This is a genomic window from Argonema antarcticum A004/B2, from assembly GCF_023333585.1.
Taxonomy (GTDB): Bacteria; Cyanobacteriota; Cyanobacteriia; order Cyanobacteriales; family Aerosakkonemataceae; genus Argonema; species Argonema antarcticum.
Genome location: NZ_JAIQZN010000005.1, coordinates 1 through 57,671 on the forward strand (window position 1 = coordinate 1; position 57,671 = coordinate 57,671).

At 45.0% G+C, this 57,671-nt stretch carries 53 protein-coding genes and 1 tRNA gene (1 of these 54 running past the window's edge); 25 read left to right on the forward strand and 29 right to left on the reverse strand.

Features of this window, described 5'->3' with window-relative positions:
• Positions 1–281: 281 nt before the first annotated feature.
• From fabD to LAY57_RS03180, 7 genes are all read left to right on the forward strand, one after another.
• Positions 282–1,172 (forward strand): ACP S-malonyltransferase, encoded by an 891-nt coding sequence (fabD, locus tag LAY57_RS03150; protein WP_249064844.1) that lies wholly within the window; start codon positions 282–284, stop codon positions 1,170–1,172.
• A gap of 9 nt (positions 1,173–1,181) precedes the next feature.
• Positions 1,182–2,684 (forward strand): serine/threonine-protein kinase, encoded by a 1,503-nt coding sequence (locus LAY57_RS03155; protein WP_249064845.1) that lies wholly within the window; start codon positions 1,182–1,184, stop codon positions 2,682–2,684.
• A 173-nt stretch (positions 2,685–2,857) separates the two neighbouring features.
• Positions 2,858–3,574 carry a PspA/IM30 family protein gene (locus tag LAY57_RS03160; protein WP_249064846.1) on the forward strand — a complete coding sequence of 239 codons (717 nt, stop codon included), beginning with the start codon at positions 2,858–2,860 and terminating at the stop codon, positions 3,572–3,574.
• A gap of 7 nt (positions 3,575–3,581) precedes the next feature.
• Positions 3,582–4,496 (forward strand): phosphate ABC transporter substrate-binding protein, encoded by a 915-nt coding sequence (locus LAY57_RS03165; RefSeq protein ID WP_249064847.1) that lies wholly within the window; start codon positions 3,582–3,584, stop codon positions 4,494–4,496.
• Between the two features lie 53 nt (positions 4,497–4,549).
• A complete protein-coding gene (locus LAY57_RS03170; protein WP_249064848.1) occupies positions 4,550–5,188 on the forward strand; it encodes a lysophospholipid acyltransferase family protein in 639 nt (212 codons plus the stop codon).
• A 77-nt stretch (positions 5,189–5,265) separates the two neighbouring features.
• Positions 5,266–5,574, forward strand: coding sequence for a DUF2288 domain-containing protein (locus LAY57_RS03175; RefSeq protein WP_249064849.1), 309 nt, complete (start codon positions 5,266–5,268; stop codon positions 5,572–5,574).
• Between the two features lie 217 nt (positions 5,575–5,791).
• Positions 5,792–6,841 (forward strand): AI-2E family transporter, encoded by a 1,050-nt coding sequence (locus LAY57_RS03180; RefSeq protein ID WP_249064850.1) that lies wholly within the window; start codon positions 5,792–5,794, stop codon positions 6,839–6,841.
• A 372-nt stretch (positions 6,842–7,213) separates the two neighbouring features.
• On the opposite strand, the gene LAY57_RS03185 is transcribed toward LAY57_RS03180, so the two are convergent.
• The 3 genes from LAY57_RS03185 to LAY57_RS03195 all read right to left on the reverse strand — a co-directional run bounded on the left by LAY57_RS03185 (position 7,214) and on the right by LAY57_RS03195 (position 9,230).
• Positions 7,214–7,885 carry a YdcF family protein gene (locus tag LAY57_RS03185; RefSeq protein WP_338022347.1) on the reverse strand — a complete coding sequence of 224 codons (672 nt, stop codon included), beginning with the start codon at positions 7,883–7,885 and terminating at the stop codon, positions 7,214–7,216.
• A gap of 90 nt (positions 7,886–7,975) precedes the next feature.
• Positions 7,976–8,049 (reverse strand) — tRNA-Arg (locus LAY57_RS03190).
• 29 nt (positions 8,050–8,078) lie between these two features.
• Complete coding sequence (locus tag LAY57_RS03195; protein ID WP_249064851.1) at positions 8,079–9,230, reverse strand: tocopherol cyclase family protein; 1,152 nt, start codon at positions 9,228–9,230, stop codon at positions 8,079–8,081.
• Between the two features lie 19 nt (positions 9,231–9,249).
• Here LAY57_RS03195 and LAY57_RS03200 point away from each other — a divergent pair, with 19 nt between their 5' ends.
• Entirely contained in the window at positions 9,250–10,386 is a 1,137-nt protein-coding gene (locus tag LAY57_RS03200) for a CHAT domain-containing protein (RefSeq protein WP_249064852.1), read from the forward strand.
• A 117-nt stretch (positions 10,387–10,503) separates the two neighbouring features.
• Here the strand turns inward: LAY57_RS03200 and LAY57_RS03205 are convergent, their stop codons facing one another.
• The 5 genes from LAY57_RS03205 to LAY57_RS03225 form a co-directional block, all read right to left on the reverse strand.
• Positions 10,504–11,562, reverse strand: coding sequence for a hypothetical protein (locus LAY57_RS03205; protein WP_249064853.1), 1,059 nt, complete (start codon positions 11,560–11,562; stop codon positions 10,504–10,506).
• Positions 11,563–11,708: 146 nt separating this feature from the next.
• Positions 11,709–12,026: a Nif11-like leader peptide family natural product precursor gene (locus LAY57_RS03210; protein ID WP_249064854.1), complete on the reverse strand. Its 318-nt coding sequence runs from the start codon at positions 12,024–12,026 to the stop codon at positions 11,709–11,711.
• 29 nt (positions 12,027–12,055) lie between these two features.
• Entirely contained in the window at positions 12,056–14,200 is a 2,145-nt protein-coding gene (locus tag LAY57_RS03215) for an NACHT domain-containing protein (protein WP_249064855.1), read from the reverse strand.
• Between the two features lie 556 nt (positions 14,201–14,756).
• The gene (gene gnd, locus LAY57_RS03220) at positions 14,757–16,259 is read right to left on the reverse strand and encodes an NADP-dependent phosphogluconate dehydrogenase (RefSeq protein WP_249064856.1); all 1,503 of its coding nucleotides are present in this window, start codon (positions 16,257–16,259) and stop codon (positions 14,757–14,759) included.
• Between the two features lie 292 nt (positions 16,260–16,551).
• Positions 16,552–17,874, reverse strand: coding sequence for a thioredoxin domain-containing protein (locus tag LAY57_RS03225; protein ID WP_249064857.1), 1,323 nt, complete (start codon positions 17,872–17,874; stop codon positions 16,552–16,554).
• A gap of 171 nt (positions 17,875–18,045) precedes the next feature.
• On the opposite strand from LAY57_RS03225, the gene LAY57_RS03230 reads away from it, so the two are divergent.
• Both LAY57_RS03230 and ileS read left to right on the forward strand, forming a co-directional pair.
• The gene (locus tag LAY57_RS03230) at positions 18,046–18,933 is read left to right on the forward strand and encodes a Ycf66 family protein (RefSeq protein ID WP_249064858.1); all 888 of its coding nucleotides are present in this window, start codon (positions 18,046–18,048) and stop codon (positions 18,931–18,933) included.
• A gap of 156 nt (positions 18,934–19,089) precedes the next feature.
• Entirely contained in the window at positions 19,090–22,530 is a 3,441-nt protein-coding gene (ileS, locus tag LAY57_RS03235; protein ID WP_249064859.1) for an isoleucine--tRNA ligase, read from the forward strand.
• Positions 22,531–22,708: 178 nt separating this feature from the next.
• Here the strand turns inward: ileS and LAY57_RS03240 are convergent, their stop codons facing one another.
• From LAY57_RS03240 to LAY57_RS03260, 5 genes are all read right to left on the reverse strand, one after another.
• On the reverse strand, positions 22,709–23,638 hold the full coding sequence (locus LAY57_RS03240; protein ID WP_249064860.1) for a ParA family protein: 930 nt from the start codon (positions 23,636–23,638) through the stop codon (positions 22,709–22,711).
• Positions 23,639–23,825: 187 nt separating this feature from the next.
• A complete protein-coding gene (locus LAY57_RS03245) occupies positions 23,826–26,420 on the reverse strand; it encodes a DNA translocase FtsK (protein WP_249064861.1) in 2,595 nt (864 codons plus the stop codon).
• Between the two features lie 6 nt (positions 26,421–26,426).
• The gene (locus tag LAY57_RS03250; protein ID WP_249064862.1) at positions 26,427–28,463 is read right to left on the reverse strand and encodes an ATP-binding protein; all 2,037 of its coding nucleotides are present in this window, start codon (positions 28,461–28,463) and stop codon (positions 26,427–26,429) included.
• 51 nt (positions 28,464–28,514) lie between these two features.
• The gene (locus LAY57_RS03255; protein WP_249064863.1) at positions 28,515–29,342 is read right to left on the reverse strand and encodes a transcription factor RcaD; all 828 of its coding nucleotides are present in this window, start codon (positions 29,340–29,342) and stop codon (positions 28,515–28,517) included.
• Positions 29,343–29,397: 55 nt separating this feature from the next.
• Positions 29,398–30,147, reverse strand: coding sequence for a hypothetical protein (locus LAY57_RS03260; RefSeq protein WP_249064864.1), 750 nt, complete (start codon positions 30,145–30,147; stop codon positions 29,398–29,400).
• Positions 30,148–30,539: 392 nt separating this feature from the next.
• Here LAY57_RS03260 and LAY57_RS03265 point away from each other — a divergent pair, with 392 nt between their 5' ends.
• Positions 30,540–31,763 (forward strand): glycosyltransferase family 4 protein, encoded by a 1,224-nt coding sequence (locus LAY57_RS03265; RefSeq protein ID WP_249064865.1) that lies wholly within the window; start codon positions 30,540–30,542, stop codon positions 31,761–31,763.
• 17 nt (positions 31,764–31,780) lie between these two features.
• On the opposite strand, the gene LAY57_RS03270 is transcribed toward LAY57_RS03265, so the two are convergent.
• The 3 genes from LAY57_RS03270 to LAY57_RS03280 all read right to left on the reverse strand — a co-directional run bounded on the left by LAY57_RS03270 (position 31,781) and on the right by LAY57_RS03280 (position 34,118).
• Complete coding sequence (locus LAY57_RS03270; RefSeq protein WP_249064866.1) at positions 31,781–32,293, reverse strand: hypothetical protein; 513 nt, start codon at positions 32,291–32,293, stop codon at positions 31,781–31,783.
• Between the two features lie 280 nt (positions 32,294–32,573).
• The gene (locus LAY57_RS03275) at positions 32,574–33,653 is read right to left on the reverse strand and encodes a fatty acid desaturase (RefSeq protein WP_249064867.1); all 1,080 of its coding nucleotides are present in this window, start codon (positions 33,651–33,653) and stop codon (positions 32,574–32,576) included.
• A 270-nt stretch (positions 33,654–33,923) separates the two neighbouring features.
• Positions 33,924–34,118, reverse strand: a complete 195-nt coding sequence (locus LAY57_RS03280) for a hypothetical protein (protein WP_249064868.1) — start codon at positions 34,116–34,118, stop codon at positions 33,924–33,926.
• Between the two features lie 363 nt (positions 34,119–34,481).
• On the opposite strand from LAY57_RS03280, the gene thrC reads away from it, so the two are divergent.
• Positions 34,482–35,573 carry a threonine synthase gene (gene thrC / locus LAY57_RS03285; protein ID WP_249064869.1) on the forward strand — a complete coding sequence of 364 codons (1,092 nt, stop codon included), beginning with the start codon at positions 34,482–34,484 and terminating at the stop codon, positions 35,571–35,573.
• Here thrC and LAY57_RS03290 read toward each other — a convergent pair.
• Entirely contained in the window at positions 35,518–36,099 is a 582-nt protein-coding gene (locus tag LAY57_RS03290; protein ID WP_249064870.1) for a hypothetical protein, read from the reverse strand. The genes thrC and LAY57_RS03290 overlap by 56 nt on opposite strands.
• Before the next feature lie 40 nt (positions 36,100–36,139).
• Between LAY57_RS03290 and LAY57_RS03295 the strand changes: the two genes are divergently transcribed.
• The 3 genes from LAY57_RS03295 to LAY57_RS03305 all read left to right on the forward strand — a co-directional run bounded on the left by LAY57_RS03295 (position 36,140) and on the right by LAY57_RS03305 (position 38,719).
• Positions 36,140–37,018 (forward strand): YihY/virulence factor BrkB family protein, encoded by an 879-nt coding sequence (locus tag LAY57_RS03295; protein WP_249064871.1) that lies wholly within the window; start codon positions 36,140–36,142, stop codon positions 37,016–37,018.
• A gap of 36 nt (positions 37,019–37,054) precedes the next feature.
• Positions 37,055–37,537: a DUF4112 domain-containing protein gene (locus LAY57_RS03300; protein ID WP_249064872.1), complete on the forward strand. Its 483-nt coding sequence runs from the start codon at positions 37,055–37,057 to the stop codon at positions 37,535–37,537.
• Between the two features lie 171 nt (positions 37,538–37,708).
• Complete coding sequence (locus LAY57_RS03305; RefSeq protein ID WP_249064873.1) at positions 37,709–38,719, forward strand: alpha/beta fold hydrolase; 1,011 nt, start codon at positions 37,709–37,711, stop codon at positions 38,717–38,719.
• A gap of 190 nt (positions 38,720–38,909) precedes the next feature.
• On the opposite strand, the gene LAY57_RS03310 is transcribed toward LAY57_RS03305, so the two are convergent.
• Together LAY57_RS03310 and LAY57_RS03315 are read right to left on the reverse strand one after the other, a co-directional pair.
• A complete protein-coding gene (locus LAY57_RS03310; RefSeq protein WP_249064874.1) occupies positions 38,910–39,512 on the reverse strand; it encodes a hypothetical protein in 603 nt (200 codons plus the stop codon).
• 50 nt (positions 39,513–39,562) lie between these two features.
• Positions 39,563–41,236, reverse strand: coding sequence for a tetratricopeptide repeat protein (locus LAY57_RS03315; protein WP_249064875.1), 1,674 nt, complete (start codon positions 41,234–41,236; stop codon positions 39,563–39,565).
• 35 nt (positions 41,237–41,271) lie between these two features.
• Between LAY57_RS03315 and LAY57_RS03320 the strand changes: the two genes are divergently transcribed.
• Positions 41,272–42,312 carry a hypothetical protein gene (locus tag LAY57_RS03320; RefSeq protein ID WP_249064876.1) on the forward strand — a complete coding sequence of 347 codons (1,041 nt, stop codon included), beginning with the start codon at positions 41,272–41,274 and terminating at the stop codon, positions 42,310–42,312.
• Between the two features lie 21 nt (positions 42,313–42,333).
• On the opposite strand, the gene LAY57_RS03325 is transcribed toward LAY57_RS03320, so the two are convergent.
• Both LAY57_RS03325 and LAY57_RS03330 read right to left on the reverse strand, forming a co-directional pair.
• On the reverse strand, positions 42,334–42,591 hold the full coding sequence (locus LAY57_RS03325; RefSeq protein WP_249064877.1) for a transporter suffix domain-containing protein: 258 nt from the start codon (positions 42,589–42,591) through the stop codon (positions 42,334–42,336).
• Positions 42,592–42,974: 383 nt separating this feature from the next.
• Positions 42,975–43,859: a carbohydrate ABC transporter permease gene (locus LAY57_RS03330; RefSeq protein WP_249064878.1), complete on the reverse strand. Its 885-nt coding sequence runs from the start codon at positions 43,857–43,859 to the stop codon at positions 42,975–42,977.
• Between the two features lie 265 nt (positions 43,860–44,124).
• Between LAY57_RS03330 and LAY57_RS03335 the strand changes: the two genes are divergently transcribed.
• A complete protein-coding gene (locus LAY57_RS03335; protein WP_249064879.1) occupies positions 44,125–44,820 on the forward strand; it encodes an aldehyde oxygenase (deformylating) in 696 nt (231 codons plus the stop codon).
• A gap of 165 nt (positions 44,821–44,985) precedes the next feature.
• Entirely contained in the window at positions 44,986–46,008 is a 1,023-nt protein-coding gene (locus LAY57_RS03340) for a long-chain acyl-[acyl-carrier-protein] reductase (RefSeq protein ID WP_249064880.1), read from the forward strand.
• Positions 46,009–46,093: 85 nt separating this feature from the next.
• Here the strand turns inward: LAY57_RS03340 and LAY57_RS03345 are convergent, their stop codons facing one another.
• The 3 genes from LAY57_RS03345 to LAY57_RS03355 are packed head-to-tail and all read right to left on the reverse strand — an operon-like array spanning position 46,094 to position 46,834.
• Positions 46,094–46,240, reverse strand: coding sequence for a hypothetical protein (locus tag LAY57_RS03345; protein WP_249064881.1), 147 nt, complete (start codon positions 46,238–46,240; stop codon positions 46,094–46,096).
• A complete protein-coding gene (locus LAY57_RS03350) occupies positions 46,233–46,550 on the reverse strand; it encodes a hypothetical protein (protein ID WP_249064882.1) in 318 nt (105 codons plus the stop codon). Before LAY57_RS03350 ends, LAY57_RS03345 begins: the two co-directional genes overlap by 8 nt.
• Positions 46,544–46,834, reverse strand: coding sequence for a hypothetical protein (locus LAY57_RS03355; protein WP_249064883.1), 291 nt, complete (start codon positions 46,832–46,834; stop codon positions 46,544–46,546). Before LAY57_RS03355 ends, LAY57_RS03350 begins: the two co-directional genes overlap by 7 nt.
• Before the next feature lie 291 nt (positions 46,835–47,125).
• On the opposite strand from LAY57_RS03355, the gene LAY57_RS03360 reads away from it, so the two are divergent.
• From LAY57_RS03360 to folE, 3 genes are all read left to right on the forward strand, one after another.
• Positions 47,126–48,100, forward strand: coding sequence for an acetyl-CoA carboxylase carboxyltransferase subunit alpha (locus tag LAY57_RS03360; RefSeq protein ID WP_249064884.1), 975 nt, complete (start codon positions 47,126–47,128; stop codon positions 48,098–48,100).
• 311 nt (positions 48,101–48,411) lie between these two features.
• The gene (locus LAY57_RS03365; RefSeq protein WP_249064885.1) at positions 48,412–49,137 is read left to right on the forward strand and encodes an SDR family oxidoreductase; all 726 of its coding nucleotides are present in this window, start codon (positions 48,412–48,414) and stop codon (positions 49,135–49,137) included.
• A 56-nt stretch (positions 49,138–49,193) separates the two neighbouring features.
• Positions 49,194–49,904, forward strand: a complete 711-nt coding sequence (folE, locus tag LAY57_RS03370; protein ID WP_249064886.1) for a GTP cyclohydrolase I FolE — start codon at positions 49,194–49,196, stop codon at positions 49,902–49,904.
• 177 nt (positions 49,905–50,081) lie between these two features.
• Here folE and LAY57_RS03375 read toward each other — a convergent pair whose 3' ends face one another.
• Positions 50,082–50,717 carry a phosphoribosylanthranilate isomerase gene (locus LAY57_RS03375; protein ID WP_249064887.1) on the reverse strand — a complete coding sequence of 212 codons (636 nt, stop codon included), beginning with the start codon at positions 50,715–50,717 and terminating at the stop codon, positions 50,082–50,084.
• A gap of 136 nt (positions 50,718–50,853) precedes the next feature.
• Between LAY57_RS03375 and psaK (LAY57_RS03380) the strand changes: the two genes are divergently transcribed.
• The 4 genes from psaK (LAY57_RS03380) (at position 50,854) to LAY57_RS03395 (ending at position 53,924) form a co-directional block, all read left to right on the forward strand.
• Positions 50,854–51,132, forward strand: a complete 279-nt coding sequence (gene psaK, locus LAY57_RS03380) for a photosystem I reaction center subunit PsaK (RefSeq protein ID WP_249064888.1) — start codon at positions 50,854–50,856, stop codon at positions 51,130–51,132.
• A gap of 236 nt (positions 51,133–51,368) precedes the next feature.
• On the forward strand, positions 51,369–51,626 hold the full coding sequence (gene psaK, locus LAY57_RS03385; RefSeq protein WP_249064889.1) for a photosystem I reaction center subunit PsaK: 258 nt from the start codon (positions 51,369–51,371) through the stop codon (positions 51,624–51,626).
• A 310-nt stretch (positions 51,627–51,936) separates the two neighbouring features.
• A complete protein-coding gene (locus tag LAY57_RS03390) occupies positions 51,937–53,160 on the forward strand; it encodes a site-2 protease family protein (protein WP_249064890.1) in 1,224 nt (407 codons plus the stop codon).
• Between the two features lie 257 nt (positions 53,161–53,417).
• Positions 53,418–53,924 (forward strand): DUF4278 domain-containing protein, encoded by a 507-nt coding sequence (locus LAY57_RS03395; RefSeq protein WP_249064891.1) that lies wholly within the window; start codon positions 53,418–53,420, stop codon positions 53,922–53,924.
• 223 nt (positions 53,925–54,147) lie between these two features.
• Here the strand turns inward: LAY57_RS03395 and LAY57_RS03400 are convergent, their stop codons facing one another.
• From LAY57_RS03400 to glnA, 4 genes are all read right to left on the reverse strand, one after another.
• Positions 54,148–54,891, reverse strand: a complete 744-nt coding sequence (locus LAY57_RS03400; RefSeq protein WP_249064892.1) for a lipoate--protein ligase family protein — start codon at positions 54,889–54,891, stop codon at positions 54,148–54,150.
• Between the two features lie 63 nt (positions 54,892–54,954).
• Positions 54,955–55,440: a YbjN domain-containing protein gene (locus tag LAY57_RS03405; protein ID WP_249064893.1), complete on the reverse strand. Its 486-nt coding sequence runs from the start codon at positions 55,438–55,440 to the stop codon at positions 54,955–54,957.
• A gap of 234 nt (positions 55,441–55,674) precedes the next feature.
• Entirely contained in the window at positions 55,675–56,739 is a 1,065-nt protein-coding gene (locus tag LAY57_RS03410; RefSeq protein WP_249064894.1) for a class I SAM-dependent methyltransferase, read from the reverse strand.
• Positions 56,740–57,019: 280 nt separating this feature from the next.
• A protein-coding gene (gene glnA / locus LAY57_RS03415; RefSeq protein WP_249064895.1) for a type I glutamate--ammonia ligase crosses the window boundary here: on the reverse strand, positions 57,020–57,671 show its final stretch. Its footprint extends 767 nt past the window's final position; only the last 652 of its 1,419 coding nucleotides appear in the window; its start codon lies beyond the right edge, outside the window; its stop codon occupies positions 57,020–57,022.

Sequence of the window (57,671 nt, forward strand, 5' to 3'; positions counted from 1 at the left end):
TTGTTGCGATTTAGCGCTCTTAACCAAGTTGGTATAAGAGCGCTAAAGCGCAACAACATACCCAGAGTACAAGTAACTAGCAACTTGAGTTAGCATGAGTATTAAAATATCTATACTTTGCATGGTAAAAAATTGACATTTTTTACTGGTAATGGTTCATTCCCCTCAACAATGAGCAATGAACAAGCCGTTGCCAAAAGCACCATTTTGTATTAAATTGATAATCCCGTTATTTGTTATGAACAAATGACAAAGGACAAATAACAAAGGACAAAAGACAAATGACTAAAACGGCGTGGGTGTTTCCGGGACAAGGTTCGCAAGCAATTGGTATGGGAGTCGATTTATTAGAAATCCCAAATGCTAAAGCTAAATTTGAACAAGCAGAGCAGATTTTAGGCTGGTCGGTTGTGGAAATTTGCCAAAGCAAGGAAGATAAACTATCTCACACCCTTTATACCCAGCCTTGTTTGTATGTGGTAGAAAGTATTCTGGCTGACTTGATGCGGGAAAGGGGAGAGCAACCCGATTTAGTTGCGGGTCATAGTTTGGGAGAATATGTTGCTCTTTATGCGGCGGGAGTGTTTGACTTTGAAGCCGGTTTGTGCTTAGTAAAAGAGCGATCGCAATTGATGGATAGCGCTGCCGGTGGTATGATGGCCGCATTGATGGGATTCGATCGCAAACAATTAGAAGAAAAAATCCAACAAACAGCCGATGTAGTCTTAGCCAACGATAACAGTTCTACCCAAGTTGTGATTTCCGGCACACCAGAAGCAGTAGAAACCGTGCTATCCCAAGTAAAAACAAAGCGTGCTGTTAAGTTAAATGTATCTGGCGCTTTTCACTCCCACTTAATGGCAACAGCAGCCGCTGAATTTGAGAAAGTTCTAGAGTCTGTAACCTTTGCAAATGCTAAAGTGTCAGTACTATCAAATGTTGAACCATTACCAGCAGTAGAAGCAGGCGTATTAAAACAGCGTCTTTCCCAGCAAATCACTGGTTCTGTCCGTTGGCGAGAAATTATGGAACAATTGCCAGTAGAAGGTATTTCAGAAGTAGTAGAAATTGGCCCCGGTAAAGTTCTGACAGGCTTGATTAAACGCACCTGTCCTAATTTAAAGTTGAAGAATATAAGTAGCCTTGCCGAGTTGTCAGCTTTTGACCCCTAAAAACTGTTTATGAGCTACTGTGTGAAGCCGGGATGTGAAAATCCGCAAAACCAAGACAAAGCGAAATTTTGCTTGTGTTGTGGCTCCAAGCTGTTACTCAGAGAACGTTATCGTGCCATTAAAACCTTGGGTAAGGGTGGATTTGGTAAAACTTTTTTAGCGATCGATGAAGATATCCCCTCTAAACCCCGCTGTGTAATCAAGCAATTATACTTTCGCTCGGACGATGATGAATACTTAAACAAAGCAACGCGGTTATTTCGCCAAGAAGCAGTTCACTTGGATGAGTTGGGAAAACATCCCCAAATCCCTTATTTGTTGGCGCAGTTTGAACAGGAACTACAGTTGTATTTGGTGCAGGAGTTTATTGATGGACAGACTTTAGAAAAAGATTTAGAACAAGGTGTTTATCAGGAATATCAGATTTGGAAACTGCTGGAAGATTTGTTACCAGTACTGCAATTTATCCATGAACGTAAGGTAATCCACCGAGACATTAAGCCGGAAAATATCATCCGGCGATCGCATCCTAACCAAGAGAAGATAACAAAGGGATCGTTAGTTTTGATCGATTTTGGCGTGGCGAAATTATTTACAGAATCAAGCCTGGGTCATACCGGAACTGTTGTCGGTAGCCAAAAGTATGTATCTCCCGAACAAGCTAAAGGCAAAGCCTTTCCAGCTAGCGATCTTTACAGTTTAGGTGTTACCTGCATTCGCCTGCTAACTGGCGTTTCTCCCTTGGATATGTATGATTTCAATAATGAGTTTTGGCTCTGGCATCATTATTTACCAGAAGGAACGACGGTAGACTCAGATCTGGGTAATATTTTGGATAAGTTGCTGCAAAGTAAGATTAGTGATCGATTCCAATCTGCCGATGAAGTATTGCAAGCAATTAAATCGGCAACAGCTAAACAAATGCCAGCACAAAAAATCGAAACAACTATCGATGAAGTATTGCAATCGATTAAATCGACAACTTTTAATGAAGCGAAAACGGAATTTTTACCCCTAATCAATCAAATTCAATCTCCTACTCATACCTCTTCATCAGCACGTACTATCCTGATTTCCCAAGTGGGGGTAGATTACAATAACTTGCAGCTTCTGCTGGAAACGCAGAAATGGAAAGAAGCCGATCGCGAAACATGGAATCTGATGTGTCAAGCTTTAGGTAAACTACCTGGTACACATCTCGAAGTTAGCGATATCGATCGCTTTCCCTGCGAGGATTTACAGATAATTGACCAACTCTGGGTAAAATATAGCCAGAATCGCTTTGGCTTCAGCGTGCAAAAACAGCTTTACGAAAGCGTTAGGCGAGATTACGTGACTTTTTGCAACCGGGTCAACTGGCCCACCTATAACTCCGATAATTATTATCAAGGACTGAAATTTAATCGGAATGCGCCTGTGGGACACTTACCATCCCGGATTTGGGTTGCAGGAGTGGGATGGTTGCGTCATGCCGGTGCGATCGCGTCGAGATTGGATAAATGTGGCGTTTAACGTCCCTAACAGTTAGTTAACATAATCTTAACCTAAACCTGGTATTATTTCCAAAAGTAACTCTAGACACTAGAGTAGAATCAGTTTAATCTGTCAAATATAGAGTAAAAGTTTCCCAAAGAGTGTTAAAGGCTAAAGCTTAAACCAAGTTATCAAAGAGGCAAAGCCGCGATATGAAAAAAGTACTTTACTGGGTAATGGGAGAAAAAGCCGGACGCACCATCGTCGGCACTTGGAACTGGCTGTGGGGAATGCCGGTGGAACAAGGCGGTAAGGTGGCTGTAGCAGTAGCCGAAGAATCCCTACAAGCAATGCAGCAATCAGTGCATAAGCTAGCTACAGCAGTTGCGGCTCAAGATGGTGCTTATAAAACTGCCAAGCAAAAATACGAGTCAAAAGTAAAAGAATTGCAAACCTTCGAGCAACAAGCGCGGATTGCATCAAAGAGCGGTAATGAAGAAGCAGCGCGGATGGCGATGACGAGGGTAATTCAAACCGAGCAAATTTTGCCGCAAATCGAGGAAATGGTTAGACAAGCTGAGGCGGCGGTGAAAGCTTCCAAAGAGAAGCTGAATCGGGAACGGATGAAGCTGGAAAGCTACAAAACCGATATGCAGAATATGAAAGATATGTCAGAAGTGAACGAGGCGCTTGGTATGATCGCCAAAGTCAACAATGAATTCGATATCGGTTCGGCTAAATCTCAGTTTGAAGCGGCTAAAGGTGCAGTCGAGCGCCGAAATTTAAAGCAAAACGCCTTAGCTGAACTATCTGAAAACCCAGCCGAAAAACTTCAAGCTGACATGGAAAGAATGACTATAGACGACGAAATTTCTCGTCGTCTCGAAATGTTAGAAGGTTCCAACAACAAGCAACTTCCAGGAAACTAAAAATTTTATGGCTCAGAAAAGCGGCCCTCCCCCAATTCTTTTTATATTGTTATTTTTGCTGCTCGCAGGTGGTGGTTACTGGTTCTTTGTGATGAGAAAACCAGCAGCGCAAACTCCCGTAGGCACAGCGCCAGTACCAGGCACAGCAGCGCAACCTTCCGTAGGCACAGCACCAGTAGTAGGCACAGCACCTACTTCAGTCCCAGCAGGCACAACGCTCAGGATTGATGGTGCCACCAGCATGGTGACAATTAACGAAAACCTCAAACGCGGCTTTCAGGCACAATTTCCAGGTAGTAACGTTACTACAAATGCTGGCGGTTCCGATCGGGGAATTCAGGATCTTCTAGCTGGTAACGTAGATTTGGCGGCGATATCGCGACCTTTGACAGCACAAGAACAAAGTCAGGGTTTAGTAGCGGTGCCAATAGCTACCGATCAAATCGCAGTAGTAGTAGGGAAAACTAACCCTTTCAGCGGCGGTTTAACCAATACCCAAGTAGCGGATATCTTTCAAGGGAAAATCAACAATTGGTCTGCCGTAGGGGGCGCAGCAGCACCCATCCAGGTAATTAATCGCCCAGCCGTTAGCGGCACAAATAAGTCATTTCAGGAACTGGTGCTAAAAGGTGCTAATTTTGGCACGACTCCCAATATTACTACCCTACCAAGGGATGAGACGACAGGCTTGCTCCGCGCTTTAGGAAATAATGGCATTGGCTATGCCACTTACGCTCAAGTAGCAAACCAGCAAACAGTGCGGGTTGTTGCGATCGATGGCGTAACGCCAGGAACCGCCAATTATCCCTATCAAAGAACTCTGTTTTACGTCTATAAAAATCCACCTACTCCAGCAGTTCAAGCTTTCACGGGATATGCGACTTCGCCTCAAGGACAGCAGGCTATGTTTGCTGGCAATTAAGCTGCTACGCTAATATTTTGCTTTACTTGTGTGTGTTTACGGAATTGTCTGCTGTGGCAAGAAGCCGAGAACCTTTGATTAACTTGTTGTTCTACCGCGCCTTTAAGTGGTCGGTAGTTAGCCCCATGCTCCACGTTTACTTTCGGGGTCGCATTTATGGTGCAGAGCAAGTGCCGCGATCGGGGCCACTGGTGGTAGCGAGCAACCACGCCAGTTACTTTGACCCGCCAATTCTGTCTTCTTGCGTGGGTCGTCCCGTCGCCTTTATGGCTAAGGAAGAGTTATTTAAAATTCCCGTTCTCAAGCAAGGTATTCTCTTGTACGGCGCTTATCCAGTCAATCGCCAGTCAGCAGACAGAAGCGCGATTCGATCGGCCCTTAATTATCTGGAACAGGGTTGGGCTACAGGTGTTTTCTTGCAAGGGACGCGCACCCCAGATGGACGCATTACGGAACCGAAACTGGGTGCTGCGATGATTGCGGCTAAGGCGAAAGCTCCCCTGCTGCCGGTGAGTTTATGGGGTACTGAGGAGATCGTGCAAAAAGGTTCTCCGATACCGCGATTGGTGTCGGTAACGGTACGTATTGGTGAGATAATAAATCCTCCCAGTACTGGAAAGCGAGATGAATTAGAAGCTGTGACGCAAAAATGTGCAGCGGCGATTAATGCAATGCACGACTTGGGGCGTTGAACTATCTAGCCAGAGAGAGTTTTCATACTGGAATGGCAAGCTAGAATAAGCCATAAATTAAGCAAAATTTTTGAGGAATGCAGGATCTAAAAGTGGAATTAGCGGCGGCCCTGGATCAGGCAGAGTGGGAATGGCTGATGCCCCACGCTCAGCGCGATCGCTTAATTGTGGTCAATCCAGGACTAGACTTAGTAGATGTGGGAGTCGCGATCGCTAATGATGATGTCTTATCTATCCAGCATTGGATTGGTGAGCAACTGATTTCCAAACCGTCCCCCACTCAAATGGCTTCTTGGCAAACTAACCAAGCTAAGCGATTTAACGCTCTGATAGTGCAGCCTTACGTACTGGTGCAAGAACCCACAATGGGGTTTGCAGATAAGTAAACTTCATCAACCGGCAGTAGCAAAACTATATCTCGCTTACCCCGGAATTTACCCGTCCAATTGGTTCAGGCAATAGGTTGTACTTCCAGCTACGCGATCGCTATTTAACATTAAATTTTTCTATCCTTAGTGAAGGTAGACAATGAAGCCACAAATTCCTGACTCGATTTCAGCGAGTAGACGCTATAAACATCTTGGGCATCTACCTGGAGGCAATATGAGTGAACCACCTACACAAAATTTCTGGGAGCGAGTCAATAACTTAGCATTAATTCGCTTTTTGCTACTGTTTGCCTCTGGCTGGGCACTAATACTGCTTTTGGATTACTTTCAAAATGTCATCGTCATCTTCAGCTTAGCAGCAGTTTTCGCTTTTTTGCTCAGCTATCCAGTGCAATGGCTGCATCGTTTTTTGCCACGGGGTCTAGCCGTTAGCTTAATCTTCTTGCTCAGCCTTTTAATGGTTGGGGGTTTCACTGTTACCGTAGGATTCGCCATTGTATCTCAAGGACAACAACTTTTTGAGGGCACACCTAGTTTTTTAAACTCCTTAACACCTTTATTAGAGAGACTAGAAAATTATCTTCGCTCCCGAGATCTTCAGGTTGATATTCGTGCCGTCGAAGAACCTCTACGTAACCAAGCCCTAGCCTTTATTGGTGCTAGCTTCGTTAGTTCGACAATATTGCTAACCAATTTCGTTAATTTCATCCTGATTGAAGTTGTCGCTTTTTTCATGCTACTAAATGGTGAAAAACTTTGGGGATTCGCCCTTAAACTTGTCCCCAAACACCTACAAAGTCGATTTACATTCATAGTTGAGCGCAATTTTTTAGGCTTTTTTCGAGGTCAGTTGCTTTTAAGTTTATTTTTTAGCGCCGCCACTTTTATTGTATTCTTAATTTTAAAAGTGCCTTTTGCATTGATTTTGGCAGTCATAGGCGGAGTTTTTCAAATTATTCCGGGAATTGGCTCTACATTAGGTCTCGGTTTAATTTGTTTGATTTTGTTACCTCAAAGTGGGTGGTTAGCATTTAATGTTTTCATCGCTTCCATTGTGATTCAGCAGATAAAAGATAACTTGCTGGCTCCTCGGATTATGCAAAACTCGCTCAATATTAATCCGGTTGTAGTCTTTTTTGCCTTATTAGTAGGCTATAGATTAGCAGGGTTGCTGGGAATTTTTCTAGCTACTCCTATTGCAGGAGTAGTTGTTAGCTTGTTTGAAATTGAAGACATGAAAGCGATAAGTTCAGATGTAACTTGATCTAATACCAAATCCGCAACGATTACCCCCTTTATGTCTCTAGGCTGTAGAGACGTTTCATGAAACGTCTCTACAATGTTTAAGCCAAAAATTCTCATGGGGTAACAAACCCGGATTTGGTATACAGCGGTTCCCGCTGTTAAGAGGTACAGTATGCGAAGGGGAAGGGCGAAGCATGACCGTAATTCATCTTTGCTGATTACCAATAAATCATCTACCGGAATGCTTCGCCCCTACTTAAAATGTACTTCATTACAGCGGGAACCGCTGTAAACAGTTATCGACATATTTATGATGCTGTGTCCATACAAAAATGTTCACCATAAACACTAGCATAATAATTCCGAAAGCCCCTGAATTATTACGACAGAATTAGTGACTGGAAAAAAGCCGACTGAAACTTGAACCTGTATTTCCAGTAGTGACCCAAAGAATTGCTCTAGCTCCATCGCGGAAAGCTTTTTCAATAGGTTCGGGCGCTTTCCCAGAAGGAACTGGTACAGGCTTAAAAACAATTCCCCGGCTTCCCAAAACAATCTCGCCAACAATCTGAGCGCGGCGCATGTGGTAGTCAGAAGTAATTAAATAAACGCTATGGATACCACGAGCTTTTAACTCATCAACCAAAGTGGTGAAGTTCGTGACCGTATCTACAGCCTGTTCGTCCAAGTATAAGCGGTCTGAGTCAACACCCGCTTTGGCGAAAACTTTTTTGACGTAAATATTGTAGCCACCAAGACCACCAGAAGAAATCCAAATATGTAAATTTGGATACTTACTCGCAAAGTTTGCTGTGAACCTTTCTCGCTCCAATGCCGGTGTTGAGCCACCTAACATCAAAACTGCCTGGGGTTGCTCAAGACTTCTAATTTGTTTGTAGGTAACCCAAAGTGCAACAGTAAACAATAGGGCGGGGAGAAAAAATCTGCGCTTAAAGTGCGATTTAGAGCGGGAATTTTTTTTCAGTTTGTATCGTTGTTGACTGCGAGAAATTTTTAAAACCATGCAGACAGCTAAATAGCGTTGACGATAAATAGTAAGCATAGGATTGTCTTCCTAGCCGTAGGTATCGCTCCCAGAGTACCACTTTAGAAATCTTTTGAAAGATTCTTTTCAACTGCTATTGGATTAGTACGGGACTGATGGGACTTGAACCCATGACCTAGCGCTTAGGAGGCGCTCGCTCTATCCATCTGAGCCACAGCCCCTGATACAAAGCCATGATAGCAGATAAATCTCAATTAGACAGCCAAGATTCATTCCAAGGGCTGCCGCCTGTTTCCAATCCACACAGAGAACTGTTTGCTTTCAGGATAATTTTAGATTTGCCGCCGAGCCGTTCTCGTAGTTCGAGAGTCAACTGACCCAACATTGTATCGCGGCACGCGAATTCTAAACCGTTTTCGGTGGGTGCCCGCAGAGGAGTTCCGGGTAGGTCTGTCGTACCAGTCAATTCAATCTCATACTGTTCATTTTCGGCTTGCATCTGCCATCTACCCCACGGCTGTATATCCCAGCTTACTTTTGAGTTCCAAGGCACGAATTCATAGAATTTGCCTTGATAGTGGAGTCCAATCATCGCTACAGATTCCATCCACCACAGCACTCCTCGCCTGCCTCCGCCTGCTGTTAAGGCGAGGTCGGGTTGGTTATCAAAGCAGTTGCAGTTAACCCAGAACCACTTCTGGGGAAAGGCTCCGCCCCAGTTTTTTTCGCTGTATGCTGGTGCGTCGCTAAATTCGTAGCGTTTGCCGTTCCACTCAATCCAGCCGGTGGCTAGTCCGTGAGCCATTAATATCTGCCATCCGGGTTCAAATATGGGTAAGAAAGAGAAAAAGCCTGCGGTTGATTGTTGGGAAGCGTTTTGGTTTCCCCAGGCGTAGATTGGTTTAATTTCATATTGCCAACGAGAATAATTACCGGAACCGCGATCGCAAATTTTTCCTTGATGCCATGTAGCTGTTACTTGATAGCCTTCTTGAATATGGCTAGAGAACGCTGCTGGCTCTAGAAACCCGGTTTCTTTGAGAAACCGGGTTTCTGAGTCTTTGAAATCAGCTGGCTCTAGAAACCCGGTTTCTTTGAGAAACCGGGTTTCTGAGTCGGTTTTGCCCCAATGACCCAATCCCAAGGCATCCCGCCACGCCCAGAATTTCTTTACATCTGGGAAAGTACGACAAATATATTCATCATCGGGGCCCAGAATTTGTGCTGCCCCGCCGCTGTGGGGTTTGCCGCCTAGAGGATCTTCGATCGAATACATAAAGGCGAAGGTTTGACGGTGTTCCGGTAAGGTGACGCGGTAGTACCAACCTTCAAAGAAACGGCGATCGGTCCCGTCCCAGTGATAGCCGCTGTGGGGTGTTTGTGAAGATTTACTTATCATCATAAGTAGGGGAGAGGCGCTATTGTATAAAAATCTTGATTGGATTCGACTCAAGAATTTAGAGGTAAAAGAGATGGATATCGTGGCACTGATGGCCTTCCTGAGTCCTTGTCTGCCTTTTTTGATGAAAGTTGGTGAAAAATCAGCCGAGAGTGCTGCTAGTAAGATTGGCGAGGATGCCTGGAATAAGGCTAAAAAGATTTGGGAGAAGCTGCAACCGCAAGTAGAAGCTAAAGAAGATGCTAAGATTGCGGCGCAACAATTGGCAGGAAAGCCAGAGAATGAGAAACGTAAAGCTCTATTTCAGGAAGAATTGGAGATTTTGCTCCAAGAAAACCCAAGTTTAGCAGAAGCGATCGCACAAATTCTCAAAGAAGACTCCTCAAACTGCCACTCTGGAAGCGGAGTTACTCAAAATGTTACAGGTAGGCAGAATCAGACTATTGGTACGGTTTCAGGAGGGCAGGTATTTGGAGTTTTCGGGGGACAGGTTTTCAACGATTCTAAGGGAAATATTACTTTTAGTTCACCGTTGAATCAAGGTGACGCTTCTGAGATACCGCCCCCTGCTTCACCTGCAACGAACAATCAACAAAATGTTAAAACAATTTTGATTTTAGCTGCCAATCCCAAAGGGACATCACAGCTACGATTGAGTGAAGAAGTGCGGGAAATTCAATCTGGACTAAAACGCACTCATCGTCAAGATGCTTTTACTCTACAACAACAATGGGCTGTTCGTTCTAGGGATGTCTACCAAGCATTACTTGATTCCAAACCGCAGATCGTGCATTTTTCTGGACATGGTAGCGGTGAAGAAGGGTTAGTGTTAGAAAATGATGCAGGTCAGACGCAGCTTGTTAGTACCGAGGCATTATTTAATTTGTTTCAATTATTCGGTCAACAGATTGAATGTGTTGTCCTGAATGCTTGTTACTCGGAAGTGCAAGCAAAAGCGATCGCTAAACATATACCTTATGTGATTGGGATGAATAAAGCAGTTGGCGATAAAGCTGCAATTGAGTTTGCCATTGGGTTTTACGAAGCGATCGCATCTGGACAATCAATTGAATTTGCTTATAAACTGGGATGTACTGCAATTCAGATGGCAGGCATTCCAGAACATCTGACTCCAGTAATTGAACGAAAAATCGCCTGATATTTAACACATATCTAAAATTTATTTATTGGCTGTTGCTCAAAGTGCATCTACCAAGCAATTTGAGAACTTATGTTGCAGCTTAAGAACTTATGTCCCAGGTTTTATTGTACCAAGCTACTTATCAGAAATTTCCGTTATAAGATCGACATCAAGCCAGCTATGACCAAAAGATAAATATCCCTTAGCCGATAAGCAATCTTCTGCTACATCATAAATAATTTTTATATGGCTGATTTCTCGCCAGAAAATACTAAGTGCGCTGGAACCTAATAAAAGATCGCCCCCAGCTAGATTATTAGGCCAAAGCTCTGGAGCATCTGTTTTTTGAGAAAAACCAGGCCAGGTAAGAAGGGCATCTCGTTTTACTGGAGTACACACGCCTATCTCAACCAAATAGTTTAAAAGTTGTTGCCAACGTGATTCATCAGAAGGTTGCTGTAAAAAACACTCCAAGCCAATTTTGGGAGAAAAACTATCATAAATATCAAAGCATAAGCGGAAAGAGTCTACAAACTTTTCTAAAGCTAGAGTAATAGATGAAAATGTACTAGTTACATCGAACCAACCAAGTTTCGCTAAATAATCTAGCAAATGCTGTGAACTAGTTCCCTGTATACCTAATCTAACTGGTTTGTTTGGACGGGACAGCATCAACCCAATAGGAGTGACTGTAGAACTAGGGGGTAAACAATCAAAATAATAAGAAAGATTAGATTCAAGAGATGCTGTATTAGAATAACCAAAATTCTTAGAAATTAACTCTATCAAGCCTTGAGTTTTGCTCAAACCTTCCTGCTCAAAAGCCAGAAAGATGCAGGGCATGGGCAACTGTACCAACTTACCAGGTAGATCGAATTCTAGAAAAATATAGGAAATATACTGTTTTAGTATCGATGTTGAGTTGATCAAGCCTAAGAAAATATCTCTGTAACTATACCAATCTGCTTGGATCAGAAAATATTCTATAAAATGATCGGATACAGAGCTGAAGAGACCAATCGAGAAGTCTACTTGAGGTTGGTTATCTTCAAGGCGGCATTCAAAAAAGGCAGTGGGTGAAGGAGGTAAAGATCGTGCTAGCCTCTGGACTTGGCATAAAGCCTCAACACTAATTAACTCAGCATTAAGATAGGGAATAACTACTCTTATATAATCTTCCATCGAAATGGTCATACAATTAATATCTTACTTTGAAAAAAATAGGAGCATCATCATTAGGCAGGATTTTTTGTTGTACACATCAAGAAAGCCTGTAGTAACCCTAATTAGATTATAAACAGGTGAGGAGTTTAAAATCCTTGTGGATAAGGATTTTGTTTTCACAATCTATCCCCCCCTCCCCATATAACTGCTCTCAATCCGCCTACTCTAGGCTGCCACTCTGCTCTAAGGTTGCGGATTGTTCTTTCTCCAAATGTCATGTTCTCCAGTGCCTGCCTCTGCTCTTGCAGAGATATTGCAACCTCTTCATCTGTGAAGTCATAACCTTTTTCCTGGCCTAGGTTTACAATCAGTTGGATGAATTCCTGCTCATTAGCAGCTTGTTTGAGTTGTTCTTGCAGGTCTGTTTTTCTTAAAACTAATTTTTTGAATTGTTCCAGGTTTTGTCTAGACATTAGTTTTCCTTCTAAGTACAAAATTGTTTCTTGAAAAGTAATTCAGTTTGCTACTTAGACTGCTTAGCGAGATGCTCTAGTAGCATTCTGTGGATAAAAATATAACCACCTCCTACTTTTTGTAAGAAAAGATGATCGGTAGCATAGTTGAGAAATCGAGAAAGGTTCCAGGGGAAAAAACCTTTTAAGTAAAGACTCAAACGTAAAGTAAAATGTTGTACACATGCAGTGCTAGCTGAATTAAACAGACCACCAACTAGACCAAATGCAACTCCATAAAGAAGTGAATAAATCAGACCAATATTGATAACAGAATTAGGTACAGAGCCAAAATACGCTTTGCCAATCAATCCTCCTGTAATTCCTCCTATAAATAGTCCTATCAATCCGGCGATTAATCCCATCAGACTAGCATTTGTCGCCGATCTCCAAATTCCTTGGTTAGGAATTGCTTTAATCTCTATATTTGAACCTTTCAAACTATTGATTACACCTAACACTATACCAAAAGATAAAGCAAAAGTAAAGCTAGAAATTATTGCAAATGATACTCTATGTTCTGGGGTCAAAACCAGGTTATCACCTAAACTATGCTGTATGGACTTGTCAGACATTAAAAATACACTTCTTAATCCCATAAGCAAGGTAAAAACTAGAGAAAATAATAAAGCTCTAGGCACTGTAGAACTACTAATTAGGTGTTGAATAATCCCTTTCCAAGAAAAACTTAACGTTTCAACTGCCTCAATATTTACTCTACTTAATCCTAATATTAAAGTACCAAGTAATGTACCCGTCAATGCACCTACAGGAACCCAAAACAACCCATCAGTAAGCTTCCAAGCTAGTACATTATTCTGGACAACCAACCCTCCCACTAATCCTAGACTTAAGCATCCTGCAATGCCTCCGACTAGACCACTAATCGATAGTAATTTAACTTTATAAGCAATGATTAGCTTTCTATTTCCTAAGTACGTGGGCTGAAGTTGTTCAATTAAAAATATTGTCTGAGATTCTTGGGACATTCTCAAAGCTAAATTGGTTAGCCAACCCATAAACTTCTCTTTCGAGTATTTAGGCTCGACTACTCTCCAACGCCTCAACATCTGCTTAATATAAGCATTAAACAACTTTTGATGATACTCTTCTACTGAACTTGCTTCAATCCGTTCTTTACTAGATTCATCTTGATATGCCAAACTCATAACGCTGAGCATTAGCGGAGATTTAGCTAATTCTTGTAGTATTATGTCTTTTTGAAAAAGAGTTCTAAGTGTTTTGAGTTGATTACCAGCTTTACTAAAGTATTGATCAACTTGCTCAATAGATAGAGGCTGAAGGTAAATTGCGCTTTGCAGATTTAAACGATTGGAGAGTACTTTATAATCCTTCAATCGGCTACAAACAACCATTTCAGTCTGTCCATACTGTTGCATGAATTGATTGATAGCCTGAACGCACTCCTCTCGGTAATCAACTTTTACTTCATCTAAACCATCAAGCAAGAGAAGTAACCTTTGATTTGTAATCCATTTCTTACCAAGCTTTCTAGAAACCTGATATTTACTATCAAGCTCTCCAATCAGCCAATTAGTAATTGTTTGTCGCTTATAAATCCAAGACGATAAATTAAATACTACCGGAATGGGATAGTTTAAATCTTCTTCAGCACGAGTGATTAAATCTTTTGTTAGCCTTAAAAGAGTTATTGTTTTTCCTGCTCCTGGTTCTCCTAAAATAAGTAAGGTTCGTCCCTCTCCCATCTCAAAAAATACATCATAAATATCCCTATCGTCAAGTGGAGTTTTTCTTGATTCATCAGGTAGAGCTTGAAAACTGTTGAAAGGATCTTTCACTGCATCTAATCGCTCTTCTAACCTAAGTTCAATCAGCGCTTGGTTGTATAGGGACTTTTCCAGTACCCCTTGAATCCAATATTTATTGACTTTATTTAGTAAAACTTTTTGAAATCTATAGTCTAGATTGTCTGGAGGCTGCACTGGGCTAGCTGGTAACTGTCCTCGCAGAATAGGAGGACGGTCATAGACTGTCAGGTTTACCACTTGTCCACTAACAACAGTACTATTGACTGAGTGACCGATTGCTTGATTACGATCTCCCTTCAATTCTTGCTGAGTTTGAAGTGATGGGTCGGAAGCATCAGAAGGCTGAGAAGAGAGCGAGCCAGACATATAGTTAATTGTTAATTTGGTACAGATTAAGGAAGATACATACAAGTAATGTCTGTTGAGTCTCTGCCTAATTCAGCGTCACATTTCCCAGGACGTTACCAAGTATCGTGAGTATACTGATAAAAATTACTAGCTTGAGTGCTTGAGTTAAGCTTATCAGTGGACAGTTAATTTGTCAAAGGCGAATTCCAGATTAAATGGTATAGAAAAATCAAAAACAAAGGTAAGCTGCTACGCACCTAATTTGTAAACCCATTCTAGGCTAAGTAGGTCGGCTCTGTAAAACGCAACTATATAAACGATAGTACAGTATCCATAATGCACGACCGCAGCTAAGTTGACCTTGTTTACATACTGTTACATAGTGAAGTTTAATCCCGCCTACCTACTTACACCTGAGTTTCAGCCTCCAAATTATACAAGTTAAATGCGCGACAGCTTAATGCTATTTGTCCGGTTTAGCTGCGTAGCAGCTTATCAGTTAAATAAGGCGACGCACTTTAATCACCTTTTGGTATAAAACAAAACTAGGGTGGGCATTGCCCACCCTATAACTTTATTCAGCACCACCTGTAGTGCGAACAGCAGTTGCTGGATCTTGGGCTTGAAGAGGACGAGGTGTAGAAGTTTGGACGGAATCCTCAGCAGCCTTAGTCCATTCGGTGTGGAAGGAACCTGCTTTGTCAAGGCGCTCATAAGTATGGGCACCGAAGTAGTCGCGTTGTGCTTGGGTGAGGTTTTGGGGTAAGCGTGCGCGTCGGTAACTATCAAAATAATCCAACGACGCACTAAACGCCGGAACTGGAATACCCAGTTTTGCGGCTTGTGACAACACTTCCCGCCATGCTGATTGCCGATCCAAAATCGTCTGCGTAAACTCAGGCGCTAACAGCATATTCGGCAAGTTTGGATTCTCCTTAAAGGCATCTTTAATCTTATTCAAGAACCCCGCCCGAATAATACAACCACCCTTCCAAATCCGGGCAATTTCACTCAGGTTAAGGTTATATGAATAAGCCTTCGACGCCGAACTCAATAAAGCCATTCCCTGCGCGTAAGAACAGATTTTTGAACAGTAGAGAGCATCGCGAATTTGCTTAACAAAGATTTTGGGATCTCCTTCATATTTTCCAGAAGGGCCAGTTAAAATTTCGGAAGCAGCGACCCGTTCCTTCTTATAAGAAGAAATAATCCGGGCATTCACCGCCGCCGTCATCGTCGGAATAGAGACACCCAGTTCTAAAGCACTTTGTACTGTCCAGCGTCCTGTTCCCTTCTGCCCCGCCGCATCCATAATCATCTCAACCAGGGGTTGATTTATTTCTGGATCTATGTAGTTAAAGATATCCGCTGTAATCTCAATCAAAAACGAATTGAGTTCGTCGGTAGTATTCCATTCGGCAAAAACTTCGTGCAGTTGCTTATGATCGAGTCCCGCCGCATTTTTGAGCAAGTCATAAGCTTCTGCAATCAGCTGCATATCGCCATACTCAATGCCGTTATGCACCATCTTGACATAATGACCGGCTCCACCGGGGCCGATGTAGGTCACGCAGGGGCCATCATCCACTTGAGCCGCAATTTTGGTCAAAATTGGCTCTAAATACTCGTAAGAGCTTGTCGTTCCTCCCGGCATCAAGCTGGGGCCATTCAGCGCCCCTTCTTCACCACCGCTGACGCCCATACCGATAAACCTAAACCCAGCTGGCTCTAATTCGCGGGTGCGGCGGGCAGTATCTTCAAACAAGGAGTTACCGCCGTCGATAATAATATCGCCTTCTTCTAACAGGGGACTGAGCTGACCAATCACTGCATCCACTGGTTTACCCGCTTGCACCATAATGAGGATTTTGCGGGGGCGTTCCAAGGATTTTACAAAGTCCTCAATGCTATAGGTGGCTACGACATTTTTACCTTGGGCGCGTGTTGCCATGAAGGCGTCAGTTTTTTCTTTTGTGCGATTGTATACAGCAATTGGAAAACCATTGCGCTCTACATTCAGCGCCAAGTTTTCACCCATGACGGCTAAACCAATCACACCAAAGCTTTGTAGTGCCATAAAACTTGTTGCTTACTTTTTGTAGGGTTAATTACCCTTCAGGGTAGCCCATTTGAGATTTGAGATTTGAGATTTGAGATTTGAGATTTGAGATTTAAGATTTTATTTCTATTTAAAATCTGAAATCTTTTCCTTTTTCCTATCTTCCTCTACACGACACGGATAGGCGCGGATGCAGGGATAGAGGAATCTGTGTTCAAAATCACAGTTAGCCTCTCTAGCCCTCTGCCCCACGATCATTTTGACTTTTGACTTTTGACTTTTGACTTTTGACTTTTTTAGCCCCTAGCCCCTAATTTCTTCTGCCAATTCCATCATTTTCGATCGCAGTGTAAGCGTCGCTGGGGAAAAGTCCTAACCAGGGATCGGAACTGGGTGTGAGGAATAATTCTGCATACACCCGTTCGTTTAAGGTTTGAACGTCTTTGGTGCTGACGCCTTCGGCGAACCATTGGTATAGTTTGGTGTGGAGGGAGTATTCGTTGCGAACTGTGTCGGCGGCGATCAGACGCTCGAAGTTGCGGACAGTACGTTGGAGTGATTCGTCAACTTGATAGGCGATCGGGTTTTTCCGGCGCATTAGTGTTTGGCTGTTAATATCGAGGCGGGCTTCTTCTGCGTGGAGTTCGGCAAGTTTCGCCCACATAGAGTCATCGGTGGCGTTTTCCAGGGCTGTACGCACTGGGGAGATGGCGCGAACGATCGGGATTTCGACTCTAGATTTACTGATCGCTACTTGACCGGCTTGTTCTGCTGTGGGTACATTATTTGAAGGCTGAGGATTTTCAACCCTGCCGAGCGGTAATGAGATGCCCAGCTTTGATAGATCTGCTGCCCAGTTTCCCTCTATTTCGGCAAGGCGCGATCGATAATACTGACGCAAAAACTCATCGCGCTGGGAGTCTGTCAGTCTAGAGGATTCTTTGACTGTTTTCTCGGCTTGCTCTAATTGTCGCTGGAAAGCTTTTGGGCCATACAGTCCCGGCAGGGCGTCTATAGGTCTTCCCTCGGCATCTAGAATGTAATGAATGCTATTGCCGGTAAGCGTGCGTTGCATCTGTCGTCCGTCGCCAAAGTCGATCGTCACTTTGGGAACGGGACGTACCGATTGCCAGTGTAAGATAAAGCGATCGCGCAACAGCTTGGAAACTTCGGCGTTAGGATACAAGGCAATGCGGAAAAACCGACTGTTGGCGCAACTGTATTCTTCATCCAGTCTGCCCAACAAGCGCAACGAGAGGATCGGTTTGCCTTCTGCTTTTGCTTGTGCCTTTGCTTGTTCCAAATCTGTATACCAATACAAGCGAGATTCATAGCAGTCTCGCTGTTGGCAGATGGTATCCAGCATTGCATTTAGTCTCGATTGTGAAGATGATATAGCTGGATTGGCTCGATCGCGTTTCAACTCATCTCCATAAACCTCTAAAAATGCCTGCAACCCGTTTGGCCCTTTGGCACGTAAAGCAGCGATCGCATCTGCCGACTTTGATGCGTCAGGGGAAACCGCACTAAGGGCGATCGCTTCTATGGCCGTTTGAGCGTATACTGGGCCTGACAAGCCCATAGAAGCGATCGCCACAAGTATGGTCGCCGGACTGAAAATCTTGAATCCCATCACCAAACTCCTGTTTTTAGCGCAGTTTCCCCAAAGCAGAAAAAGTTTACAAATTCACTCTGACAAGATGCTAACCTCTTAATTATTGCTAAAACTGATTGAATCGTAGAGATTTTTTCAAAGATACAAGACAATTTGATACAATTTTCCTTTGATGAGTAGAGCAGCGATATGCTTGCATACATCTTGGCACTGGCTGTCGGACTTGGTAGCCTTGGCGTTTATCTTGCCGCTTTCTTCGTACCAGAAGTCCACCGCAAAAGTGATTTTTATTGGAGTGGGCTCGGATTATTTTACGCCCTGATGTTATGGGTCTGTGCTGGACGCATTACTGGCGGTGTCCTGGTGGGGCAAATAGCTGGCGTCGCCTTGTTGGGTTGGTTTGGTTGGCAAACCCTGACGTTGCGGCGGGAACTCACCCCAGCAGCACAGCAGACAGATTTACCGAGTCAGGAAGAGGCGGCACAAACGATTAGAGTCCAAGCAGAGTCTCTCAAAGACAACGTACAGTCAAAGCTCTCAAAAGTATCCCTTCCTGCCGGGATTTCCGATCTGCCCCAAAAGCTGGCCGATTTGTTCGCCACTGCTAAAACGCAAGTGATGGCAAGGTTGGATGCGGCAAAGAAGCCTAAAGTTAAGCCGACTCCAGCGACCCCAAAGTCTGCTACTCCTGTCGCCGCAACTAAAGAAGCTGCCCCACCAATTACCACAACTGAAACGGTTAAAATATACCCGGAAGTTAAGCCGACACAATCATTTACTTCCGTAGAAAACATCGACCCAGGGGTAGAATTATCTCCACCCACAAAACCACTGGTAGTAGATGAGCCTGCGGATCGAAAATCATCGGCTGTTGATATCATTACAACTGTAGAAGTCGTTCCAACTCCAGAAGTAACATCAAAGGCGGCTGAAGTATCTGCATCGGAGTCTGCCAAAAAAGATGACTTATTTGGACTCAAGCGACCAAATCCACCCGATCCCGAACTGGTGGAAGAAGCTGTAGAAGACGCACAAGCGAAGAATCAGCCGAGTTCGCCTCCAGATAAAGTGGGCTAGAAACAGGACATGGGAAAAGGGAAGATTTTAGATTTCAGATTTCAAATTGAAATAAAATCTAAGATTTAAAATCTAAAATTCCCCTCTTCCCTAGCCCCTAGCCCCTCTTCCCTAGCCTTTATTTTTTGTCCTTTAATCATTTTTCGGCAAGAGATTGTGACAGAATCGAAAACTTATAAAGACACCGTTAATCTGCCCAAGACAAAGTTTGATATGCGGGCGAACGCGATCGTGCGGGAACCCGAACTGCAAAAATTTTGGGCCCAAAATCAGATTTACGAAAAACTGTCGCAAAACAATCCCGGCGATATCTTTGTTTTGCACGACGGGCCACCTTATGCCAACGGGGCGCTGCACATCGGTCACGCCCTGAATAAGACTCTCAAAGACATTATCAATAAGTATCAGCTGCTGCAAGGACGCAAGGTTCGCTACGTTCCTGGTTGGGATTGTCACGGATTGCCGATCGAACTTAAAGTTTTGCAGGACATGAAATCAGCCGAACGGCAAAACCTCACACCCCTGGAACTGCGCCGCAAAGCAAGAGACTTCGCCCTCAAAACGGTGGAACAGCAACGCGAAGCATTTAAGCGCTATGGCGTCTGGGGTGATTGGGATCATCCTTATCTGACTTTGAATCCAGAATATGAAGCGGCGCAAATCGGCGTTTTCGGTGAAATGGTGCTGAAAGGCTACATCTATCGGGGTTTGAAGCCGGTTCATTGGAGTCCCAGTTCCAAAACCGCACTGGCAGAAGCAGAATTAGAATATCCTGAAGATGCTCAAGGTCGCCCTACTCACACCTCGCGCAGCATCTACGCAGCTTTCGAGATCGTCAGTTTGTCTGCGCCATTAGAATCGGCTTTGGAACCATACTTGCCAGAATTGGGGGTAGCTATCTGGACGACAACTCCCTGGACAATACCGGGAAATCTGGCAGTCGCCGTCAATCCAAACCTCACTTATGCAGTGGTGGAGGTAGAGAAACCTCTTGTAGATCCTCAAAATCAAAAGTCGGAAACAGACAACAAACCTTCACTCAGCACTCAGGACTCAGCACTCAGCACTTTTAAATACCTGATCGTCGCGGCAGATTTGGTAGAGCGGTTGTCGGCTACTCTGGGAGTTAACCTGACGGTGAAGGCGACGGGATCTGGGAAATCTTTGGAGGGTTCTATTTATCGTCATCCGCTGTTCGATCGCGAAAGTCCGATCGTCATCGGCGGAGACTATGTTACCACCGATTCGGGTACGGGATTGGTTCACACAGCACCCGGTCACGGTCAAGAAGATTATCAGGTAGGTCGGCGTTATAATTTGCCTATCCTCGCGCCAGTTGATGATGATGGCAATTTCACTAAAGAAGCAGGCGAATTTGCTGGCTTGAATGTGCTGGGTGAAGGGAATACAGCAGTGATTCAAGCTTTGGCAAATGCGGGTGCTTTGCTGAAGGAAGAACCCTACGTCCACAAGTATCCTTACGATTGGCGCACGAAAAAGCCGACAATATTTCGGGCCACAGAACAATGGTTTGCTTCCGTGGAAGGATTTCGGGAAGAGGCGCTAAATGCGATCGCATCCGTAAAATGGATTCCTCCCCAAGGCCAAAACCGTATCACTCCAATGGTGGCAGAACGATCGGATTGGTGCATCTCCCGTCAGCGCAGTTGGGGCGTCCCCATTCCCGTTTTCTACGATGAAGAAACGGGCGAACCGCTGCTGACTGCGGAAACGATCGCTCACGTCCAAGCAATTGTGGCCGAAAAAGGCTCTGACGCTTGGTGGGAACTCTCGGTAGAAGAACTGCTGCCCCAAAAATACCACAATAGCGATCGCACTTACCGCAAAGGCACCGATACGATGGATGTCTGGTTTGACTCCGGTTCGTCTTGGGCAGCCGTGGCCAAACAGCGGCCCGGATTGCACTACCCAGCCGATATGTATCTGGAAGGGTCCGATCAGCACCGGGGTTGGTTTCAATCCAGTTTATTGACAAGTGTAGCGACTAATGGTATAGCTCCCTATAAAACAGTGTTGACTCACGGTTTTACCTTGGACGAACAAGGTCGCAAAATGAGTAAGTCCCTGGGTAATGTAATTGACCCAGCGATGGTAATTGAGGGCGGTAAAAATCAAAAAGAGGAACCACCTTATGGCGCGGATGTGTTGCGCTTGTGGGTGTCTTCGGTAGATTACTCTGCCGATGTTCCTATCAGCAAAAACATCCTCAAGCAGATGGGGGATGTGAGGAATAAAATCCGCAATACAGCTCGTTTCTTGTTGGGGAATTTGCACGATTTCGATCCAGCAAAAGACGCCGTTCCTTACGAAAATCTGCCGGAACTCGATCGCTATATGCTGCACCGAATGACTGAAGTATTCGAGGAAGTGACGGAAGCTATGAATAGTTTCCAATTCTTCCGATTCTTCCAAACAGTGCAGAATTTCTGCGTCGTCGATTTATCCAATTTTTATTTGGATATTGCCAAAGATCGGCTTTATATCAGTGCTGCGAATGCTTTCCGGCGTCGTAGCTGCCAAACGGTATTGGCTATTGCTGTGGAAAATTTGGCACGTGCGATCGCACCCGTTCTATGCCATACAGCAGAAGATATCTGGCAGTATATTCCTTATCCAACACCCTACAAATCTGTATTTGAATCCGGTTGGGTCAAATTAGATGCGCGTTGGAAAAACCCCGAACTCGCTGCATTTTGGCAACAATTGCGGCAAATGCGCGGGGAAGTTAATAAGGTAATGGAACAAGCGCGAAAAGGTGACACGATCGGATCTTCTCTGGAAGCCAAAGTGTTGCTTTACGTCGCTGACGACGAGTTACGCCAACGCTTGCAGGTTTTGAATCCTGAAAGTCAGCCATTAGCCGTTGAAGTTGAAGAAGTCGATATCCCCATACAGGTAACAAGAAAAGAAACATCCTACCAAGAGTTGCAAACGTTATTGACGGATTTTTCGGTTGTTTTATCTGATTGGTTCGATAATCTGGGCGGATTTCTGCAAAACAACCAAAAACCGCTGACACTACTTAGCTTAATTGTGGCAGTGGCAGGCGCACTTTATGTAACGGGTGCGACGATGGATGCTATAAATCGTCTCCCTCTGCTAGAACCCTTGTTTACAATCGTTGGGTTTGTATACTGTCTGCGTTTTGCTAGTGGGAAATTGATCAATGCAACCGATCGCCAAGAGTTGTTCGCTGAAATTCAATCTTTTAAAGAAGAGGTTGTTGGCAAAACTGCTTCAAGACAAACACCTATTGTACAACCAGCGGTTGGCACTTCAGTAACTACTGAGATAGAACTCCCCACTCCCGACTCAGCACTCAGCACCGCATCCGAAGCACTCAATCAGGGCGTGGATGAGTTGCGTTACCTGTTTATTTCTTCTCAGGTAGAACTGTTGGAATCGCCAGAAGCTTTGTCTGGATTGGAGTACAAAGGAGAGTCTGACGGTTTGACTGTGGGTGTGGTGAAGGCGTCAGGGGAAAAATGCGATCGCTGCTGGAACTACTCGCTTTATGTAGGCAAATCCCACGAACATCCCCTGTTGTGCGATCGTTGCATTCCCGCACTAGCCTGAAGAAGTCAAAAGTCAAAAGTCAAAAGTCAAAATGGGCATAGCCCATAGCCCTATTTTCTAGCACTTACGCTTTTCTCCCCCCTAGCCCCCCAAATCTGGGGGGCTTACGCAAAAACCTTGGTTTTTGCGTAAGCCCTATTTTCTTTTGACTTTTGACTTTTGACTTTTGACTTTCCCTTCACTCTCCCAAATCAAACTTGGCTGGGTTTTGCTTGACAGTACTAATAACGCTGATTTTCTGTAAGAATTCTTGCGTTAACTGCGTGAAAGCTTTACTACCAGGCGATTGAGGATTGGATAGCACAACAGGCATGAAAGTGTCAACTGCTTTGGAGACACTAACATCAACTGGGATGCGAGTTTTGAATAATTTTGTAGCGCTGTAATCTTCATTAACTCGCCGCATCACCTGCTGGTAATACCTTCCCGTCAGCAGACTACCTGACATTGTGAAGACAATTCCCAGCAACTGAATATTAACTGGATCGTCTTTATGAATCTCTCTTTGTTGAGCTAGCCGTCTTTCTAGCAATTGAATACCAATGACGGATAAAGGTTCTGGCTTAGCGGGTAATATATAAAAATCGCTAGCCAGAAGACCGCTACGAGTTAAGAGATTATAACCGGGCGCACAATCAAGGATGATAAAATCATAGTCTTTAATGACCGGGCTTAAAATATGTTGTACCAGTCTTCTTTCAAAGCGAATCCAAATTTGTTCAAAGTTGGGCTGACCTCCTTTAATGGCTTTTTCATAGAGCATTTCAGATACCAAAAATTCATCATAGAGGTCAAGATCTCCTGGCAATAAATCTAGATCCTTCAGCGAACAGACGTAGGGGCAAATTACATCCTGAATGGGTATTGTTAGCTTAATATCCGGTTTAATTGCCTTGTTTACCAAATGTCTCAGTGTCCGTTTGTCTCTGCGGCGTTTGGAAAAGTCTTGCGGAGACATCAAACTCAGAGTCGCACTGATTTGATTGTCTAAATCGACCACCAAAACCCGCTTACCAAAATCTTTCACCAAACTAGCGGCCAAGTTTACGGTGAGGGTCGTCTTACCGACGCCGCCTTTCATGTTGGCAGTTGAAATGATATAACCCATTCGTTCAGTCCTCTCAAGAATGACGCCCTACTTAGCAAAGTCGATCTGGATACCATAGCGATTCTAAAATGGAAACGCTTAATTAAATTTAATATTTTTAGACAAAAGGCAAAAGGGCGTTAGCTCCTAAAATATTCCTACGGAGGTAGACGAATCGTCTGACGATGCCTTCTGTGGCAGGTGAATGCTAGCTTTGGGGCAACTCGATAATTGTAGCCAACAAGCTTTGTAATCGGTGCAGATGCGATCCCGCTTGGTAGAGTAAATCACCTTTACCCAGTAGGTAGGCAGCTGCTTTTCGATCGCCACCTAGCACAATAATCGAGTCTGCCTCACTGGCGGTACGCAATGCAACCCTTCCTGGTAAGTTAGAGCGGATTAAGGGGGTGACAACTCTGGCTTCTGGACGTTGGGTGGCCACAATCAGGTGTATGCCAGCTGCTCGAGCCATAGCGCCTAGCCGTTTGATGCTCGATTCTAGCGCATTGCGAATTTCTTTTTCCGCCATAAAGTCAGCATATTCATCGAAAATGCAGACAATGCGGGGTAGGGGTTTGGTTGCTTTTTGATTGTAAGCGCTGATATCGGCACACCCAGCAGCTTCAAAGAGCTGGTAACGCTGCTCCATTTCTGCTACTAAGTCAGTCATGAGGGAGATCGCGCGATCGCTATCTTTAACCACGGGTGCATACAGCGACGGTATCCCCTCAAATTCTGGGAAAGTTACCCGCTTGGGATCGACGAGGGCAATTTTCAGATGCTTGGGGGAGTGACGCCAGAGTAGACTGAGGAGAAGACTTCGCAGAAATTCGCTCTTACCGCTACCAGTCGTCCCACCAACTAAAAAGTGACAAGTATTCGGATCGGATAAATCAGCTTCTAGTAATTGTCCGTCCAGATTCACCCCGATCGCAATTTTCACTGGTGCTGTTGAGGGCAATTGTTGACGCTGAATATAATCCTCAATTTTGGCTATTTGGCGATCGGATCGCGGTAGATCGACGCTGACATACCCAGCTTGCGGTGCAATCAGCGGCGGATTGGCTAATTCTAGTTGCACCTGTAGATCGGCAGATCTATTTAGTAGGGAGGCAACTCTTACTCCCGGATGAGGTTTGAGCCTAACTCGGATGAAAGCTGGCCCGATCGCTGCCCCTTGGTAATCAACACTAATACCAAAAGACTTGAGGGTTGCTACTAACTTTTCTGCGATCGCATCTGCGTTAGGAGTAGGTAAAGGTTTTTTAGTCGCTTCAGGCTTCTTTTTTTCAGCTTGTGGAGTAATTACTACTTTCTCAGATGATGTAGATTGGCTGCTATCAACAACAAAAAAAGACTGACACTTTTCCTGCTGTGGACAAATATCGCAAAGGTGCGGTTGGGGTGTTGGTGGCGGCGGATTGGGATGAGGCGGTTCCCATTTCAGCCATTCCCGCATTTGCTGTAATTTATGAGGAATCACTTGATGTACTGTCTTTTCCAACTGTTCCCAAGAATAGCGATATTCTTTGAACTCTGGTAAAACGCAGTAAACTGCCGAATCAACAGGCACTTTTTTCTTTTCTTTAAGCATATAGCTATAGAGAGAAACCTGGGCTAATTGAGCGGAGGGATCGACAGGCTCATAAGTTTTATACTCTACCACACAGAGGCGCTTTTGCTCAAAATCGAAGACTAAACTATCAAGTTTTCCGATTAACCTTTGCTGCGTACCATCTGGCAAAGTGAAGTTATGCTCAAGGCTGAATTCTCCAGTAACCAAAGTGCGGGAAATCACAGCATCCGCACGACAATCGCGTCTATTTTTAATAAGCAATTCAGTCCAGTGGCGAATCAATCTAGTTAATCCCTGCCAGATTTGATGCAACGCCGCCGCTTGATTTGAGTCTTGTTGAATAGCTGATTGTAGATAAGGGAAAAATGCTAGTTGATAAAATAGCTGTTGCATTTGAGTTGCGATCGCATCCACTTTCAACTGCTCAACTGGCGGCTCAAACAAAGCTTGAAATTGCGGTTCTTTCTTAGCTATACCAATAAAATTTTCTGCTAATTTATGAAATACAGTGCCAATTCCCTTGATGCGATCATCTGGCACAAACAAAGTTTTCCCATCAAAATGATGGTGCAAATAAAATAGACGCGGACATTCAAAAGCTACTCTGACATTAGTTACGCTAAAGCTAGTTTGTTCGGATTTTTCATTTCGCGGCATTGATGACATATCCTCTAAATTAGAATTATTTTTGTTAAGATTTTTTAATAAATGGCGATGTACGTGAGCCAGATAAACTGGATCGAATTTAGCATATTTTAACTGTTTCTCGGTTAAAGGTCGCCGTCCCCAATCGCTTCCTTGTTCCTCTGAGTCTACATTGCTAAATTGGCAAAGTTCTGCTGCTAAAGTTTTGAGTTTTAGGTTGGAAACTGAAAGGCGATCTTTGGTTATCTTCCTCGCCATCTTCAAGGTACAAGTAACATTCTGTGCTTTGCTTCCACCTAGAAACCTCAGATCGAAGCTGGCGTTGTGAAAAACCTTCTCTATTTGGGGATTTACCATGATTTGATTAACAAAATATGCTACCAAATCAGACTTATCCAATACGTCTAGAATATAAGCGCGATCGCCATTAAGATTCTTCGGATCTGCCAACACTTGAATCAAAGATAATCTGGGATAAGCTGTATCCCAGTCAGCAACTTCTGTATCTGCCCAAAGTATTTTAGCAGATGATAATTTGGTGATAAGTGCTATTATTGTAGCTGATTCTGTTATATATGGCATTGGCTACTAAACTTTGGGTACAAAGCAGACTAAATGGTCGTTTGGTGGATCGCTAGGATTTACAAGCTGAATTTTATTTTCCTTAATTAGCTGCTGAATTAATTGCTCAACTTGAGTTTTATTTACATCGAAAAATTTACCGATCGCATTCTTATTTAAAGTATTCTTACTCAAATATCCTTGGGTTTGAACCACATTAAGCAAAAACTCTCTAACATCCTTAAAATCGAGATTTTGATCTGTTGAAATGTCTGTTTTTTGCACAATGCCTAACTCCTTCAATAAACTACAATTATTCAAAATTTCCGCATCACGAATTAGTGCTTCTAATTCTTTTAAACTGACGGTTTTGCCAGCGACTACTAATTCATTGGCAAGTGCAGAATTAACCAAACTGTGATATGCCGCTAAGTAGTGAACAGAGGATAGAGTTGCCTTAATGTGGCGATGTTGAGAAGCCGTGAAAATTTGTTGATATATTTGGTATCCAGCAAGTCTTGCGTTCCCTACGGTAACAGCACGAATCAGGTACAGATTTTCACAAGCATTTTGTTGAATCACTTTCTGGCAAGCATTCATCAGATGGACAAAGCTATTCATGCTGGGGTCTTCTGTCCAGACTATTCCTATCCGTTTTTGTTGACCGGGTTGTTGATAACTGAGTGAATAACTGGCGTACTTTCCGCTTAATAGTTTAGGTTTAATTCCCTGAAATTGTAAGGCAGCTAATGCTTCTGCCAACATCCGAATTAGTTCCGGTACTGCTAAAAGGGTAATTTTGATAATTTTTACCTGAGCTTTTTTGTATTCATCTTGCCAGATTAATTTTAAAGCTGCTAAAACCTTGTCATCCTCACCTTTACCGCCACCATTATTATTTTTATCAATGATTCCTTTTTTGTATGTCTGAAATATCTGCTGCCCCAGCATCAGTACATTGCGGGGTAGAGCTTTTTTACCTGGAAACTCTTTTTCTAGATCCTCTTTAGTTACTGGGTAGATGGTAGAATTAGGTTTAGGCCGAGCTTCCTCGTGCAAGGGAGCGAGGCGAGTAGCTAAAAGAGCTTCGGCTTCATCCAACGTAATGCGTTTCAGAGGAATCTTGATAGTAATTCTATGCAAATCAGCAGGCTGAACTCGTTTATAATTGTCATTCCACGTACTCGTAATGACGCTGATGATAATTAATAATCCTTGCCAATTGGCATTATAAATCGCCGAAGTAACACTAAATAAAGCTTGTATATCGATAGCTCCATCTAAACGGGCTATACTATCTATATTATCAAAACATAATACGATCGGCTGAGTTTGGGCAGATATTTTGCTAAAGTTACCTAAGATACCACGCGCCTTTTCTTCACTATCAATAGAATTTTTGACTTGTAACTTCTTGAGGTCTTCCTCATCTAAGTCATCTCCTTTCAACCACTCACAAGCTAAAGAGCTTAACTCTGGATTAGTTAGGTTATAAAGAACGCCAAAAAATTCATTAGCATTGTAAAAACCTTTAGTGCCAATGGTTTTTCGGAGGATATCAATAAAAAGTTGGCGATCGGCCCTAGCATCATCTTTGGGTTTGACAAAAAAGTTTTTTACCTTATCAATCAAATTCTTTTGCTCGCTTGGTAAAGCATCTTCGATAGCAGAAAAGCAACTTTTGAGCCACAGAATTAATTGGGAATCTGTTTGTCCTGCTGGAGCATTAACCAGGCTATCGACTGTGTAGCGTAAGATATGCCGCCAGATATAGTCACTTTGGGGAAATGGTTCAATATAAGCAAAAAAAGCTTGATTATTAAGTGTTTCCTTGAGCCGTCCGAGAAAGTGAGTTTTCCCAGATCCGGCGTCACCGTAGAGAATAAGGGTGCGAGTTTCACGATCTTGGGTAACGTCATCCAAAGCTTTTTTGATTTGCCTAAGTGGCTCTTGATGAATTGATTCAATAGTAGGTGCTGGCTTTGGCTTTTCCCAAAAATTACGGGCAGCAAAATTGTCAAATGGGTTAAGCGATTGTTTAATAACATCATCGATTGTTGCCATACCTATCCCTCTCTTGTGCTGAAAGTTAACCTGCTGAATATAGGGAAAATTTTAACTAACTGAAATGAAAAATAACCAACCACCGCTTGCTTGGGAAATTCCAGCTTCACGTTGTTCGGCTGTATAGTTACGAGGCTCTGCCAAGGTACTCAACTCAATCTGGTCGTTTTCTTCCAGACGATAAAGCGCCCAATCTAATTCTTCCCTAGACAGAGGCGGTTGTAACTTCTGCCGCAAGTGAAAAATTGGCAAATAATTTTCCGTTCCCAGTTCCCGATCTAAATCTCGAATTATCTGTAAAATCTGCTCATCGCTTGGCTTAGCTGTAGGTGTAGCTGGTGCTGGCGATACTACTTCAGAGTTTTCGCGGAGGCATTTTCGCAAAAAGCTCAGGTAATTTTTCAGTAAATCCAGACTAATGGTTGCAGAACCCTTGGGGTTGTACTCATCCCGCAAATACTCCAACCCTCGCTGAGTCAGCCATACCTCGGCTTTAGTCCGTTTGACTTTCCTTTCAGCTTCAATCAAGCCGCGATCGGCGAGGTTCTTTAATATTTCCGCTCTTTCAGCCGCTTTCACAACTGTAATTTCACTGGGTTTGATTTTTCCGGGACTTTTGCCTATTTTCTCCAGCACCTTTAGTTCTTTGTCTGCGATCGGCAGTTGAGAGGCGTCTATTTTCAGCAAGGCACGACCGGGCGGTAAAATTTTGACAGAAGCAATTTCGCGGGAGAAGTCTATCAATTCCCGTTCATCGCCCAAGTCTCGACAAATTTTGTCCTTGCCTTTAAAGTCTTTGAAGACGCCAGCAGAAAGGGATGACCGATAATTAGGACAACCCAGCAACTTTAGGAGGAACTTCAGATCGTTAGTTTCCATTGCATCACCTTTATCTAACTTTTTATATTAAGCGTTTAACTATTTTATTTAAAAATTATTTACCAGCGAATATCTCGTACTGGCGATATATAGCATTCGCTTTCTTGACTATGAACTTAATATTATCATCTTCTAGCTCTTGTGTAACTATTTGTTTTAAAAGTTGACGCTTTCTGGAAGGGCCAGAATGAAATCCTTGCTGAATATGAACTTTTTGAACGTTTTGTTTGATATGTTCAAAAATACCAAAATTCGTACCAAAACGGTGATTTATATTTTCAATTATCCTACCAAAATTATGGGTAACTTCATCAAATAAACCCACAAGGTAACGCTCTCTATACGGCATTATCCTAATGTAAAAAGATATCCAGTTACTAAAATACTTTTCTAAAGGTATGTCTAATGCTGGATTCCTGTATGAATTTAAATCATTTATTTCTAAGTCCAAACACCTAAGAGAAACTACGGCATCCACAGGTTTTCTTATCAAAACTAAAGTTGGTATAGAAAGATGGACAGCGCGTATTATTTGAGCGGGAGCGTGTAAATGCGATGCCAATGCAACTGGACGAGTTTGGGCAGATTGAAACGCGCCTATAGAAAAACTATTTGCCGAACGTGGAAATCCTTCTATAACTAATTCAGTGTTTTTTCCTACTGCTTGAATTGGGTTTTTTCCAGCCAATTTTACTAAGGGAAAAAATAATTTCGGATGAAGGCTTAAAAAGGAACGTACCTCAAATTTTTGCTGAAACAAATTTTTCTCTAAAGCACCCAGATCGTACATATTGAATGAGGTCATTGCTTGGTTTTGGAGATTCTAATTCATAAAAAAATTAACATAAAAGTCTAAGAAAGCAGGTTATCTGTTTATTGTCTGTAGCTTGGTATAAAGCGATCGCTCCAACATTTTGGCCAACACTACCCCAAAAATACAGTTTGTTAACACAGTTATATCCGAGTACACTAACAATGTCAAACTGAGAATATAGACACAGCATAAAAACTACTAACTTAAGATAGATGTATTTTTGCATAATTAGCCTCTGGCTTGCAGGTAAGAATGAATCAGACCTCCCTGGTACTACACTCTTGTGAAGGCAGTTTCCAGGACAGAAGCAATACGCGGCCACATCGGTATAGGCTAATGTTTATGGAGTCAGTAGAATTAGGACTTCTATTTGAGTAACTTGTATGAATATTCTCATGCTTTCCTCTACATTCCCCTATCCACCCAGCCGAGGGGGAACGGAAATCAGAACCTTCAACTTGCTGAAATACCTGCACCAGCGTCATCACATCACGCTGGTGACACAACGCCACGGGGGAGTAACAGAGGCGGAGGTAGAAGAACTCCGTCAGTGGGTAAGCAATCTGGTTATTTTTCCGCTACCGCCAGAACCGAAACAAGGTGGGATCGAAGGATTGGTTGGTAAAGTTGCACGCTTTAGCGAGTCAGTCATAAAAGCAACGCCACCTAATGTTTTATATCGCTATTCGCCGGAAATTCAAAATTGGGTAGATGAGTTTGTCCAAGTTGGCAAATGCGATGTTATCACCTGCGAACATAGCGTCAATGAAATCTACATTCGTCCTAAATTTCGCAACTCTGTCAGGACAGTTGTAGATATTCACAGTTCGGTTTATGGGTGGATTCGCGACCACTTGGAAATGGGGGCGTCTCCGAATGCTTTGCGCGATCGCCTCTACCTTCACCTCATCTTAGAACGCTACGAAAAACGCTACTCCAGCAAATTTTCTAGTCTTGTAGTCACCACGGAAGATGATAAGAAACAATTCCTCAAATTTATTCCCCAAGCTGATATTCCGGTAATTCCAAATGGAGTAGATCTGGAAATATTCCCATATCGTACAAGCGACTGCGGCGGACAAAAATTAATATTTGTTGGTGCAATGGATGCTTCCCACAATATCGATGCTGCTCGTTTTTTTGCCATAGAGGTATTGCCAGAACTGCAAAAAAATTACCCGGAGGCTACTTTTAGCATTGTTGGCGCACGTCCTACACCCGAAGTTTTGGCCCTTGGGGAACGCAACGGAGTTATCGTTACGGGTAAAGTTTCTTCAATGGCGGAATACTTACACGCCAGTACGGTTTGTGTGATTCCGCTGCGTGCCGGTTATGGAATTAAAAACAAAACCCTGGAAGGAATGGCTGCTGGAGTGCCGATCGTGGCAAGCGATCGCGGTTTGGAAGGACTCGCCGTTGATACTCTTGACGTACCTTTACGAGCCTTACGAGCAAATCAAGTCCAAGAATATGTTAGCACCATCAGCCGCTTATTTGAAGACGCCGAACTGCGAGCCGAGTTATCGAGAAATGGGCGATCGCTTGTAGAAACAGAATACACTTGGGAACGAGCCGGACAACTCTACGAACAAGTACTGCTAAAGTAAGATGGGCAATGCCAACCTTACTGCTGACGATCCAGAAACTCCCGCAACTTTATTTTCAAGATGGTATAAAAAGGCAATTGATAATTTGCCGCCAGCAGCGAGACTACGAAAGTGAGATGGGATAGGAAAGTCAAGCCGATCCAAAACTTGGGAAGCCAAGATCCGTAACTGCCATCTTCCGCGGGGAATATATAGGCAGAAAGCCCAACTATCAGGGTAGGGAAAATCACTAAAGCCGTTCCCAGCAGCCAAACGACTAAAGTAAGGTCAGAATCCTTCTGATGAGCTATTTTCCAACTGCGACCAGTCCATCGCCAAGCCATTGGCTGCAAACTATCAGCTATTATAAGCAACTGATCCTGAAGATTAGTCGTGAAAATGTGGCGGCAAAAGTTACAAGCAAAGGATTCTGTGAGAGTCAGTACGGAAATCTGCCCGTAGCGACAGACGGGGCAACTATAGACATCATGATAGTTCAGGCGTCTGCTCAGAGGAGAGGGGGAGGGCTCTAGCTTGGGTATCGGTTGCATTATGCGAAACTGTTCCGAAACTCAAAAGTTGTATTGGCAGTAGTGTAGCGAGTACTGGCGATGAAGTCGCTAATTCACATATAAATTTTAGAAATATAGCAACCGCTAGGGCGGTTAAGACATTCTTAATTCTTGAAACGTTGGCGGATTCTAAACTCTTCTGACGCTAGCCGCTAGCCCCTAACCCCTAGTCGCTAGCTATAGGTTAAAACGCCCAGCCGCTCACGCATCTGGGCGTTTTTTTAGTTTTGGAGGGTGCGTTAAATTACGTTAACGCACCCTACTGGGTAAGGTCTTCAGTTTTAGCGCTTTTAACGCTGGCAGAGTGGTAGCTATCGAAAGACTGGTAGCATTGCTCTGGATGATACAAATGACACTTGTCAACAATCTCCTTCATTAAAGACAAAGAGAAACGCCGCGACCGCACGTAGCCTCCCCAATTTTCTTTGAGGCTGCGATGAGCCATCCGCAGGTTATAGGAAGGAATGGCGGTAGAAATGTGATGGGGGACGTGAACATTGATATCGTGGCAGAGAAATTCCACCCAGCGGGGGTAATCGCAGTGGACGCTTCCAGATAGCTGGGCCATAGCTTCATTCCACTCGTGATTTGGCTTGAAGGGAATATCAGGAGCGGTGTGGTGTACCAGAGTAAAAGTACTCATCCAGAAGTGGTAAACCAACCAGGGTACTAACCAGAACTTGACGAAGCCCCAGATGCCAGTGGTGGCAATTAGGGTTGGGAAAGCGATCGCAGCTGTTATCAGCACCAGCAGGGCCGAAAACTTGACTTGCGATCGCTGTTTGCCCTCAAATTTCCCCCAATTAAAGTGCAAAATTGCCCAATGCCCGATCGATCCCACCCACCAAAACCAGCCTCGGATTGCCTCATAAGCCAACTGCAAAGGGCGTCCCGCACCGGCATAAACCTCTGGGTTAAGGGGTTCCCAAGCATTGTCCTCTTCGAGCTTATTGGTGTGAGCGTGGTGATAGTTGTGCAATATGCGCCAGCTGTGGAAAGGGTAAATCAAAGGCAGCATCATCGTATGACCCACCAAATCGTTCACCCAGCGTCGGTTAGCAAAAGACCGATGGCCGCAGTCATGACCGATCACAAAAAAACCAGTCAGAGCCGTACCCGTGAAAATCCAACAGAATGGCAGCAGAAACCACGGGGAAAAGGCGATGCTCACATAGCCCAGGCAAACCAGCAAAACATTTATTATCACTAATGTCCAGGCTTTTCGTCGATCCTTGACGAAGACATCGTGCGGCAGAGTTTTCAAAATATGTCTGAGGCGCAGCTCCGAAGGGTTGGGAGTCAATGCCAAATTCTGGGGTTTTATCGTCGATGCAGTCATGAATAAATTTACAGGTCTCCAAATGCCAGTAAAGTTGATTGATTTAATTGACGCATGAGAAACACCTGCTATTTATATAGCCACCGTCACATCGGTTAGGACAGTATTAAACGCTCAAAGCAAGGCGGAGACTGTGTTTATACTCAGCACTCAGCACTCAGCACTCAGCACTTTGCTATACATCGGTAGCAGGGGATGCTTCTGATATGTTTTACCAAAAAATGAGCTAAAGCTGCTTCAAGCAGGCAGTGGGCCTGCTATCGGCTTCTATCAGTTGAGATTTTCGTCGTAGCTGGCTACTTCTTGGGTATCTGAGGTCAGTCGTTGCTGCTTGAGGTATTGCAGTTGCTGCAATAAACTTTCTACGTCAGCCTCCAAATGCAAGAGCTTGATTTGCTGATCTGCTTGGTAGACAGACTTCTTTGACCGCATGAGGTGGTTTTGATTCGCTAGTGCTACAGACATATTGCTGACTTCTTGAGAAACGAAAGCAGGACGTTGGATGTGGAAGTACTAGATAAACCAGTTGACATCTTTCGTTGCCTAGTCATTTGTGCTTACTCACACCACTTGGTCATTTTACCCTGAATGTTAAGCAAAGTTAAGTTTTCCTGTGTCAATTTTTTGAGGGGCTGCTAGAAAAGTCAAAAGTCAAAAGTCAAAAGTCAAAAGGGGAGTAGGGGTCAGGGGGCTAGGGACTAGAAAAGTCAATTCTCTGAAGCGTAAGCTCTCTGGGGAGGATGTCAAAAAATCGTTATTTTGCTCAGACTATCCACGCTAAACTAAGGTATACCCGGAATATAGTTTAATTCCCGTTATTTATCTGTTGTGACTGTAAGTCTATATCCTGCTGAATCTAAGCTAAAAAGCTGGCCTGGTCTGATCGAAGCGTACCGTCCGTATCTGCCAGTAACTTCAACTACGCCGGTTATTACTCTGCTGGAGGGTAATACCCCCCTGATTCCGATTCCGGCTCTAGCATCTCTGATTGGCAGACAGGTGCGAGTTTTTGTCAAGTTTGACGGCCTCAATCCCACTGGCAGTTTCAAAGACCGGGGGATGACTATGGCCATCTCTAAAGCTAAGGAAGCAGGTGCCGAAGCAGTTATCTGTGCCAGCACCGGCAATACCTCGGCTTCAGCAGCTGCCTATGCGCGGCGCGGTGGAATGAGGGCATTTGTGCTGATCCCCGATGGTTATGTGGCCCTGGGTAAGTTAGCCCAAGCTTTGCTTTACGGGGCAGAAGTGCTGGCAATTAAAGGAAATTTCGATCGAGCGCTCGAAATTGTGCGCGAAATGGCGGCAAGCTACCCGGTTACATTGGTAAACTCAGTCAATCCATACCGACTGGAAGGCCAGAAAACAGCGGCTTTTGAGGTGGTAGATGCCCTGGGTGACGCACCCGACTGGCTCTGTATCCCCGTCGGAAATGCCGGAAATATTACAGCATATTGGATGGGTTTTTGTCAATACCATCAAGAGGGAAAATGCTTGAGCTTACCTCGCATGATGGGATTTCAGGCCGCAGGCGCGGCTCCGATCGTAAGTGGTAAGGCGGTGGCAGACCCAGAAACGATCGCAACGGCGATTCGGATCGGCAACCCAGCAAACTGGGAAAGAGCGATCGCAGCTCAAGAAGCAAGCCTTGGGTCATTCGCAGCCGTCACAGATGAGGAAATTTTGGATGCTTATCGCCTGTTAGCTTCCCAGGAAGGGATTTTCTGCGAACCCGCCAGTGCAGCTTCCGTAGCTGGAATGCTGAAAGTTAAAGACCAGATCCCAACCGGGGCAACTGTGGTTTGCGTCCTGACGGGAAACGGACTCAAAGACCCCGACACCGCGATTAAACACTGTCGAAATCAGTTCAAGGACGGGGTGGAGCCGGTCTTGTCGGCGGTAGCTGAAGCGATGGGTTTTTAGGAGATTCTGGCAGCTTGGCGCGGTCAGTAGAGGCGCGATTAATGGCTTCTCTACCAGGCGGGGTTGCTTTAAGCTCATCTGGCTTAGTGCCTCGGTGTTTGGCTAAAAGATCGATCGTATCGCCCAAAGCAGTAGTTAAGCTTTGGCGTGTGCGATCGTGCGCCTCTTGTTCTGCTTTCAAAGCTTGAGCGGTGCGATCGCGCTCGATCAGTACTTCTAACAGTTTCTGCTTTAATTCCCCGATACTTTGATGCTGTTCTACTCCTTGGCCAGTAGCAGACACACCTTTAGCTTCATTGAATTTTCCAACAATATCAGCCTTAAGTTGGTGGATTTCGGCCTTGAGCGTTTCTATAATTTGCTGTGATACCTTAGCCTCAGCACGGCGTTGCTGAGCTTCGGTATTATAAAGTTGACTCCAGTGGGCAGCGCTATCTAAGGCAGCATCGCGATCGCTTTGAGCTTCCGCCACTTGCTGTCGCAGCGCCTGTATTTCCCCTATCCATTGCTTTACATCGTTGTTCATTTGTTATTTCTTAGTTATTAGATTTACTCACTATAAAAATATGCTACTTGCCCGTTTTTTTCGTTTTTTTCGGCACTTAAATTGGCGAACCCTCAAGAAAACTCTCCAGCGTGCCGGACAACGACGGTTTCCCGGACTTGCGGCGGAAATGACTTACAACGCCATGTTAGCCCTGTTTCCATCCATTTTGGCGCTCCTGACCGCGATCGGGTTGTTTGAATCGTTACAATCTACCTTTAAATATCTTGCTACACAATTAGGTAGCATTGCCCCTAAAGAAGCTCTATTCCTGATTAAAGGTTTTACAGATACTATCAGCCTCAGCCAAAACAAAGGGCTATTTTCCCTCAGCTTTATTGTAGCCCTGTGGACAGCCTCTGGAGCGCTGAGTGCCGCTATGGAAGCCCTCGATCAAATCAATCAAATTTCTCCAGAGCAGAAGCGACCCTTTTGGAAAGCCAAATTAGTTTCTCTTGCTCTCACGATCGGTACAATTTTACTACTGATCGCAGCATCGTTCCTAGTTTTTATCAGCGACCTGATTGTACAGATGGTGGCCCGCCAAACTGGTAACCTGGAGCCAGGACTGCTATCGATTTGGCGGCTTTTGAGTTGGCCTACAGCTTTAGTAATTATTGCATCTGCGATCGCCTTTATCTATCGCTACGGCCCCAGCCGCTGGGCACAGGGAATGCCGATTATGCCCGGTGCGATCGTCGCCGCCGTCTCTTGGGTTATTTTATCAGCTTTCTTTCGCCTTTACGTATCCAACTTCGGCAATTACAACGCCGCCTATGGTGCTGTTGGCACATTTATCGTATTAATGTTATGGCTAAACTTAACTTCTTTAGTAATGTTATTTGGCGCTCAGTTAAATGTTAGCGTAGGAGAATCGATGCACCGCCGCATAAAAAATTAAAAAAATTGCTCTTTTACCTTTCTCCTTTTCAAAGCCATGTCCAATTCCCATGACTCTAAAGCTATCACCTTAAAGCGCCTTCGCAGCATCAGCTATTTGCTCGACAATGCCATTCCCATTCCCGGTACAAATTATCGCGTAGGCATCGATCCTATCTTAGGATTAATCCCCGGCGGCGGAGATACAATTTCAGCATTTCTATCCGCTTACATTGTCCTGGAATCTGCTCAATTAGGCGTGCCGCGAGAAGCTTTGCTGCGAATGGTATACAACATTCTTTTAGATACCATGCTAGGTTCTGTACCAGTGCTAGGAGATTTATTTGATGCTAGCTGGAAAGCCAATGTTAAAAACATCTCTCTGCTGGAATCTCACTTAGCTTCGCCTATACCTAGTAAAAAGGTAGATAGGGTATTTATCATTCTGTTGTTAGTTGGATTAATTCTTTTTGTGATGGCGATAACATTTTTAAGTGTGTTGGTGTTTAGATTTCTGCTGAGTCTATTTACAGGTAACTGACCTTTTTTTTAACGCAAAGGACGCAAAGGTAAGCGCAGAGTTACGCAGAGGAGAAGAATTAAGCTGCTACGCATTTAATTTGTATGTTTAGCGGGAGTGGGAGAGTGGGGGAGTGGGGGAGTGGGAGAGGAATTGAAGGTTTGATTGCCGGATTAGAAATATCCGAATTAGATGCGTGTTAGCTTAGCATCTTTATCCCTAGCTGATAAATTACGATTATACAAGTACAAAACAATGCAAGATTGGTGGCAAATCGCATTTCCAAAAGGGCGTCAAAATCTTACGATTACTGATGCTAGCGGACATCCCGTAAAAATATCTTATGGCGAAAAAGGAACGGGGAAACCGCTATTTTTAGTGCATGGTATTGGCAGTTGGAGCTATGGTTGGCGTCATATTATTGAGCCCCTATCGAAATACTTTCGGGTGATTTGTTTCGATGCTAAAGGACATGGTTTTTCTGATAAACCATTGTATTCCGAAGAATTGGCTCACCAAAGTATTGAGATGGAGCGAATTATTCGAGGTTTATGCGATGAACCTGCTGTCGTGGTAGCGCAATCATTAGGAGCTATAATAACACTTGCTTTAGCTGAGAATAATCCTGAGTTATTCGCTCGATTGGCGGTGATTAATGTACCCATTTTCCCTAAAGAACTTCCAACTTTGTGGATGCAATTGCTAGCTGCTTTACCTCTGGATTTAGTCCGTGCTGTTGATGATTTGCGGCTGGCAAATACATTTGCACCAATGTTACGACAGATGGTAATGTTTGGGCGTCACGAAGTTGTCGTAGATCCAGAACAAATAACAGCCGAAGAAGTATACTGGATTACTTATCCATATATTGAATTACCCAATACAATTACAAAAACTGCGGAGGATTTACAACACGCTGCTCAAGAAATTGATCGATCGCTCCATAACCAACCAAATATCATATACACTATTCAAGATAATTTGTCAAGAATAACTTGTCCGACTCTAGTTTTATGGGGCGAACAAGACAGATGGTTTCCCGCCAGCAATGGGGAAAAATTACACGCACGCTTACCCAGTTCTAGGTTAAAAATTCTCCCCAATTGCGGTCACGATGCGGCGGGTGGTTCTCCAGAAGCAGTGAATGCGGCGATTCTTGAGTTTTTGCGCGATACTGATTTTCTCGATAGGGCAGATGTATAGCAACCGCTTTCGTCGGTTAAGCCATAAATCTGGGGTAGGGGCGAACGCGAGTGCGTGCCGGAGGCATTAGCAAACGGGTGTGAAAGTCTTTGACTGTGAGCCATAAATTATCAGCCCCAATGAATCGCGCATCCGCGCCGCAAGAGCGAACGCCCCTACAAAATTGGGATGCTCCCCTGTCAAAATGGAGTTAGCCTAAACCCAAGGCTTTGGAAATCAACGGGAATAGCTTGTTAGCAGCTTCAACTAATGTTGCAGCAGTAGGCAATCCAGCAATTGTGCCTTTCAAAATCTTAATTGCCGTTTTTGCCATTTTCTGCATGGCTCCTTCTTGAGGCTTTTGACCGGCTTCTGCTAAAGCTTTTACTTGCTCTAGGGCCTCAGCTTTATCCTCATCAGATAAGTTTGTGTCAGTCTCAATTGCGGCTTGCAGTTGGGTTAACAATTCTTTGATTCCAGGCTGATCTGGTTCAGGTGAGTCTGGTAACTGGTTGAGGGAATTGGTAACTGTGTTGGTGATTTCACTTATATTCAAAGTTGACTCAGTAACATTTCCAGAAACTTTGATGTTACTGCTTTGGTCAATACTGTCGCTCATAGATTTACTTGCGGCTGTAGCTATAACTTCAATATTAACAGGTCTAGTAGCCAGTTGCTTAATAATTAACATCTGATCTACACATTGTTGCCGATAAAATGTTATCAGTTCGTCTTTAAGACTTAGTTCAGCCCGATATCTTGCCTCAAGCGCTCTGAGCAAAACTTCATAGTCAGGAGTAGAATCGCTATCCATTCCTAGCAACTTGAGAGAATTGTAATTTTTTCAAGTGGCATATTTGATGTTTATGAACTTTTTAAAGCTCTAAATGTGGATGGAAAGCGATCGCGGGTGTATATCTCTAAAGCACCGGCGTAGCAGCGGATCGCCTGCTCCAAGTTCTCCAGACGTTCCCCTTTAAACAGCTTACTGTAGGCAATGCCCAAATTGGTTTGAATGCCAGCCCATTGCTCTGGGAAAGCTTCCTGGGTATACACTTCTAAAGCAGCACGATGATAGCGTATTGCCTGCTCCAAGTTGTCTGCCTGTTCTCCTCGATGCCGCCGAATGTACTCAAGTCCTAGATTATATTGGATTCTAGCCCAGTCTTCTGGAAAAGCTTCACGGGTATAAACTTGCAAAGCATTGTGATAGCAGGCAATCGCTTTTTCCATATTTTTTGACTGTTCACCAAAGCTGCGTTCGCCGTAAGCTGCCGCCAGATTGCTTTGGGTTCTAGCCCACTCTTCTGGAAAAGCTCCACGGGTAAAAACCTGCAAGGCATTCTCATAGTAGGCGATCGCTTGTTCCAGATTCTTTGACCGATCGCCAAGGAGACGTTCGCTGTAAGCCGCCGCCAGATTATTTTGTATACTAGCCCATTTTTCTGGGAAAGCTTCGCGGCTATAAACCTGCAAGGCATTATCATAGCAGGCGATCGCTTGTTCCAGATTCATTGACCGATCGCCACGGATGCGTTGGCTGTAAGCATTCCCTATATTCATTTGCGCCATTGCCCATTGTTGTGGGAAAGCTTCGGGGGTAAAAATCTCCCACGCATTCTTATAGCAGGCGATCGCTTGTTCCAGGTTCTCTGCACGATCTCCAAGAAGTCGCTGACGATAGACGCTTCCCAGATTATTTTGGATACTAGCCCATTGTTTTGGGAAAACTTTGCGGCTATAAACCTCCAAGGCATTCTGATAACAGTTGAGCGCAACTTCCAGATTTTCTGCCCGTTCCCCTCGGATTCGCTCAACGTAGGCATTACCCAAATTGGTTTGAATATCAGCCCATTCTTCTGGGAAGCGATCGCGGGTAAAAAAGATGGCAACGACCTCGTAGCCGATAATGGCAATCTCCAAGTTATCAGACCTGCTGCCCATTGGGAACTGCGCCATTAGGTTGCTGAAATTGCCAATAACCGCTGCGATGCTTTGGGCTTGTTTTGCCTCGACTTCTGCCAAAGTAGCAACTGTCCAGTCCCGCAACAGTTGTGCAAAATTATTATCCAGTTTGTCTAGATTGGTTTGCAGAAGTGGGTACACCACTTCCGGGTCGCCGTTGCTCTCTAATGTTGTTTGCAATACCTTCTTCAACAAATCATATTTGTTAGCGGTTGCAACGAAATTCACTGATGCTTTATCTATTCCAGCGGTCAGCTGCGTAGCAACATTCAGCAACCAATTAGCAGCGTTCGAGTCGCCCTGCTTTGCCAGTACAGCTGCTACCTGTTCCATCGTCACTACCAAGCTAGGGTCAATCAGGTCTGGGTTAGCCGTAAAGATGTTAGCTTCTTCCCCGCTAGGACTGGCCAGTAGCGCTTCAATAAGATTGAGATAGGCTTGATGGCGTTTTTCATCCATTACTGTTACTGTTCTTCTTGTGCAGTCGGCTTCCTTACACGATTGTAGAGCAATCAACAATTGTGTAGCCGAGATTTCCACTCGTCGGACGATCGCATCCCCAGATCGTGCCATAATAATCCCTCTGTGACCTCACGATCGCTCCACTCATGGCCCAATCTTCCCAGCCTCAGAAGGATCTTGTATCTGCCCTTAATCTCGGCGCTGAGTTAAACTTCCAACTGCCCGATCCAGAAGACGAGCAGATTCCAGACCTTGATTTTAACAACCAGGTGGATATCGCTTGGCAAGTATGCGATCGCTTCGACCTGCAAACGGAAATCTGGCGAGGTAGGATTTTACGGGTGGTGCGCGATCGCGAAAAAAAAGGCGGCGATGGTAGGGGGACTGGCTTCCTCAACTGGCTCAAGGAACGAGAAATTAGCAAAAGTCAGGCTTATTCTATGATTGAGCTAGCCAACAGCGCCGATACGCTTATGGTAGAAGGAAAGCTCGACTCTGCTGCCATCAGAAACTTCAGCAAACGCGCTTTTGTGGAAACTGCCAAATCATCTCCAGAAATACAGCAACTGGTGACTGATGCGGCTCAAAAAGGAGATCGCATCACCCGCCGGGAAGTCCGCCAGCTGGCTGATGAATGGACCGCCATGACATCGGATTTACTCCCCGATGAAGTCAAAGTCAAAGCAGCGGATCATACCATTCCTTCACGCTACCTTGCGCCTCTGGTGAAGGAATTGGGAAAATTACCAGAATCTCATGTCACAGCTTTGCAAGAGGAAGTCGCCGAAGATCCCAGCGTCGATAGACTTAAACAGGTAACTTCAGACGCCCGCAACTTAGCCAAATATCTCGACGCCGCCGCCCAAGTGCAAGCCATTAACCACTCATCCGTAGATATGGAAATGGCGCTAGAAGAAGCGCTGCGCCTGGGTTGTTTGAATACGGCATCCGAGTTAGTCAAGCAGGCGTCTGGGCTGGAACAAACGATCGCCAAACTATACACCACTTGGAAGCGTCTCGGCAGTTTGGCAGATAGACTCTATGTAGATACCGGCGCGAGTAGTCCTAATTTGCGATCGCTCCTCAGTTGCTTAGAGCGACTTAGCGGTGAAGCGATCGAAGTCCCTCTAGATGATAGTGGCGATCGCACTATTCGCCTACGAATTATCACAGATTCTGATAGATAATTTGCAGTGCCCGATGTAATTTCACCGTCTGGATCGCCATCTTTTCAACTTCTTCCAAATATAACCAAAGCTGAAATAACGCCGATATTTAGTAGCGACTTCTTTTCCCGCTAACACCAAACCCAACCAGAAAAAAACTTCAGCTATAATAGCCAGAATTGGAACCAATACAGCCTTTTGTGATAAATCCAGCGGCAGGAATGGCACAACAAAAATTATTGCTACCCAAGGCAGAAGAGATGCGACAATTAAAGACAAACCTAGATTCTTGAGATTCATTTCATATCATGTCCGGTAGCATCGGTTACCTAAAAAAAACTGTGATATCATGTCCTGTGGCATCGGTTGTCTAAAAAAAATAACTCTCTTATCTGTGTTCATCTGTGTTCATCTGTCTTCATCTGTGGTAAAAATTTAACTCTCGATGACAACAGACAATTTCTCGCATCACGCTTACGCTACCGATGCAACCGGACATCATATGATTATTATTATCTGCGTTTATCTGTCTTAATCTGCGGTAAAAATTTAACCACCGATGAAACAGACAATTTGACGATATCACTCATTATGCTAACAATGCAACCGGACTTGATATCACTTACTGCCTACAATTTATCTGCCTACCTTGGCGATTTACTTTGTGTAGATCGGCGTTAAAATCAATGATTAATCCCAGTTGTAGCAATACCGCGCATAAATTGTCGCTGACCGGCTAAAAACAGCAACACCACTGGCACTGTCGCAATCACAACAGCCGCCATCATTAAAGGCCAATTATTAGTAAATTGATCCTGAAACTCTGCCAAAGCCAATTGAACCGTCTTTAACTCCGGTCTTGTTGTAAAAACCAGCGGCTTAAACAAATCATTCCACTCAGCGATAAACGTGAATAGAAACAGCGTCACCAAAGCCGGACGAGACAAAGGCAGCATTACCCACCACAAAATTTGGAGCCGGTTAGCCCCATCCAGCGCTGCCGCTTCTGACAATTCCACCGGCACCGTTAGGAAATATTGCCTCAGCATAAAAATGCCAAATCCGTTAGCCGCCGTGGGTAAAATCAACGCCCAATAAGTGTTAATTGCGTGTCCCCACTTCAGCACCAAAAAGATCGGAATTACTAATAACTGAAAGGGAATCACTAGGGTTGCCAAAATAATCAATAGCAAAACTTGCCTCCCGCGAAATTTTAACCTGGCCAAGGCATAGCCTGCCAAAGCCGAGGTGACAACCTGAAACCCAGTTACCGCCAAAGCCACTAAAGTGGAATTAGCAAAAGCCAGGAGAAAATTTCCCCTCTCCCAAGCCTCCCGATAGTTTTGCCAAGACCAACCTTTCTGCCAAGGGGCTAAACTGGGAGTCACCCCGATCGAGGAAAACGATGTGAGGAATACCACCCCTAGCGGCAGCAGGACAACGCCCGCACCAACTCCCAGCAATACCGGGACTAACCATTTAAGGCGGCGTTTCCGCACAATCGGTAGCCCTGCGGGCTGATTTTGACGATCGGCGGCAGAATGACCTTCCCTATTTTGCTCAGACATCTATCTCTATCAGAAGGATTTGCATACAATACACTCTAGGTATTAATTCCGATTTTCACACCCAGGCTAGATCCTAGTTTGGCAGATTCCCGGTAATGATAAGGTAAGTCCAATGGGTTCCTTTGACCAGAAAACCAGCGCTTTTTCGAGATTCTGGTAAATTGTATTTAAATTGCGGATGAGGGTCTCCCAGGCCCGCTTTTCGCCCAGGGTCGATTTTGGATCGACGAGTATCTACCAATAATGTTGAGGAGACAAATTATATATGCCGCAGCTTGAGGCCAGCCCAGCAATTGACTTCCACACCGAAACCTACAAAGACGCCTACAGCCGCATCAACGCGATTGTAATTGAAGGCGAACAAGAGGCCCACGATAATTACGTCCAACTGGCTGAACTGCTGCCCAATGAGAAGGATCGCTTAATTAGCCTCTCCAAGATGGAGAGTCGCCACAAAAAAGGGTTTGAAGCCTGTGGGCGCAATCTCGAAGTGACGCCGGACATGGAATTTGCCCGCGAGTTTTTTGCTCAGTTGCACAAAAATTTCCAAGATGCACTTCCTGAAGGCCGAATCGTCACTTGTTTGCTGATTCAGTCTCTGATTATCGAATGTTTTGCGATCGCAGCTTACAACATCTATATCCCCGTTGCCGACCCCTTTGCCCGTAAAATCACTGAAGGCGTTGTTAAAGACGAATACTCTCACCTTAACTTTGGCGAAGTCTGGCTAAAAGAACACTTTGAGGAATCACGAACCGAAGTGGAACAAGCCAATCGTCAGAACCTACCCATAGTCTGGAAAATGCTTAACCAGGTGAAAGACGACGCCCACATCTTGGGTATGGAAAAAGAAGCCTTAGTTGAAGACTTCATGATTCAGTACGGAGAAGCCCTCAGCAATATCGGTTTTACCACCCGCGATATTATGCGGATGTCAGCATACGGTTTAGTAGCTGCTTAACTTCAGAGTGAGTACAGAGTACGACTCAAAACTCAAAACTTTTACCGCCGATTAGTCTCTAGCTGTACTAATCGGCCCTTTTGTGTAGTATTTTTAAGGGTCAGTAACAATTTTTTATCGCTCTCACTTTACACAAGCTCCACTAAAGGTCTGCTTAAATAATTCATGTTTGGTCTCATAGGTCACCTTACCAGTTTGGAACACGCCCAGGCAGTCGCCAGAGACTTGGGCTACCCGGAATATGCCGATCAAGGGCTAGATTTTTGGTGCGCTGCTCCACCCCAAATCGTCGATACCATTAAAGTCACCAGCATTACAGGTCAACAAATCGAAGGTCAGTATGTAGAATCTTGCTTTTTGCCTGAAATGCTGGCAAATCGACGGATTAAAGCCGCCACCCGCAAAATTATTAATGCGATGGCTCACGCCCAAAAGCACGGTATCGATATCACGGCTTTAGGTGGCTTTTCCTCGATCATTTTTGAGAACTTCAATCTGAACCAAATTACCCAAGTCCGTAACATCAAGCTAGAATTTGAGCGTTTTACTACCGGCAATACCCACACGGCTTACATTATTTGTCGGCAGGTGGAACAAGCATCGAAAAAGCTAGGTATTGAATTGTCTAAGGCAACGGTAGCGGTTTGTGGGGCTACAGGGGACATTGGCAGTGCCGTCTGCCGCTGGTTAAATGCCCGTACCGATGTGCCCGAATTGTTGCTAATCGCACGCGATCGCGATCGATTGGAAGCTTTACAATCGGAACTGGGTAGGGGCAAAATTATGGGTTTGGAGGAGGCGCTACCCCTCGCTGATATCGTCGTCTGGGTCGCCAGTATGCCCAAAGGGGTTGAAATTGACCCCACTACCCTCAAGCAACCCTGTCTGCTCATTGATGGCGGCTATCCCAAAAACATGGGGACAAAAATCCAGCATCCCGGCATATTCGTCCTCAATGGCGGCATTGTGGAGCATTCCCTCGATATTGAGTGGAAAATAATGAGTATCGTCAATATGGATGTGCCCGCACGTCAGTTGTTTGCCTGTTTTGCCGAATCGATGCTGTTGGAATTTGAGAAGTGGCACACCAACTTTTCTTGGGGACGAAATCAGATTACCGTGGCAAAGATGGAGCAAATCGGTCAGGTATCGGTGAAACACGGGTTTCAACCGCTCTTGTCATTTTGAGTTAAATACGGAAGCGGGGCTAACCCCGCTTCTATTGCATTGATGTATTGGCAAGGGAGAAACTTTCGTTAAATAACGCAAGTTGCTAGTTATATAATTGAGGCTGAGATTCGGTACGTAGTTGCGATGTCACTCCCTTGACGGTAGCAACTAAATCAGGAGATGGTAGAGCAGAAGAGAAGCCATTTGCACTCAGAAAAATGTTCAAATCTCCATCAGATTTACTAAACAAATAGCGTATCTTTGCCAATCTCAAAGTTATCAATCATCGCCAAATCAGCATCACCTCCACCTATATAAAAACTTCTAGCAGGCGGGATTTTATTCTCTGTTTGTAACCGATCCAAAACGAATGTATCTTGACCGCTTCCGCCAATCAAAACATCGGCTTCGCTGACACCTAAACTATAAAAATCCAAACACTGCCCGCCGGTTGGAGTACCGCCAAGAACGCATGGCCCAGGAGAAAGGTTTACCGTACTCAGTACTGAGTGCTGAGTGCTGAGTGCTGAGTGCTGAGTAAGAAAAAGAGTACTCAGCACTTTCGCACTCGGTAAATGCCCCGCATAGCGAGTGGGCGGAATCTTATCATCAGGAGAAGGTTGATACCCCGCATAGCGAGTGGGCGGTCTTTTAACTCAGCACTCAGCACTTTCAACTCAGCACTCTTCATTCCGTAAATCTCATCTTGCTGAAAAATACCAGATGCAACTGGTACTGCAACATCCTGGTTTTTTCGCAGATAAAACTCCTCGTCAAACAACAGACTGGCTCTTCGACCTTCTGCTCTTTCAGAGTTGCTATGCTTTTGTTCAGTTAATATCATGTCCGGTTGCATCGGTAGCGTAAGCGTGATGCGAGAAATTGTCTGTTGTCATCGAGAGTTAAATTTTAACCACAGATGAAGACAGATGAACACAGATGAACACAGATAAGAGAGTTATTTTTTTTAGACAACCGATGCCACCGGACATGATATAAGAACATTTTTATTTCCTCTTACCCCCTCCCCTCTGCTCAAATAGCATACTCAGTACGGAAGAGCCGTAAGTTTTGTGCATACTCTACAGGGTACGATCTTGTAAAGAATCTATTCAACGTTATCCAAGTTCTTAACGTGGCCAGTCCCGATCGCAAACCGTTACTTTTAGACTTTGAAAAGCCCTTGGCGGAACTTGAAACCCGCATTGACCAGATTCGCCAACTTGCTTCCGAGAATGGCGTCGATGTATCTGAGCAAATTCGCCAGCTAGAAGCACGTTCGGTGCAACTTCGTCACGAAATCTTTACCAGTTTGTCACCAGCCCAGCGGCTGCAACTGGCTCGTCATCCCCGCCGTCCCAGCACCCTAGACTACATTCAGGCGATCAGCGATGAATGGATGGAACTGCACGGCGATCGCGGCGGTAGCGACGATCCAGCCCTGGTAGGCGGTATTGCCAGCGTCTCTGGACGTAGCGTGGTAATGCTAGGCCATCAAAAAGGCCGGGATACCAAGGACAACGTTCTCCGCAATTTTGGTATGGCTTCCCCAGGCGGTTATCGCAAAGCAATGCGGCTGATGGAACACGCCAACCGCTTTGGAATGCCGATTTTCACTTTTATTGACACTCCGGGTGCTTGGCCGGGTTCAGAGGCAGAAGAACTAGGTCAAGGAGAAGCGATCGCCTACAATTTACGCGAGATGTTTGGCCTTGATGTTCCCATCCTCTGCACTGTCATCGGCGAAGGCGGTTCTGGAGGTGCTTTGGGTATTGGCGTAGGCGATCGACTGTTGATGTTTGAACATTCAGTTTATTATGTCGCCAGCCCAGAAGCCTGTGCTTCTATTCTCTGGAAAGATGCCTCCAAAGCCCCTCAAGCGGCAGAAGCACTCAAAATTACCGCTTGGGATCTCAAAAATCTCGGTATTCTAGACGAGCTGTTGCCCGAACCGACTAGCGGAGCCCACTCCGAACCCCTCAAAGCCGCCGCTACCCTTAAGCAGGCTCTCCTGAACCATCTGGAAGAACTCACCCAGATGACTTGCCAACAGCGTCGCGAGCTGCGCTATCAAAAGTTTCGTCGCATTGGTGTTTTCACCGAAATATAGCAAAGTGCTAAGTGCTGAGTGCTGAGTACAGTCTCCGCCTTGCTTTGAGCGTTTAATACTGTCCTAATCGCCTTGGCGACTGCTATATCAGGTTGAAATTTTGAAGGTAACAATCCACTTTTGGAGTGATAGAATTATAACTGTTACAATTGTTTACATAGCTCTCATTTTGGGCTGGCTCTAGGTGGGCTGGGCGGCATAAGCGCAAAACGCCTGAAATGGGAGCTAGCACAAAGCGGCAAGGTAGTTTGCCAAAAGCAAATATCTTAAAGCGATGGGATGTTCCATCCAAGTGTCTAAAAATTTAATTAATGAGTGCTTCAACCGAAAAACGCGCCCTGATTACAGGGGCAAGCAGTGGGATTGGCAAGGCAACAGCTTTAGCATTTGCGGCGGCTGGAATTCACGTAGCGTTAGTCAGCCGCGATCTGGAAAAATTGACAGCGGTAGCCCAAAACGCGATCTTTGCTGGGGTAGAAGCGAAGGCTTACGCCCTAGACCTAGCTAAGCTCGAGCAGGTGAAAGAGGAGATTAGCGCGATCGCGGCTGACTTTGGCCCGATTGACATTCTCGTCAACAATGCTGGCATGGGGTACACCGCCGATTTGAGTGAAACGCCCCTCTCTGACTGGCAGAGGGTAATAGACCTGAATCTCACCAGCGTTTTTCAGTGCATACAGGGAATACTACCGATGATGCGCGATCGCCAGCAAGGCACAATTATCAACGTGGCCTCAATTGCTGGCAAACAAGTCTTTCCTGGCTGGGGAGCCTACTGCGTCAGCAAGTTTGGCTTGATGGCTTTATCCAAAACCCTGGCGGCTGAGGAACGCGAGCGCGGAATTCGCGTAACCGCTATCTGTCCTGGCTCCGTCAATACCCCGATTTGGGATACAGACACGGTTAGCGTTAACTTTGACCGCTCAGCGATGTTAACCCCCGAAATCGTCGCGCAGTCAATTCTACAGACGGCGCTGCTACCAGAACAAGCAGTAATTGAAGAGTTAACCCTCGTGGCTAGCGCGGGAACCCTTTAGATTGCTGCCTCTGTGTTCACCTTAACCCGATTGCAATACTTTAATCAAGGCTTATCATGACTATCGCTTCCTCCAATGGCTCCAATAGTTCTACCTCTCTTTCCGTCAGTTCCAATGGGATTTTGAATGTCCCGACAAGGCCCGATCGCAACACGCTCAACGGTCGCGAACCCAACTTGCACCCACCTACGGAAGAAACCACCGAGAAAATGATGGACGCCGTGCGGACGATCCTATTGGGAGTGGGAGAAGATCCGGAGCGAGAAGGCTTACTCAAAACACCCAAGCGAGTCGCAGAGGCGATGAAGTTTCTCACCAGTGGCTACAATCAGTCCCTAGAAGAACTTGTTAACGACGCCATCTTTGATGAAGGCCATAACGAGATGGTTCTTGTGCGGGATATCAATTTCTTTAGCCTCTGCGAACATCACATGCTGCCGTTTATGGGCAGGGCTCACGTCGCCTATATTCCCAACCAAAGAGTGGTGGGACTGAGCAAGCTGGCGCGGATTGTAGAAATGTATGGCCGTCGTTTGCAAGTGCAAGAACGCCTGACTCGTCAGATTGCCGAAGCAGTTCAAACTATTTTGGAGCCGAAGGGAGTCGCTGTCGTGATGGAAGCCACCCATATGTGCATGGTGATGCGGGGTGTCCAAAAACCCGGTTCTTGGACTGTCACCAGTGCAATGTTGGGTATATTCCAAGATGAACAAAAAACTCGCGAAGAGTTCCTCAACTTGATTCGCCATCAACCAGCTTTCTTTTAGAAGCGGCTAGACAGTTTGGTCTTTCCGGCACCGTTACGATCTCTAATCCCCAAGTAGACCCCGCTTCGGGATTAGTTGAATTATCCCAACAAGTCACCGATCCCAGTCAAGAAGTTATAGTGGGTTGCGCGGCGAACTTCTGGCAACTCTAACCGCCTTGGCGGTTGCTATACTTCTTCAATAGCTGCTAATTCCTAGTTTCTCAAACAACTGAGCTACTTTATCTACGTCTTTATCTCCCGGAGATACCTCAACGCCGCTGGATAAATCGATACCGCTAGGTTGAACTTGGCTGAGGGCGTCCAATACATTATTTGGCGTCAAGCCACCTGCAAGCAACCAAGGACGACTGGGCATATATCCTTGCAAAGTAGACCAGTCGAGGGTTTTGCCGGTACCGCCTAGCTGAGTGGGATGGTAGGCGTCAAGCAGAAGTGTATCAACGGTGCTGGTGTAGGCATTTGTCCCAGATACCGATTTAGGTGTCTGTACTCTGAGCGCTTTGATTAGTTCCACATCGGGTAAAACCACGCGCAACTGATGGCAGAATTCGGGGGATTCATTGCCGTGCAACTGAACGCCATTTAATCTAGCCGCTGTAACTATTTGACAAATTTGCTCAATCGTGGTGTTAGCAAATACGCCAATGCGATCGACATCTACCGATAATTGCTCTACTACTGCCCGGATTTGCGCTGGGGTGACGTAGCGGGGAGATGTGGGGACACAGATAAAGCCTAGCGCGGTTGCTCCCAGTCGGGCGATCGCATCTCCCTGTTCCGGTTTCGTAATTCCACAAATCTTAACCCGCATTCAGCCTACTCCGTCGTTACAGTTGTACATTTGTATCAAAAGTTGGCAATTATGTTAACTCTTAAAACAGATTCTTGTTATTTTTTAACGGCTTTCTATAATTTTTGTTGTTGTTTAGTCAAGCAGGAAAAAGATTTTGCTTAACTTAACTTTACTTGCGGCAGTGCAGGCTACGGTTCCCAACACACCAGCATGGACTCCGGCGGTGGGACTTGTAATGATTTTATGCAACCTAGTTGCCATTGCGATCGGTCGCTTTGCCATCAAAAATCCGGGTGTTGGCCCAGATATTCCCGTAGGCAAGCCCGCTCTGTTTCGGAATTTTAACTTGCCGGAATTGCTGGCCACAACGAGTTTTGGACATATTCTCGGCGCAGGAGTCATTCTGGGACTGGCTAACGCGGGTGTACTTTAAGTTCTTCAATAGTGGCGACGAAATAGCGAAAAGTTTTTCATTTAAACATTTCTCGTCAAAAAAAAGTACGATTGGCTTGACCGGAACTTAACGCCTGTGGACTTGAAGGTGCCGACACCCTTGGTAGAAGCAGGAATGGAACCGATCGGCTTCGGTCTGCATAACTGTAGATAAGTGCGATCGAATTTCCAAAAGCAGAATAAAAGTGTCAGTTTCTTAATTTAGGAGAAAAAACCTTGATTAACTCGATCGTACTGGCCGTACAGGCTACCGTTCCCAATACACCAGCTTGGTCGCCCACTATTGGCCTTGTGATGATTATTTGCAATATCCTTGGGCTGGCGATCGCTCGCTTTGCTACCCAGGATCGGGGAAGCAAACCCCCTTCGCCCATACCCACACTTGGTTTTCCCCAATTACTAGCGGGTACAAGCTTTGGTCATATCTTGGGCGCAGGTGTCATTTTGGGATTGACCAACGTTGGAGCTATTTAACTGAATCGGCCTAAATCCCCCACTATAATCTTTACTCTGATGTAGTGATGGGTACTTCACCTAATTAGTCCCGCGCTGTCCGAATCCCCCTTTTTGTCGGGAGTTGGGGGATGATAGCGTGGGATGACAATCATCTTTCTCAAAATAGACTATACTTATCTTGACGAGCAAGAAAATTAAATTGCCTAGATTAAAGCACTTCAGACTAAAAAAACCAATTAATTTTCTATGCAGTTCTCAGACTTTTACAATTTCTAGAAAAGCATTACGTTAGATTGGCTCGTCAATATGCGAGTAAAGGAAATTTTTTATGCAAGCTGGGTGGCGAATTGGCTCTATATTTGGAATTCCGCTGTACATCGATCCCTCATGGCTAATTATTTTAGCTATTTTCACTTTTGCCAATGGCCAGGATTTGCAAGTAGGTTATCCCCAATGGGGGCCGTTGATGGCCTGGGGGATAGGCTTTTTAATGGCTATACTGCTGTTTGGCTCGGTACTCTTACATGAGTTGGGCCACAGTTTAGTGGCGCGATCGCAGGGCATCAAGGTCAGCTCGATTACGCTATTTCTGTTTGGGGGGATTGCTTCGATTGACCGAGAATCTAAAACGCCGGGATTAGCGTTTCAAGTAGCGATCGCAGGCCCAGCAGTTAGTATAACTCTATTCGCACTATTGGCAGTGCTGACTTACCTTTTGCCACCGTCTGGGCCAGCGGAAGTGTTAGTAGCAGATTTAGCTAGCATCAACTTGGTTTTAGCCCTGTTTAACCTTATTCCTGGCCTTCCTTTGGATGGAGGGCAGATTTTGAAAGCAGCGGTATGGAAGATTAAGGGCGATCGCTTTCAAGGTATCCATTGGGCAGCTCGCACGGGACAAGTGTTAGGATGGTCGGCAATTATCTTGAGTGCGATCGCCTTCCTAAACACCAGAGATCCCGGTACACTCTGGATTGCCCTACTCGGCTGGTTTGTCTTGCGGAATGCCAGCGCTTACGACCAAATAACCAACGTTCAGGAAATTTTGTTGCAGCTAACAGCCGCAGACGCAATGACGAGCGAATTTCGCGTCATTGATGCAGACATGACCCTGCGGCTGTTTGCAGATAATTATCTCCTCGAAACCACCCAGCCCCAGGTCTACTTCGCAGCTTCTGACGGTCGCTATCGCGGTTTAGTCTCGGTTGAGGATTTCCGTTCGGTGGAACGCAGTCGCTGGGAAACTGACACGCTTCATACTATTGTCAAACCTCTCAATGCGATCGATACCGTTGCAGAAAAGACGCCTTTGGTGGAAGCGATCAACCGCATGGAAACCGACAAATTACTTAGAATCACAGTGCTTTCACCCGCAGGCGCTGTCGCAGGTATCATCGATCGGGGTGATATTGTCCGGGTAATGGCCGAAAAGCTGAACGTAAAAATATCGGCAGCGCAAATTAAGCGGATCAAAGAAGAGGGTAGCTATCCTCCCGGATTGCCAATTCCGGGTCTAGCCGAAGCAGCGGTAGAGTCACTACCAAAACAGGAGTGAGGAGTTGAAATTCGGGTCTTTAGGAATTATTATGCTGATGTTCATGGTGAACATTTTTGTATAACAAGGCATCATTAAAACTTTGGATAACCGACATTATTTTATGATGCCTTTTCCAAATCAGCATAATTGGCAAGGGAAGAACCCCATGTACTGAGTTTGGTCAAGTGAATTAATGAGCAAAAGTTAGCCGAGCCGATTTATTTATTATATATTATGATATACGTTTCTACTTCTATATCAATGAGGTAATAGGAATGGCCTTTTTCTTCGTAGTGCCACTGGGTATTGTCCTGGTAGCTATCTATATCTTTAAAAAATCCGCCGACGAAATGGCCTATCTGGCTGCCACAATTTCACTCGTAGCCTTAATATTGAGTTTAATCATAGCACCTTGGCAGCTCCAAGTCTCGCTGTTGCTGCTTGTCCTGCTCATTACCAGCAAACGCCTGTTGCTGTTCTTTGAGCCCAGATCTGAATCTGAGCCAGACAAGACTGCGAAACTTATTTATCGCGGAGTTAACTACGAACATTCCTCTGGGAATCTGGAAGTTACGGAGGGTGAGATCGCAGGCAAATATCGCGGTCAGATTTGGAAATCTTGTAACGTAGAAAAGACACCTGAGATCCAGCCGAACTTTGAGCTAAAGTATCGAGGTATGAGCGTGAATTGTCAAAAACCTGTGACACCTTTAGTTGAAGAAAGTGTTGTTGGTGAAGATTTGAAGACATCCTCAGCACCAATTCACGCCGTTCAACCGTAAGAATGTCAAGAAACTCTGACTCATGCTCACTAAAAAGCTTGATTTATCAAATGCGCCTTATATCCCCGACGATACCGTTAAGTTAGTTGGGGATATAAGTCAGTCAAAACAGGGTACTCGACGTACCCTTAATATTCTCAGAAAAATGTAAGCACAATGCTTTAAGCGGAGTGTGTAGAGGCTGTTTGGCTCAGCCTTTAAGAGTAAAAATCTCTTAAGAATCTCAGTCTATGAGGGCCCTGAGTGTCAAAATAGCTTGCCATTCTGCCTCTGATAAGGGTTGTATCACCAGCTGAGCATCGAAACAGCGGGAGGCAGCAACACTCAGAGCATCTACAACACTTTGAATTAAGGCTTCTGTGCGATCGGGAATAGGTATGTCTACCGGCGGCGGTGCAGCAGAATCAAACACCTGAGCGAACAAAGCATCATCTGGTTGCAAACGCATGGAACCATGCTGCAAAATAGCATTGCCGCGACAAAGTTGAGCGCTACCAATTAACTTACAATTATTAGCCGATACTAAATCGGCACCTGTGGCGGTGCCAAAACAGTTGGGGTTGTGAATATAACCGCGCCCAGCATTACCATAGTGTAACTCCACGCCGAGCTTGAGCCAACCCGCAATCAAAAACTCACAAAGAGTTTGATAAACCTGGGTGCGACTACCCGTTAATCCAGAAGTAACGACAGCGTAAGTTAAATCGCCTTGGTGCAGCACAGCACGTCCACCACTAGGACGCCTCACCAATTCTACTTGCTGTCCTTGCCAAGTCAGGTGTTGCCAAAATTCAGGCCACCGACGCTGATGATATCCTAGCGAAATTGCTGGTGGCGACCAGGTGTAAAACCTCAAAGCAGGAGGATGCAAACCTTTGGAGTGCTGTTCTAGCAACCAAAGATCGATCGCCATTTGCACCCTACCTGGAGCTGAAAGCAGCGGAATTAGACGCCAAGAATTAGTCATTTGTCAAGAGAATTACAAATAAAGTTGAAATCTGCAATTCTTCATTTTGAAATTCTTTGATGACTATTGACCAAATTGCTGTTGCAAGAGTTCATCGTTGTTATCTGCGATCGTAGCCACAATCGTGATAGTGCGGGAGATTTCGCCAGGGGAAAGCTCAGCCACAGTACGACTTGATATCACAACAACTCGATCGTTGACAATTGCGAAACGAGCCTCAAAAGTTTCAGCGCCGTTCATTTCTAGAAGTTTCCGCATTAATTGCGGTTCGTCTTTAGCAGGTAGCCCCAGCACCGAAGACCAAACCGTCAAAGTGTCGTCATCTGTAGAGCCAGTGAGCTGCACAAACACCTCAACACTACCATACTTAAACTTCCACAGATGACCAACCTCAGTCTGACTGACCATCGCGCTGTCTTCCTGTGCCATGCTGGAGATAACGGTTTGAATCACCTCCACATAATTAACTCCCGTTGCTTCCTGTAGTAGCTCGTCGCTGGATAAGGTTTGAGTAGCAACTGTTTCTGCATCTGGCTGGTAAGTCGTCATAAAATATTTCTGTTTGTGCTTCGTTGGATATGTCTGAACCAACTGTATCCTCTAGAGATACGCTGCTGGACAGCTTATTAATTATTTTTTTATAGAATTGCACAAAAGATGGGGCTAGAGGCTAGAGTTTAAGCGATCGGCCCTCATCATTTAGCGGTTTGCGCTTGGATGAGGTACACAAGAGAAACCAGTTTCTTTCATCCCTCACTCACCTGACAAGGCTGTATTTCCCACTTACGACTCAGATGGCTTGTGTGCAATCCAATACTTGCTCACAAAGTGGACTTCAGTAGAAATATCCTTAAACCCTGCTTTCTCCAAACGTTCTACCAAATCATCAGTGGTGTAATGCTTGTAGTAGGGTTCGTGGAACATCGCTGGAAAATTTTCCATCATCGACATGAAATCAGGAGAATCGCTAACCTGAATCGAGTCGCAGATAACAAAGACTCCCCCTGGCTTAGTCACCCGGAAACATTCCTCGATTGTCCGCTGACGCACCGCCGCAGGTAGCTCGTGGAATAGAAAAACGCTAGTGACGGCATGAAAATAATTATTCAAGTAAGGTAGCTCCTCGACGTTAGCCTGGAGGAGTTGCGGCAATTCCCCTGGATTTTCAGATAACAGCTGATTTGCCTTCCGCAAATAAGCTGGTGAAAGATCCATACCAAAGATGGATGCTTGTGGCAGAGCGCCACGGATAAATTTCAGAGTCCGACCAGTCCCGCAAGCTACGTCTAAAACCCGGATTTGCTGGGGCGCAGTCGAACTAAAAGCTTTCAATCCTTCCTTGAGGGGAGCTAAAATTCGCCGACGCATCACATCTGCTGCGCCGTTAAAGAGAATTTCCACCTGCAAGTCATAGAGATTGGCTGACATATCGCTCAAGTAGCCGTCAGTCTGGTAATGGAAGTTTTGCAAGTAGTAGCTGGGATAACCAACCTTCTCAATCTCTGGCGAAAACTCTTGATATCTCTTCTGGTTAGCCCGTTGCTTGATTTGCGGCATATCCAACAAAATCGCCGGATAGAAGCGAAAAAAGTCTGACCAGGAGTTATCGAAAAGCAAGCTGGAGGGATATACACCTTGTTCGGCATCCTCCCAATCTGCTTCGAGCAGTCGAGCGAGCCTATGTTGAAGTTTTACTAAAATCTCTGGGCCTAGAGGTTTGAGATTCTGATGATCGGAAGGATAAATCAAGTTCAGCAACTGCGAACTTAATGTTTTGTGAGCTAGACCAAAGTAACTTTTGCCCTGCTGAAAAGTCTGATAGGCCAGTTTTGTTAGGGTGTCAGACATGGGAATTGCTTGCTCGATTTTAGATGGGTGGCTATTTACTGTAAATAATTGTAACGAAAAAATATAGACTTTACGGATACAAAAACAGCCACCAACAGGGGTGGCTGGGCTAGTTAGAAGCAATAAATCGTTCTTGGGTGCTTTAAGTGGGGGATATACGCAGAATAAAGAGAGGTCTTTGTTTTGTGTAGGGGGTAGGGACAAGGAGCAATCCCAATACCCCCCACCTCACACAAACGTCAAAACAGACAAACAAGGCGCGTAAGTCCTGCTGTTGGCCTTAACAATCGTAGTAGAGAGCAAACTCGTAGGGATGGGGACGTAGCCGCATCGGGTTGACTTCCTTGTCGAGTTTGTAGGAAATCCAGGTTTGAATCAAGTCTTCGGTGAACACCCCAGTATCAGTCAAGAAAGCGTGGTCTTTCTCCAAAGCCTCCAGCGCCCCTTCTAGAGAACCAGGGGTGGAAGGAACCTTAGCCAATTCTTCTGGGCTGAGTTCGTAGATATCCACATCTAGAGGTTCGCCTGGATCGATTTGGTTCTTGATGCCATCAATACCGGCACAAAGCATAGCAGCAAAGGCCAGGTATGGGTTACAAGTGGCATCGGGACAGCGGAACTCTAAGCGCTTCGCCTTGGGATTGTTGCCAGACAGGGGAATGCGGATCGAAGCGGAACGGTTACCTTGGGAGTAAGCCAAGTTTACGGGTGCTTCAAATCCAGGCACCAATCGCTTGTAGGAATTAGTGGTCGGGTTGGTGATTGCCAAGAGTGCTGGTGCGTGCTTGAGCAAGCCACCGATGTAATGCAGTGCCATTTGGCTCAAGCCTGCATACTTATCGCCTGCAAACAGGGGTTGTCCGTCTTTCCAGATCGATTGGTGGGTGTGCATCCCGGAACCGTTGTCCTGAAACAGCGGTTTCGGCATGAAG

What these genes read in the sequence shown, in the direction of transcription:
- LAY57_RS03410 (WP_249064894.1), bottom strand. Translation starts at nt 56,739, where the DNA reads ATGTCTGACACCCTAACAAAACTGGCCTATCAGACTTTTCAGCAGGGC.
- LAY57_RS03245 (WP_249064861.1), bottom strand. Translation starts at nt 26,420, where the DNA reads ATGCCATATATAACAGAATCAGCTACAATAATAGCACTTATCACCAAA.
- LAY57_RS03265 (WP_249064865.1), top strand. Translation starts at nt 30,540, where the DNA reads ATGAATATTCTCATGCTTTCCTCTACATTCCCCTATCCACCCAGCCGA.
- LAY57_RS03290 (WP_249064870.1), bottom strand. Translation starts at nt 36,099, where the DNA reads ATGAACAACGATGTAAAGCAATGGATAGGGGAAATACAGGCGCTGCGA.
- LAY57_RS03195 (WP_249064851.1), bottom strand. Translation starts at nt 9,230, where the DNA reads ATGATGATAAGTAAATCTTCACAAACACCCCACAGCGGCTATCACTGG.
- LAY57_RS03250 (WP_249064862.1), bottom strand. Translation starts at nt 28,463, where the DNA reads ATGGCAACAATCGATGATGTTATTAAACAATCGCTTAACCCATTTGAC.
- LAY57_RS03160 (WP_249064846.1), top strand. Translation starts at nt 2,858, where the DNA reads ATGAAAAAAGTACTTTACTGGGTAATGGGAGAAAAAGCCGGACGCACC.
- LAY57_RS03175 (WP_249064849.1), top strand. Translation starts at nt 5,266, where the DNA reads ATGCAGGATCTAAAAGTGGAATTAGCGGCGGCCCTGGATCAGGCAGAG.
- LAY57_RS03225 (WP_249064857.1), bottom strand. Translation starts at nt 17,874, where the DNA reads ATGGGATTCAAGATTTTCAGTCCGGCGACCATACTTGTGGCGATCGCT.
- LAY57_RS03365 (WP_249064885.1), top strand. Translation starts at nt 48,412, where the DNA reads ATGAGTGCTTCAACCGAAAAACGCGCCCTGATTACAGGGGCAAGCAGT.
- LAY57_RS03185 (WP_338022347.1), bottom strand. Translation starts at nt 7,885, where the DNA reads ATGCTTACTATTTATCGTCAACGCTATTTAGCTGTCTGCATGGTTTTA.
- LAY57_RS03335 (WP_249064879.1), top strand. Translation starts at nt 44,125, where the DNA reads ATGCCGCAGCTTGAGGCCAGCCCAGCAATTGACTTCCACACCGAAACC.
- LAY57_RS03295 (WP_249064871.1), top strand. Translation starts at nt 36,140, where the DNA reads ATGCTACTTGCCCGTTTTTTTCGTTTTTTTCGGCACTTAAATTGGCGA.
- LAY57_RS03165 (WP_249064847.1), top strand. Translation starts at nt 3,582, where the DNA reads ATGGCTCAGAAAAGCGGCCCTCCCCCAATTCTTTTTATATTGTTATTT.
- LAY57_RS03400 (WP_249064892.1), bottom strand. Translation starts at nt 54,891, where the DNA reads ATGACTAATTCTTGGCGTCTAATTCCGCTGCTTTCAGCTCCAGGTAGG.
- LAY57_RS03180 (WP_249064850.1), top strand. Translation starts at nt 5,792, where the DNA reads ATGAGTGAACCACCTACACAAAATTTCTGGGAGCGAGTCAATAACTTA.
- folE (WP_249064886.1), top strand. Translation starts at nt 49,194, where the DNA reads ATGACTATCGCTTCCTCCAATGGCTCCAATAGTTCTACCTCTCTTTCC.
- LAY57_RS03375 (WP_249064887.1), bottom strand. Translation starts at nt 50,717, where the DNA reads ATGCGGGTTAAGATTTGTGGAATTACGAAACCGGAACAGGGAGATGCG.
- LAY57_RS03340 (WP_249064880.1), top strand. Translation starts at nt 44,986, where the DNA reads ATGTTTGGTCTCATAGGTCACCTTACCAGTTTGGAACACGCCCAGGCA.
- LAY57_RS03280 (WP_249064868.1), bottom strand. Translation starts at nt 34,118, where the DNA reads ATGTCTGTAGCACTAGCGAATCAAAACCACCTCATGCGGTCAAAGAAG.
- LAY57_RS03275 (WP_249064867.1), bottom strand. Translation starts at nt 33,653, where the DNA reads ATGACTGCATCGACGATAAAACCCCAGAATTTGGCATTGACTCCCAAC.
- LAY57_RS03330 (WP_249064878.1), bottom strand. Translation starts at nt 43,859, where the DNA reads ATGTCTGAGCAAAATAGGGAAGGTCATTCTGCCGCCGATCGTCAAAAT.
- LAY57_RS03155 (WP_249064845.1), top strand. Translation starts at nt 1,182, where the DNA reads ATGAGCTACTGTGTGAAGCCGGGATGTGAAAATCCGCAAAACCAAGAC.
- LAY57_RS03320 (WP_249064876.1), top strand. Translation starts at nt 41,272, where the DNA reads ATGGCCCAATCTTCCCAGCCTCAGAAGGATCTTGTATCTGCCCTTAAT.
- LAY57_RS03395 (WP_249064891.1), top strand. Translation starts at nt 53,418, where the DNA reads ATGGCCTTTTTCTTCGTAGTGCCACTGGGTATTGTCCTGGTAGCTATC.
- gnd (WP_249064856.1), bottom strand. Translation starts at nt 16,259, where the DNA reads ATGGCACTACAAAGCTTTGGTGTGATTGGTTTAGCCGTCATGGGTGAA.
- LAY57_RS03230 (WP_249064858.1), top strand. Translation starts at nt 18,046, where the DNA reads ATGCTTGCATACATCTTGGCACTGGCTGTCGGACTTGGTAGCCTTGGC.
- LAY57_RS03310 (WP_249064874.1), bottom strand. Translation starts at nt 39,512, where the DNA reads ATGGATAGCGATTCTACTCCTGACTATGAAGTTTTGCTCAGAGCGCTT.
- LAY57_RS03390 (WP_249064890.1), top strand. Translation starts at nt 51,937, where the DNA reads ATGCAAGCTGGGTGGCGAATTGGCTCTATATTTGGAATTCCGCTGTAC.
- LAY57_RS03405 (WP_249064893.1), bottom strand. Translation starts at nt 55,440, where the DNA reads ATGACGACTTACCAGCCAGATGCAGAAACAGTTGCTACTCAAACCTTA.
- LAY57_RS03205 (WP_249064853.1), bottom strand. Translation starts at nt 11,562, where the DNA reads ATGACCATTTCGATGGAAGATTATATAAGAGTAGTTATTCCCTATCTT.
- LAY57_RS03270 (WP_249064866.1), bottom strand. Translation starts at nt 32,293, where the DNA reads ATGCAACCGATACCCAAGCTAGAGCCCTCCCCCTCTCCTCTGAGCAGA.
- LAY57_RS03215 (WP_249064855.1), bottom strand. Translation starts at nt 14,200, where the DNA reads ATGTCTGGCTCGCTCTCTTCTCAGCCTTCTGATGCTTCCGACCCATCA.
- LAY57_RS03325 (WP_249064877.1), bottom strand. Translation starts at nt 42,591, where the DNA reads ATGAATCTCAAGAATCTAGGTTTGTCTTTAATTGTCGCATCTCTTCTG.
- LAY57_RS03355 (WP_249064883.1), bottom strand. Translation starts at nt 46,834, where the DNA reads ATGATATTAACTGAACAAAAGCATAGCAACTCTGAAAGAGCAGAAGGT.
- fabD (WP_249064844.1), top strand. Translation starts at nt 282, where the DNA reads ATGACTAAAACGGCGTGGGTGTTTCCGGGACAAGGTTCGCAAGCAATT.
- LAY57_RS03240 (WP_249064860.1), bottom strand. Translation starts at nt 23,638, where the DNA reads ATGGGTTATATCATTTCAACTGCCAACATGAAAGGCGGCGTCGGTAAG.
- LAY57_RS03305 (WP_249064873.1), top strand. Translation starts at nt 37,709, where the DNA reads ATGCGTGTTAGCTTAGCATCTTTATCCCTAGCTGATAAATTACGATTA.
- LAY57_RS03260 (WP_249064864.1), bottom strand. Translation starts at nt 30,147, where the DNA reads ATGACCTCATTCAATATGTACGATCTGGGTGCTTTAGAGAAAAATTTG.
- LAY57_RS03300 (WP_249064872.1), top strand. Translation starts at nt 37,055, where the DNA reads ATGTCCAATTCCCATGACTCTAAAGCTATCACCTTAAAGCGCCTTCGC.
- LAY57_RS03315 (WP_249064875.1), bottom strand. Translation starts at nt 41,236, where the DNA reads ATGGCACGATCTGGGGATGCGATCGTCCGACGAGTGGAAATCTCGGCT.
- LAY57_RS03255 (WP_249064863.1), bottom strand. Translation starts at nt 29,342, where the DNA reads ATGGAAACTAACGATCTGAAGTTCCTCCTAAAGTTGCTGGGTTGTCCT.